Consider the following 50,290-nt stretch of genomic DNA (forward strand, 5'->3'; position numbering starts at 1 on the left):
AAGTATTTTACAGATAGTAGCTGTACAAGCCTTATTCTCTGATGGTAGAAGTTCTGTATTTAATAGAGCGTTTATAAGTGTAGACTTTCCACTACTGGCACTGGAGATAAAATTTATTTTCAAAATATCTTGACTGTCACTATCCATTGCAGACCCTTTTTCCACGTTACTATCATTCTTTATATCCACTTTACCGTCACAAAGTTGTTTCGATAAATCTGCATTTCTATCAATAAGTAAATCAAAACATTTTTTGGTAATTTTTATATTATCTACTAATTCCACAATATAATATTCAATAACTTTTTGCAAAATGCTTTCAGCTAAATGATCTATACCCTCTGAAAACATCTGTTTTGCCAATTTCTTATACTCACTTATTTTATAATCAAATGAGCATGGCGAATTACTAAAGCCTTTAGCATCTTCAATAATATAATCTCTTACCTCCATCTCTGCTTCATATACCAGATTATCCGATTCTTTTATAATCCAATCCTTATCATATTTAGTAAATTCAAATTTACATAGGTCAACACAATTGCTATTTAAGCCTTTTAAACCATATTTATTAAAGATGCTTTCCCCTGTATAAATAATATTATCATGGTATTTTTTTTCTACATTTACCAACAAATCACTAAAATCATCTGTTATATCATTTATTGTACCTGTTAAAGTAAAATCAATGTTATTTAATAACTCCTCTACATTGTTGCATCTATCTAGTACACCATTTACTCTTTTTTTTGATTCCCATATTGTATTGTTTATATTTTGTATTTCTCCATATATCTCTTCCTTAGCAGAACGTACTGCAGAAAATAAATTGTCTTGTATCTCTCTTTTTATTCTTATCAACTTACGCCTTTTCATTATAATACTACCCGACTTCCCAATTTGTTGTAAAAATAATACTACGCTTCTAATTCAGCTTTTATAATTCTATCCATCATTTCAAAAGCTTCATTAAAGCAGTTTGGATAATCTCTGAAATAAGTAGCTAAATATGATTTAAGTTCATCTCTATAATTCTTAGTCTGCTCCAGCGCTTTTTCTTTTTCAGCTAATAGCTTTTCTTTTTTATCTTTACCATCTGTTATAGCATCATAAACTTTCTTACCTATGAGCTGGCTTACCACTGGAACAGGAACTAAAGTACTCACTGCTGTCCCTGCCATTAATGCATCTTTATCTATATTATTTTTCTCAAGTATTTCACTTACCTTGTTATAAGTATAACTGGAAAGTACTGACCCCACTAATGATCCGACTGCAGCACCAACTATAGGAATAGGAACCAAAATTTGCCCTCCAATTGCACCTCCAAACGTTCCCCCAGCGAATACACTTGCTTTTTCTTGAAGTTTATTCATACATTGTTTTGTGGATATCTTTCCTTCTGCATACTGTGTTACAGTATCTCCAGTGATCATCACTGCTGTTATCACCTGTCCCGGAACATTTGATTCAGCTAAAGCCCTTATAAAACTTGATGAAGAATATGATAGTGTATGTGAAATAACTGTTAATGCTGAGCTCAAGCCATATCCTGTTGCAGCAGCCTTACCTGTGTCTTTCGCAGTATCTACAATAGCCTCTTTTGCAGTTTTCTCTCCCTTTATTACTGAAACAATATTTTGAATTGTAGAAACAGTAAATACAAATGTACCTGAATCCTTCATACCATCAAGTCCAGCCTTATTTCCTGTATCCAATATATTTCTAGCACTATCCTTCATATCCTGAAGTTGCAATGCTTTTTTTGCATTATTTTCACTTTCAATAGCTCTATTTTTTCCTTCTTTAGATAACTCTACCCCAGTTTTTTTCAAATAATCTTCATCAGTTACAAATTCTGTATTTGAACGACTACGCTTTGCATTATTAAACTCCCTCGATACCGTTTCCATATTGCTAGAACTATTTGATGACTTTCTAATGTCCTTTTCTTTTAGCCAAGGTTTGTTCTTGGTTTGTTCATGACGCTTTTGTAAAGAAACTATATGGTCTGATTCTGCCATATACTTTTTATAATCTTTTCCACCTTGTCTCTTAGCCTCAGATCTAGTTAGGTATAAATCTCTATTTGTATAAGGATCTTTTACATTCCCATTATCAAAAAATGCTTGCTCTTTTATCCTTCTTTTTGCATTTCCATCATCCAGAATACGTCTATCATATCTCTCTGGCTTAGAAAATTCATCTTTTGCAGCCTTTGTCGCTTTACTAACCGAGTCTGTTACAGACCTGCCTGTCCCAATCCTTTTAGTATCTCTAAGTACTTCTTTTTCATTCCCTTTATCTGTATTGCTCTTTTTCTCAATTCCTTTGTCCTTAAAAAATTCCATACAGTTCCCCTCTCATTATTAAAATTTATAACCTTTATAAAATCTATTTCATGACTTCATTATCCTATCACCCTCACATTCTCCCCCTGGCTCCTCAACCACATATCAATACCCTTGCCAAATACCTCTGCCCTGATGATAAATTTGCCATCCTTTTCACTTTCTATCTTTGCAGTTGGTAGGCGATCAAGTATTGCGTCAACATCAGAGCCGGTGTATTCAAAACGGATTCTGTTTATTTTTCCGCCATACATAAACTGTATTCTTTTTCTAAACTCTCCTTCTTCGAATCTGTCTTTATAAGGCATTTTAAATCTATCTTCCATTACCTTATAGCTGACAATTCTATCCACACGGTATATTGTAGGAAAAGAGTCATTTATTACATCAAAGTTCTCACAAACTTCTTTGTCATCTATAAATGCTGTGATATAAAAGTAGTACTCGGAAAACATTATTCCTACAGGCTTTACTTTTCTTTTTACGATTGTCTTATCTTTGGTTCTCCTGTACTCAAGTTCCACATATTTACAGCTTCTAGTCGCCTGACCCAGATCCCATAATGTATCAAGGAAGTTTGTTTTATGCCTCAGCTCTATATAATGATGTTCTTCATTTCCTATCAACTCCTTGACCGGCTGCCTGTTTTCTTTCGGTACACAGCAACTTATAAGCTTATCAAGTATCCCTTGCATTTCATCTTTTGGAAATGCCCTGCTGTCCAACAATATTTTACATACTGCAAGTGTCTCACTGTTTGACAAAGTTCCTTGATATGATGATTCCATCCTATAGCCACCTGCCTCTTTGTCATAGACTATGGAGTTTATAATACCGTTACTCGTTATATCGGAACACATATAATCTTTTATGGAAGCGATATCCCTTTGAATCGTTCTTTCATCCACATTGAAGTTATCAGCTTCTTCTCTTTTATTTACAATATAGCCCTTCACCAGCTTTGAATATATCTTAAGCAATCGTGATGACCTATCTGCCCCAAAGACATTCATATCTCATCTCCTATATGCCTAATATACTATTTAACATAGACATATATTGTCGTTGTAAAAATTATTTATATATAAAAATTTATATTTCCCCTCATATAATAACACCAGCTAATTATAACAAATTTATTAATATTTTTCATTAACAAAATTAATATTTAATCTTTTTTCTTACAAAAAAGAACTTTTTACATTGTGCCCCTTATATTTACTTAATTTATTTTTTATTTATTGAAAAATAGTCTTCTGTATTTCCTTTAAATCTTAATAACTAACTACTTTATTACCCTCTTTATTACACTCATTATTACCCTCTTTATCTTACATAGTCTCAACATAATTAGGGCCATACAAAAAAGGACACCTTTTACAGTGTCCTCATTGTTTTAAGTCTTACTAAAACATTTACATCTTTTCATTTAAATATTTTTGAAGCTTGCTTACGCTTAAGTTTGCTCTTTTTGCAGCATCTTCTACTGAAATTATTCCATCTTTTACAAGTATAAGTAATGTATTTATAACACCTTCTTTTATACCCTCTTTTCTACCTTCTTTTATACCCTCTCTTCTACCTTCTTTTTTACCCTCTTTTATCCACTTGTCTTTAGATTCTTCTTTAAATATGTCGTATAACTCCTTCATTGCATCCGTCATTTTATTACCCTCCTTAACATACTTAAAATCATATTTCATTTTAGATGTTACAGGAAAATTTTCACTGTAACAATCATCTTTTGTAAAAACTCCCATCAGTTCAGATAATATAGTACCGTCACATTATCAAAGCTTTCTCCTTTTTTTCATCAAGCTTGTGGTCAAAACACTGCTGTAATATCTCACTCTTTTTATGTAAAAAATTTAGGATGGTGTGAATCAAAATTAGTCACACCACCCCTTTCTTATGACTGTCATTTCACAACAGTCTATTTATATATTTCCCACAGTACTCTTATTTATCACCATAGTGAGATCCACACTGTATTATCTCAATACTATTCTCAAATAATCTGAATACGATTCGATTTTTCTCATCAATACGAACGCTCCAATATCCCGAAAGATTTCCGCTAAGCGGTTCCGGCTTACCGGTACATTCATATCCGTTTCTATCAATATCTACCAATAACCTATGGATTTTCTTTAAAATCTTCTTATCATGTGTTTGCCAATATAGATATTCTTCCCATGCATTATCATCCCATAGTTTTCGCATCATTCAACTCCTATTAAGTCATGTTCTTTTAACACACTTTTTCCTGTGCGAATATTGGCAACTCTCCTCTCCAATTCATCCATATTCTCTTTACTGTAAAAAGGATCCGCCGACACTTCAAACGGTATTCGTCTCTCTGACCCAAGCCTTTTCAAATAGATATTTACTGCTGTAGACATTGACATTCCAATATCTTTGCATACTTTCTCTGCATTTACCTTTACATCATCATCAATTCTCAAACTAATTTGTGCCATAATCATCCTCCTTCCTTTAACTTTATTGTATTCTATTTGCACTTGTTTGTAAAGCATTTCACTTATATTGAAAACGATAATACATCGTTTAATAAATAAAATTGTTTCTCTATAACTTTGCACTTTATTAACTTTCGACACAACTTGTCATTAGTAATAGAATTTATAACCTGCTTATACAAAACTAAAATAGAGGTATCACTTTCATCCATGATACCTCTTTAATTACTATATAGATTCTTATTCTCTACTATCCCTATCCTCTTTCTCCTTCAGCGCCATCTCCTGAGCCAGATTCACCACCTTGTTCTCAAGGAGTGACATCTGTATGCTCATAAAGAAAAGCTTTACAAGGAGCATGCCTATTATTATCAGATAGACTATATTTGCCGGGGATTTTGCACCGACTAAGTCGGATATAAAATAAATTATTCTCGGGAATATGGCAAAGATTATCAGTATGATGGCAAAGACCACCCAAAAGAGTCCATCCTCTATTCTTATCTTTGACTTTCTTATTTTTCTTATAATGACAAAAAACGACATTATTGATATCAAAATCAAACCTATTCTTAGTATAGCAGTCATATTATTTCTTCTTCTCTCTAAAACTTTGAATAAATATAATGGAGCAGAGCATTCTAAACATATACTTGGCGGCATTTATAGGAGTAAGATAACTTATTCCAGCCACTCTTTCATCCATTTCACCCTGTATTTCACATACTTTCACACCTTGCTTTATCAGATAGGATATTGTATCCGGCTCAGGTGCATAGTTAAGTCTAAGTGCAAACTCTGTAATCAGCTTTTCATTATACATTCTCATACCCGAGGTAGGATCATGAATAGTAGCACCTGTACTTAACTTTATCGCAAGAGCAATAAGTCGGGAGCCCAGCATTCTCGGAGTGAACGGCTTTTTCTTGGTGACAAACCTTGAAACAATGACTATATCACATTCCTCACATTTTTTCCTCATTTCAGAAATGTATTCGGGTCTGTGCTGTCCGTCTCCGTCAAATTGCACAGCATATTTATAGCCATGCTTGTGAGCATACTTCATACCGGTTTGAAAAGCACCTGCAAGCCCCAGGTTTACCGGCAAATTTATAATATTAAATCCTCTTTCTCTGCAGATCTTGGATGTAGAGTCAATGGAGCCGTCATTTACAATCACATAGTCCACATCATTTAATGTATTTGTCAGTCGATCTATTACATTTGCAATATTCTTTTCTTCATTAAACGCCGGTATTATTACCAATGTATCAGCCATATCTATCTCCAAAACTCTCTGTTCATACTAAAGGCTCTCACAACACCCTTTGGCAATTTCTTGTAATTTTTTCCTGCCAAAAATCCCGCATACTTGCAGGCACTGATATAAATAAGCCTGATTGCGCTGATATATGAGTGAGTGGCGAGAAGGTGTTCCATAGTTTTAAATACCATTTTTTTACCTTCGCTCTCACTTTTTATATTCTTAAAGATATGAGGATTGCTTGCCTGTGACGCCCCGATATCAAAGTTTCTTTTAAACTGAGTAACTCCGGTATAATTGTGAGAATGTACCACCTTTGCCCATGCCTCATATTTTACAAAATATCCGTTTTCTATAAGCTTGTAGGCAAAAAGCATATCTTCATTCAAAATCTGACCGGTATCAAATCTTCCCAAAGCATCAAAAGTTTCTCTTTCATATGCCGCACAGACATTTGAAGCAAAATATGTCTTAATTCCAAGCGTCTGTCTTTCGTTAAATGACTTTATCATTGACTCTGCAGGATAATTAAATTCTCTTGTAAACTTCTCTATTTTATTTGCATTTTTATCCGGTACCTGTCTTGCATAAGTCATCTTGATGGACTTATCCATACCTCTAAGCAAATATTCAATAGTCTTCTTGTCAAAACAGACTGCGTCCTGAGTCATGCAAACAAAATACTCGGCCTTTGACTTTGACACGCCGAAGTTTCTGGTAGCCCCATGGTCAAAATCCTGCTTTTCTATATGCTCCAATATAAGTTTAGTATCGCTTTCTTCAAAAAGCTCTTTTAATTTCTCTTCTATTCCTGTCTTATCCCATACAGCTTTGTCTGTATTTATAATAATTATCTTACCCGGTGCTACTGTCTGAGCCAAAAGTCTTTTTATTGATACCAAAAATTTATTGTCAGGTTTGTATGTAGGTATTATTACATCTACTAAATTCATTTTTTAACCTTTCTGAGTCCAAAAATCACTGCAACAAGGAAGGATATTGAAAGTAACAGCATGGTTATCATATATGCAAAAGCCGCTCCGTTCATTCCGAAACTCTTTACCATGAAATCACTGATAAAGTATGCAAACACCGCCCCTACAGCATATATTGAAAATATAACTCCTGTCATTTCAAAGATAACCAAACAGTAATATCCGAGATTTACTATTGCATAAAGTCCGCCACCAAGTATTACCAAAACCAAGGCAAGTTTGTAAGGCTCTATTGCATTTCCCACATCACCAAGCACAAGCTTGAGTGCAGGTATTCCGAGAATATAAGCCGCAAGCATTCCAAATAAAGTGGCCACAAATATAAATACCGCAATCTTTGATATTGTCGAAATAAACTTTTTTCTGTTACCTGTCTTATACAGCAATGAAAGTTTTGTAAGTATCGGCCTTATTATAAAGCCTGCCATCAGATTTATAATGGATGTCGGGATAAATATTATGCTGAAGTATCCGTTTAGCTCCTCTCCAAGTCTGTAATTTACAGCGTACTTTGCCGCCGCAAAGATATAAAGATCTATAAAAGCTCCTAAAAAAAGCCATTTGCTCTTATTTATTAAGCTTATATAAGAGTTCTTTTTTACAACTTTATCAGGAACTAATCTTCTTAAAGGCAGTATATCAAAAATTATTGCAGCTATCACTATACTCGGTAAAAGCGCCAAAGAACTTAATTTTAAATCCTTTGTAAATCCAAGTGTAACAAGGAATATGCCTACACAAAATATTGTTCTGAAAAGTGTTGCCTTTCCTGTCATATCAAGCCTGTCCTGCCTTTGCATTTCAGACTCAAATATATCACAAAATCCGTCTAAAATCTTATACAGTGACAAAATCATATATACTTCAAAGACATAGCTGTCCTTAGTCATAATAATTGTATATACAAAGCCTGCCAAAACAGCCAGAGCCGAGGTAATAACTCTAAGCCTCAGATAATCTCCGAAACTGTATTCATTTGAAACATCGGTAACCTGTATAGGTCTCATTCCAAAGTATGAAACTATATAAAGTTGCTGGCCTAATGTAGAAAATCCGAAGAAAAATATTCCTCCTGCATATGCTCCTGCAAGCTTTGTTACAGCCACACCCAGCAGCATGCTGGTAACAGCATATACAAGGCTTCCCAGCATATTCCAAAAATATGCGCTTCTTTCTTTACTGTCCATAATATATCCAAATCTATTTTAATTCCACCATGGTTATTTCTTTTGCAAAGCAGCCATATTTTTTAACACTTAAATCATTAAGTTCCATGCCGCCGCAAAGTCTTATAATTGCTTCCAGCTCGTTTACTCCGGCATTGTGAGTAAAAGGATAGCCTCCTCCAAATCTCGCATTCATATCTATTATATAGGCTTTCCCGTCTGATAAGAGTATATCCATATCAAGATTTCCTATATGAGAAAGACTTTTTGCTATCTTCTTTCCTACAGTTTTAAGATCGCTGTTTTTGGTAACCTCTGCAATATCTGTTTCACCGGATCTCATTGCATATTTTCTCTTTACCGTAACACTTAAGTTCTCTCCTTTAAGATCGTTGAAAATATCCAGCCCGAACTCGTCTCCTTTGATTTTTTCCTGTATAAGTATTGCTTTGTTCATATCGGCATTTGACTCAAATCTTAAATAAGATTTTTGTATACTTCTCTTTGCCTTTTCATAGAGAACTTCAAGTTCTTTTTTATTTTCGGCTTCAAATATGCTTAGAGAGCCCATTCCCCATCTGGGTTTTAAAATATAAGTCTTATTATTAAAGTCCGCCCCTTCAAGCGCCTTATCAAGATCCAAATAGGTCTCCGGCACAGGCATATTTATCTTCTCAAGATATTTAAGCATTTCAAATTTATCATTACAAATATTTATAACATCCTCATTTGAAACAATGACCTTTACACCCAAAGCCTCAAATTCGGCTTTATTCTTTGCAAGTATCATAAGGTCAATGTCAAAGAGTGAAATTAAAATATCTATTTTTTCATTTTTGCATATTTCCAGTAGAAACGGAATATATTCTTCATCATATATAAGCGGTGACTCAAAAGCCTTATCAGCTACGCTCATAGCTGTTGTATTCATATCCGAATTTGTTGCTACGATACTTCCGATTAATCCAAGGTCCTTATATATATCCCTTAAATAATCGATTATATATGCTCTTCTACCCACACTGGTCAAAAGTATATTCATTATTATCTCACCTTACTCACTATCATCTTAAAGTTCTCATTTTTCATAACTACAGCCAATGCTATATAAATAATTACACCAAGCACTATCTGTATCAAAAGGCTTAAAATACCGATTCCTATATGCTTACCTGCAATGTAAATAATAATTCCCATAATTATAGCAGGCATGAAGTTATTTAAAGCATCCATACTCTGTTCTTTTAGTGTGTAGCCCAAAAGCCTTTCATTCGGTGCCGCATTTATATATGCACAGATCAAATCTGAAAAAGCCTTAAGCCCTACAAACACAAATACATTATACCTTATTCCTATCAGCAATATGGCAATTCCAAGGATCTTTTTTATAATCTCAAGCTTTAAAAATATATCACTTCTGCCCATAGCATTTAATGCCTCAAGGTTTGATACATGAATCGGCCAAAATACATATGAAAAACACATCATCTGCAAAAACGGTATTGCAATCCTCCACTTTTCTCCAAGCAGTAAAAGTATCAGATTGTCACTGACCGCCGCCAGACCGCACATCATAGGTGCCACCACAAATGTGGAAAGTCTTACCGATGACTTTAAAAGTGATTTTACATCCTCCTTACTTTCCTGTTTCTTTGACATAGCAGGAAGAAGTACGGACTGTATGGCTGATGAAAGATTGCTTACTACAAGTTTTGGAAATTGCTCACCTCTGTTGAATGAGCCAAGCATATCCTCACTGTATGCCTTACCTATGACAAGTCCGTGTATATTTGTAAAAATCGTATCTATAAGTGATGCCGCCAAGAGCTTCGAGCCATAGGCAAACATGGTTTTTAATCTATCCAAGCTGAACTTAAGCCCCGGAAAATATTTTATACCTATACCGAGTATTATAAGGAGTGCAAAATAATAGACTATCTGCTGGAAAACCAAAGCCCAGACCTTTGCTCCCTCAAGTGCCATAATTACACTCACGCTGCCTGAAATAACAGACGAAAAAAATGTTGCTATGAAAAGTGTTTTAAACTTCATATTTCTGGCAACATATGAATTTTCTATTGATATAATACTCCCGGGCAGTATTATTATGCCCATAACTCTAAGTATATCGGTAAGCTCCGGATTTTTATATATATCGGCTATTACTGGAGAACCCAAAAATAGCAGCATATATATCGCCAGTGATAAAAGTACATTAAAAATCAGCACAGATGAAAAGTCCAAATCATCTGCATGAAACTTTTGTATCAGTGCTGAAGCAAAACCGTTTTGTACCAAAACATTTGCTATTGTTGTAAATATCAAAACTATTGCAACTATTCCATACTCTGACGGACTTAAAAGCCTTGCAAGGAGTACAGATACTATAAACTGGACTCCCTGTGAACCCCCGTTTTCAAGTATTTTCCAAAAAAGAGATGTGGAAATCTCACTTTTATTTTTTTTATTCATCAGATATTCAACATCTCTCCTAATGTAAGTATTTTTGAACTTTTAAAAAATGAATATTTCAAGATATCTCTTATCTTTGATATTCTGTTTTTTGATTTCATATTTGCAAAGGCATTTAAATATTTGTGTGCATAATATGTATCGGCCAACCTGCTTTTCCCAAGTTCATTCTTATATAATAGTAAAAACTCCTCTACTTGTGCAAACATACAGTCATAGTTTTCTCTTATCCTTTGTTTATTTCTCTTTTTTATATTGCGAAGTTCCAGAGGATTCTTTGCGCCAAGCTCATTGCTTTCATGTTGACGATATTTTACAAGGCACTCATTAAGAAAACCAACCTTACCGAATGTAAAGGCAATCAGTCCAAGCCACCAGTCGTGCATAAAAGAAACTTTAGGTCTTTTGTATATATCAAGCAATGCTTTATTTATAATCACCGTATTTCCTGTGATATTGTTTTCAACCAAATACCTTGAAAAACTTTCTTCAGTGCTTATTGTATAAAGGTATTTTGACTCTTCTTTTGCATGCGTTATGGCTTCACTTATACCTGTAAGCTCAGACATTTTTTTGTTTTGTGAATTCAGGTTTTCATCCACTATCTCCAAATCCGAATGCACAAGTATCGGTGTTTCTTTGCCATACCTTCTTTCAAGCCTTTTTACAGCCTTCAGACTTTTTTTGAGTCTATCTCTTTCCCAAAAGTCATCCTGATCGCATAGTGCAATATATTCGGCATCAGCCATATCAAGCAGATTGTAAAAGTTTTCTTTAGCGCTGTGAGTATTGCTCTGAACAACATTTATCTTTTCGCCCAATACGCTCTCATAGCCTCTTAATATTTCAAGTGTACAATCGCTTGAATTATCGTCACTTGCAAGTATACTGTAGTCCGTATAGCTTTGATTTATTATACTTTCTATCTGCTCAGACAAAAATCTTTCACCGTTATAGGTCGCAAGTAAAATCTCTATCATAAACTTTCCTACACCAACCCGAAAATAATCACTTCAAATCTTACAAACGCAAAGAAAACTTTTGCAAATATCTGCTGAAGAGGGTTTATATTCAGATAATTTTTATAAAAATACATTGTGGACTCTTCTCTGATTTTCTGGCGTGAATAAAGGCTCTTTAAACTTTTTTTGATGCTTGCGGAATGTATATGCTTATACTTATATCCTGTAATAACGGACGTTTTTAATCCGATACCTTCCATCTTTTTTGAAAGCAAATCCTCCTCACCGTATAAAAACATCTTTTCGTCATAACCACCGACCTTTATAAATGCGTCAACTCTTACCATAAGTAGTGCCCCAAGTACAGCGCCTACTTTTCTTATCTTGGCATTATAAAAGTTTCTGTCATAATGAAGTGCCTTTGTAAAGATTCGTCTGCATATAGGACCGTTCTCCGCCAAGGAATGAAGAAAATCTCTCATCGGCCAACATGACGCACCTTTTAGTACATTTTCTCTGCAGCCATATACATCATTTGTTTCTACCAAAGGAGCGCATATGCCGATATTTTCATTTTTTTCCATAGCTGACTTTAATACTCTAATCACTCGTTCTTCAAAGTCTGTATCCGGATTTGCAATCAAAGCCAAATCCATTCCGAGTTTTTTCGCTACAAAAATACCGATATTATTTCCGGAACCATATCCTTTGTTTTCATGGTTTTCTACAAAGTATATTTTTTCATTATCTTCGCAGTAGCTTTTTAATCTGATTCTTGAATCATCATTTGAAGCATTGTCTACCACAATTACTTTATCAAATACATCATAATTTGCCGTATTTCCAAGGACTTTTAATGTATTATCCGCATCATTATAATTTAATACTACTAAAGCTAATTTCATTTGCTCTCCTTATTTTCTTTCAGAATGCTTCTTGTATGCTTTATCTATGTAATACTCGGATATCCTTTTTCTTAATGTCGGACAAATACATGTAATCAAATCCATCATATGATATATGAGCATATACAGATTCTTTCCCTTTTCTATAGGAACATCTCTAAAAGGAGTCTTTTTCTTAAAGTAATCGTATGCTTTCTTATACGGATTAAAGCTTCCTGCTATCCATGGCCTTTCATCTCCTGCAAAATGTATTATTACCGGTCTTCTCTTCGCTTCTTTTAAATCCTTCTTTGTGTAGGAAAGGCTTGCACTGTAAACTTTAATAAATGAATTGTATGAAAAATATTTATAATTTGAAAAGAAATTATACTTAGGTAAAAGCTTCTTTATCTTCCATCTGAGTACACCGTTTATAGCATCCTGCTCTCCGAAAAGACTCTTATCCCATATACTTTTGCTGTAGCTTATAGTCTTTTCACCGAGATTATTCTCTCTCCACTTTTTTAGATCGATAAGTAGCAGCCCGGCATTTACATAAGACGCCTCAAAATCAAGTCCTATTTCATACCTTACTCTTTCAAGTACTGTAGGCTCCTCCACTGCAGCTATTATATTTTCTCCAAGCTCTGTATTGTATAATTCCCTTATAGAATGCAATATAACCATATCACAATCCAGATAAAGTATTCTATCAACATCTTCAGGCAAAATCTCACCTACAAGCAGTCTACCCATCTTGCTGATATCAAATGTTGAATCCTGCAAACCTGTATCAAAATATTTTGATGTATCTTTAAGTTCTATTATTTCTACATCTCTACCAAACCTTTTTGCTATACTTTTCAATTTGCCCAAAGAGTCCTCACCAATTCCTGTGGAAATGATGAAGACTCTGATATCTTTTTCGTTTCTGTTTCTTTCGTATAGAGAATATAAGCTGACACCCAGGTGCACTGCAAATTTTTCATTTGCTATATAAACTATATTCATACTTACCTCATTTATTATTATATGAACATAAAGGAATACACACTTTAATACGCATGTATTCCTTTAATAAAAGTACTTTTAATAGAACAATCTATTTACTGCAGAGAATAAAGCTCTGATAGATGATCTTGTGATATTACCTGAAATACCCACACCATAAGTGGTCTTTCCGCTTTCCACATCAAGCATATGGATATATGAAGCCGCCTTTGCATTTGAACCTGATGTAAGAGCATGCTCATTATAATCAAGAACCTTAATTCCCTTACCGACAACATTTTCAAGGCCTCTCTTAACAGCATCGATAGGACCGTTTCCGGTACTCTCAAACACTTTCTCTTCACCGTTAAATGTGTATGTAACCTTAACATATGTAGAGAAATCTCCGTCCTCATCGGCATCAGTGATAATACATTTCTCAAAATGCAGAGGTTCTTTCTTCTCAATGTAATTCTTTTCAAATTCCTTGTAGATTTCTTCCGGTGAAACTTCACCCTGTACTTCTGAAATCTTCTGAATAATATCTGCGAATTCCTTGTGCATACCCTTCGGTAATTTGAAGCCATAGAATGTATCCATAACAAATGCAACTCCGCCCTTTCCGGACTGTGAGTTTATTCTTACTACAGGCTCATACTCACGACCTATATCTGCAGGATCTATAGGCAGATATGGAACTTCCCAGTATGGGTTGTTTCTCTGTCTCATCGCCTGAACGCCCTTATTTATAGCATCCTGATGAGAACCTGAAAAAGCTGTAAATACAAGCTTTCCTGCATATGGATGTCTCGGGTCGATGCTCATCTTTGTGGTTCTCTCATATACATCTATGATTTCTTTAATATTGCTGATATTAAGATTCGGATCAATACCCTGTGAAAACATATTGTAGGCAATATTAAGTATATCCACATTTCCTGTTCTCTCACCGTTTCCGAAAAGTGTACCCTCCATTCTGTCGGCTCCTGCCAAAAGCGCAAGTTCCGCAACAGCTGTACCTGTACCTCTGTCATTATGAGGATGTGTGGAAAGTATAATCGCCTCTCTGTTTTTTAGGTGTGTACTCATCCACTCTATTCTGTCTGCAAATACATTAGGTGTTGTCATCTCAACAGTGTTCGGAAGATTGATTATTATCTTCTTATATTTTGTAGCGCCCCATGCATCTACAACGGCGTCACATACATCAAGTGCAAAATCAAGTTCTGTTCCCATAAAACTCTCAGGTGAATATTCCAATATAATTTCACCGTCATGATCTTTCATATACTTCTTTACAAGATCCACACCTTCAAGTGCAATATTTTTTATTCCTTCTCTATCAAGAGCGTATACTACATCTCTTTGTAATGTATCCGTGGAATTATAGATATGCATTATACATTTTTTAATTCCCTTTATAGCTTCAAAACTTCTTTTTATAAGATGCTCTCTACACTGGCAAAGTATCTGTACTACAACATCATCCGGTATAAGTTTTCTGTCCACAAGCTGACGAAGGAAGTCAAATTCTATCTGGGATGCTGCCGGAAAACCTATCTCTATTTCCTTAAAGCCCAACTTTACAAGCAGATTAAACATCTCTATCTTTTCTTCTACCACCATTGGCTCGACCAATGCCTGATTGCCGTCTCTTAGATCTGATGAACACCATATAGGTGCTTTCTCTATTTGCTTATTCGGCCATGTTCTCTCTTTAAAATCCACTACAGGATTTCTCTTATATCTTTCAATATGATACATTTAATCTCTCCTCTTTTCTAATCTAAGTTTAAGCTTTGTCCCATTCTCTGATTTTTGTCCCCCTATATTAAAAGTCCTTCTTTTTCCATAACTTTTATTACTTCATCTGTATATTTTTCGCATTCTTCCATGCTCTTTGCTTCTACCATTACTCTGATAAGAGGCTCGGTACCGCTTGGACGAAGAAGTATTCTTCCGTCATCTCCAAGTGCTTTGCTTACGGCATCTACCGCCTCAAGCACCGCCTTGTTTTCTCCGGCTTTTTGCTTATCCACAACTCTCACATTCTTTAAAACCTGTGGGAAGATATCCACTTCACTTGCGAGTTTTGATAGAGTCTGCTTGGTTTCAAGCACCACCTCCATTACCTTAAGTGATGTAAGTATTCCGTCACCTGTTGTGGCATGTTTTGCAAATATAATATGTCCCGACTGCTCACCGCCAAGGCAGTGACCGTTATTTTGCATATTTTCATACACATATTTATCACCTACAGCAGTCTTTTCAAAATTTATATTTTCTCTTTCAAAGGCTTTATACAGTCCGAAGTTTGACATAACGGTTGTAACTACGGTATTGTTGAAAAGCTCTCCCCTCTCCTTCATATACTTACCGCAAATATAAAGGATTAGGTCTCCGTCCACTACATTACCGTTCTCATCAACGCAAAGGCATCTGTCGGCATCTCCGTCATATGCAAAACCTATATCGCAACCGTTTTCCAAAACACATTTTTGTAGACTCTCTATATGTGTTGAACCGCAGTCGGTATTTATATTTATACCGTCAGGATTGTTATGAATCACATAGGTATCAGCTCCCAAGGCATCAAAAACATTCTTTGCAATACTTGAAGCCGAGCCGTTTGCAAGATCCAGTGCCACCTTCTTTCCCTTAAAGGATCTGGTAGCTATAGAGATAAGATATCCTATATATCTGTTTCTGCCTGCGGCATAGTCTATAGTTCTTCCGATATCTTCCTTTGTTGCAAAAGGAAGAGAATCTGCAGGTCCGTCTATATAGCTTTCTATTTTTTCTATAACTTCCTCTTCAAGCTTTTCACCCTTGCCGTTGATTACCTTTATACCGTTGTCATAGTATGGATTATGGCTTGCGGAAATCATTATTCCACAATCAAAATCATCACTTCTTACAACATAGGATACACTTGGGGTTGTAGTAACATGAAGCAGATATACATCTGCTCCGGATGCTGTAAGTCCCGCTACCAAAGAATATTCAAACATATAGCTTGATCTTCTTGTATCCTTACCTATAGCAACTCTGCATTTTTTACCGTCCTTAGAGTAGAAGCTTCCCAAAAATCTTCCAACCTTATATGCATGTTCAACTGTAAGGTCTATATTTGCTTCTCCTCTAAATCCGTCTGTACCGAAATATTTTCCCATTAGCCATTCTCCAGTTCTGACAGGTATCTCTTTAGAGCATCCTGCCATGAAGGCAAAAGCTCAAATCCGTTCTTTGTCAGCTTTGATTTATCCATTCTTGAGTTGTGAGGTCTCTTAGCCTTCACCGGGAAAGCATCCGAGTTCACAGGTGTAACTGCCACATCAAGATTTGCCTGCTTAAATATCTCACAGGCAAATTCATACCAGGAACAAAGCCCCTCATTCGTAGCATGATATCTTCCGTATTTGTCGGTTAAAATCATATCCACCAAAAGTCTTGAAAGATCAGGAGTATATGTAGGTGATCCGATTTGATCGTTTACCACGCTTACAGCTCCTCTTTCCTTTCCGAGTCTTATCATTGTTTTTATAAAGTTGTTTCCATGAAGACCGAATACCCAAGAAATTCTTACTATAAAATATTTCTCAAGTAATTCCTCAACATATAGCTCTCCCTTATACTTTGCCATACCGTAAATATTAAGAGGTGCTCTCTTATCATCCGGCTCCCATGGTCTTTCGCCCTCTCCGTCAAATACATAGTCTGTAGAAATATACATCATGGAAAGGTCAAGCGCCTTCGCCACCTTCGCAATATTTTTAGTACCTTCCGCATTTATCTTCGTTACAAGGGCTTCATTATCTTCCGCCGCATCCACTGCCGTATATGCCGCACAATGGATGATTGCATCAAGCTTTTTTTCACCATTGATTTTTTCTATTACTTCCTTTGTCGCCTCAGGATCCGTAATATCCAAATCGTCAATGTCTATGCCTATCGCATCAATATTTCTATTTGACAACTCGCAAAGAAGATCGCTTCCAAGCTGACCCTTTGCGCCTGTTACCAATACTCTCATTAAAGTCTTTCTCCATACATATTCTCAAAATACTTTGTGTATTCACCACTGATAATATGCTCCCACCAGTCTTTATTGTTGAGATACCATTCAATAGTTTTTACAATACCTGTATCAAATGTATACTCAGGCTTCCATCCAAGCTCAGTCTCTATCTTTGTCGGGTCTATAGCATATCTTCTGTCATGTCCCGGTCTGTCTGTTACAAACTTGATAAGGCTCTCAGGCTTCCCCAGTGCCTTAAGTATTGTCTTTACAACTTCAAGGTTTGTTCTTTCATTGTGACCTCCGATATTGTAAACTTCACCGACTCTACCCTTTCTTACTACCAGGTCGATAGCCTTACAATGGTCTGTAACATAGAGCCAGTCTCTTACATTATCACCTTTTCCGTATACAGGAAGTTCCTCATCATTAAGTGCTCTGCTTATGATAAGAGGAATAAGCTTCTCAGGGAAATGGTATGGTCCGTAGTTGTTTGAACATCTTGAAACTGTCACAGGAAGACCATATGTTCTATGGTATGCAAGTACAAAAAGGTCCGCACTTGCCTTTGATGATGAATATGGGCTTGATGTATGAAGCGGTGTCTCTTCTGTGAAGAATAAATCAGGTCTGTCAAGTGGAAGATCTCCGTATACCTCATCTGTTGATACCTGATGGTATCTCTTAATTCCGTACTGTCTGCATGCATCAAGTAAGGTTGTTGTCCCCATAACATTTGTTCTTACAAAACTCTCAGGATCTGTGATTGATCTGTCTACATGACTCTCTGCAGCAAAATTGATTACAATATCAGGCTTCTCTTCTTCAAAGAGCTTGAAGATAAATTCTCTGTCTGCAATATCGCCTTTTATAAACTTGTAATTCGGTGCATTTTCCACCGGCTTTAAAGTCTCCAGATTTCCTGCGTATGTAAGAAGATCAAGGTTTATAATCATATCCTCAGGATATTGATTTACCATATAGTGAACAAAATTTCCGCCGATAAAGCCGGCACCGCCTGTAACAATAATTTTCATATTAACCTCTTTTTAATTTAAATTTTATTAACGAGCCTGATTTACAAAGCTTCGCAATTTTACTACACAATTATGACTAGTGTACATCATCTATGTACTTACCATCATATACATCTTTCAGATATTTGCCATACTGATTTTTCTTAAATATTTCATAAGCCTTTAATAGCTCTTCATCACTAATCCAACCGTTCAAATATGCTATTTCCTCTAAACAGGCAATCTTTCTGTGCTGGTGTGTCTCCATTGTATATACAAAATTGGTAGCCTCTACAAGACTCTCATGTGTTCCTGTATCAAGCCACGTAAAGCCCTTTCCAAGTAACTTTACATCAAGCTCGCCCTTTTCAAGATAGATTCTGTTAAGATCTGTAATTTCAAGTTCACCTCTGGCAGAAGGCTTTAAGTTCTTAGCATACTCCACTACATCATTGTCATAGAAATATAGACCGGTAACACAATAATTGCTCTTTGGCTTTTCAGGTTTTTCTTCTATTGAAATGGCTTTACCGTTTTTATCAAACTCTACAATACCGAATCTTTCAGGATCGTCTACATAGTATCCGAATACTGTAGCTCCCTTTGTCTTTGAAGCTGCCGATTTTAAATGATTTTTAAGCCCATGTCCATGGAAAATATTGTCACCAAGTATCATTGCCACAGGCTCATTACCTATAAAATCCGCTCCAATAATAAATGCCTGTGCCAGTCCGTCAGGACTTGGCTGAACTGCGTACTCTAATTTAAGTCCGAATTGTGTACCGTCTCCAAGTAATTCTTTAAATCTCGGAGTATCATCCGGTGTGGAAATTATAAGTATCTCTCTAATACCTGCCTCCATCAATACGGAAATAGGATAATAAATCATCGGTTTGTCATAAATAGGCAATAGCTGTTTTGATGTAACCTTTGTAAGCGGATATAATCTTGTGCCGCTACCACCTGCTAATATAATACCCTTCATTGTTCGTCCTCACTTTCGCTCAAGTTTTTCGATCTCAAAGCATTTTCCTTTGTAACTTTCAGTAACTTTTATAATACCATAATTTAACAAAACTGTGAAGAAATAAAGTTTCTTATATTGGTTAGTATAAAAAAAGCCAATGTATTGTTCCTATATCACCAATACAAAAACAGATGCCACATTTATTTGTTATGACATCTGTTCTTAACTACCATTGTTATTATGCTATATTCTACAAACAGTACTATTTTTTGTAATGTTCTTTCTAATACTCAAATCATTTAATATATGTGAGACTAATATAGTAAACCCTAAGCATATTACAAATCTTGTCCAACTGTTTGACAGTATAAAATGCTTATTATATAAAAACTCATTATAATATCTTATTATAATAAAATGAGTAATAAATGCAAAACCGCTTATTTCCCCTATATAAATTACAAGCTTATTTGTCAGAAGCTTTGAAATAATACCTTTATTTAATGCAAACAGATACACTGCCATTGTAGATAAAGGTGTATACAAAAGAGTAAATTTGAAATATATACTACCCGGTACACCTATGGAATCATCATAAATCTTATTTGCAATTACTGTTAAGACCAAAATCAGAACTTCAACAGCGCTTATAAAAATACCGAAATATGGTTTAGATAAAGAATCAAATAGACACTTTTTATTTATAAATATATATCCTATCACCATTCCTATATAAAAATCTCCAATTCTGTATATAGGCATTATATAAGTAACCCACTTTGCTATTTCTTCTGTAGCATTTAGTCTCCCTAATATAATTCCAACTACAATTTGTACAGATAAAATCATGGATATTTTTATAAACGACACAAAAATTGAATTGTATTTCTTTACTCTGTTTATAATATACGGAAACATAAAGTATAAAAATAAACTTGTAGAAAGATACCACGAGACTCCATTAAGAGAAAAAAATATATTTTGATCAGGCATCCAAGATTGCATTAAAAATGTATTCAAAACTATTCTTTCATAAATATCTCTCACATTATTAGGTGCTATATAATCAAAATACATATACACCTCTATCACTACAGCAAGTATCATAGTGATAATATGAAGCAGATACAATTTCTTTATTTTTCTGAATGCAAATAATATATTCTTTTCAAAACCTGATTCCAAATTTCTGTTCCTATAAGCATAAAACATTATAAATCCCGAAAGGATAAAAAAGACAGAAACTCCCCACACACCGATTGTAGCCCCTTCCAAATGTAATATAAAAACAGTCAAAAAAGCACAGGCTCTTAGTGACTGAATAGAGGCAATTTTATTATCTTTCACTGAACATGTCGATTCCAACGCTCAACCCCCTTATTCTTATTAATATTATACAACATATAATAAAAATAGTGTCATAAAACTATTTTTATGACACTATCTTATATTTTAACAGTAAAACTCACTTTCAAGCATTGCGCAAAGTGCATGGTATATAGGTAAATGCAGCTCCTGTACCTTATAAGTCTCCGTTTCAGGAACATGTATTATTACATCACATAATTTATCCAGCTTGCATTCCTTTTCACCTACCAAAGCCATAACCTTAAGTCCCTTTGCCTTTGCAAGCATCGCAGCTTTGACTATATTTCTTGAATTCCCTGAAGTACTTATTCCCCAGAATAAATCTCCCTTAACTCCTATTGAGTTTAGCATCTGAGCAAACATTATATCACTGTTTACATCATTTATTATAGCAGTTGAAAGTGATACTAAAGAAGGCAGTGGCACCGCTCTAAATCCTCCCTCAAGATCCAGACTTAGGCTCTCCCCCTCTTCACCATACATATCTTTCAATTTCTGCGCAAGATTCCCGTCTATCGGTCTCTTGGCCATAAATGATTTCATAAGCTCCCCGGCTATATGCTCACTATCTGCAGCACTTCCACCATTACCTGCCAAGTATAAAGTATTTAGATTAACAGCCGTATCTTTCAATATATTAAACGCCTGATTTATACTATCTTTACATACCTCTAATGAAGGGTACCTTCTAAAGAGATTATCAAATATTTCATCTTTTTGTATGAATACATTTTGCATAAACAAACTCCCTTATATATTTATATACACTACTCAAAATGATCTCTACACTCTGCAATCAGTATAGTATCTGTAAGAACATTCATCATAGCCGGTCTGTATATACGAAATTGATAATTCAAATTTAGACTCTCCAACATAGGTTTTATATCAAAGAAATCTTCTGCACTATGGTATATGCTTATAAGCAAAGTAGGTCTTTGCTCGGTAATTGTCTTCATAGCACCTTTTATCAGATTTTTCTCCGCACCTTCCACATCTGTCTTAATTAATCCAACTTTAAGAGAATTCTTTTCCACATACTCATCTATGGTGGTACAATCCACCATAATTTCTTTCTCAGTGCCGTCTACCTGTATATATGAGCATTCATCCATAATCTCAGACTCATAAAATGTTATCTGACCGGTATAGTCTCCCAAAGCCTTGTTCTCAAGGACAATGTTTTCAAGCTTATTATATTCTATTGTCTTTTTGAAAAGTTCGTAATTATTTTCCATCGCTTCAAAAGAGTGAACCTTTTTATCTGTGTACTTTGATAAAATAAGAGCCGAATCTCCTATAAAAGCTCCTGCATCTATAATGTTATTCTGTCTGATATATTTCAGAGTTTTGAGTTCATTCATACCATGATAGTAATATAAAACAGATGGATTGAAATAATTAATGGGCATGAAATAATTCTTATAGCAGTAAAGATCCGAGTTAAGTTCGACTATATTCTTATCAAAGTGGTCAAACATTTGCCTAAGTTCCTGCTGCTCTTCATAAGTATATATATCAACATCTCCATTGTCTAATTTGGATATTCGCCTTGCCCTGTTAATTATTCTCTCTACAGTTTCCACACTCTCAGAATCCATATCCTTTATAAGACTCATATATTTTTCGGCAATATTTTCAAAATCCTGCATGCCCTTTACAAAGCCATCTATAAATCTATCCTTTTCAGGTTTAAAGTTTTGATATATAACTCTGTCAAACGGAATCTGTATTCTAATCATATTTGTAGTATCAGATATAGTTTTTTGCATGCCTGCCATATCATTTATAGCAGCCTGTAAAGACTCCAGCCTTTTAATACTTGACTCAAATTCGGACTTGAAGTCCGTTTTCAAGTCCGAAAATAAATTATCGGTATTATCCTGATATAATTTCAGAGTACTATGAATTTCATTACTCTTTTCTTTCAATAACGAAATTTCATCATTTATTTCATTATATCTTTTTCCAAGCTCTTCAAAAACAGCTCTGTCTTCAAGTCTAAGTCTGTAGTTCTCTTCCAGGCTCTTATCAAGCCTTTCTATTTGCTCTTCAAGCGCCTGTCTGTTTCCGACTATTTCATCAGAAAGTTTCATCACATTCTTTTTTGAAGACGGCAATATGCTCATCAAAAAGGAATATAATTTATTTGGTTTTGATGTGTTTTCCACCACAATAAATCCTCTTTTTAATCTTCTTCTTTTGCTATTTCTTCCACAAACTCATCATAATTTCTTATATATTCATTTGGATTGTATGCTTCACTTGCAAGCACCAATAACACTGAGTCTTCTGAGAAATCATACATATCTTTCCAAACCATGGTTGGAAGATATATTCCTGTATGAGGTCTGTTAAGAATAAATATAGCCTCATTACCTTTTCCGTCATATACTTTTACCTTGCTTTTTCCGGCAACATTTACCAGAACAAACTCGGTTTCTCTATTTGCATGCTGTCCTCTTATAACATTAGGATCTGAACCATAGATATAAAATATTCTTTTTATATCAAAAGGAACATCTTTATTTCCTTCAATTACTACAAGATGTCCTCTGTCATCTCCGTTCTGCTTAAAACTAAGCATCTTAACTTTATTCATATTGTGCATAAACATACCTCCTTATCACTTTTTCAATTTACCTATAAGTTTTTTCAATCCTGTAAATGCCCATACTGCAGGCAAGAAATGGAAAGATTTTGAACCTCCGTATTGTACTATCCTTATAAACGGCAATCCAAATATAAATATGTTTTTATTTACATGCGATGTCATTGCATAAGTATATATAGGGAATCCAAACAACTTAATCTCGTAAATTATACCGCCTCTAAACTTCTCATAAATATATCTTGTTGTCCACAAAAACAGCTTACCGTTAAATGTTCTTCTGTTGAAATCCACATACTTCTGTCTGGTCATAGTTGATGCGGCTATAGCATCTCTAAACATCTCGAGATTTGATGTATGGTTCTCCACATAGTACTCATAACATTTATCACCAATCTCTTTTTTCTTTCCTTTTACATATATATCATCAAGAATCTCAGCTACAGTATGTGTTTCTATATCAAGTTCATCTATCTGGTCAGGTCCCCAACCAAGGGCATATCCCTCAGACTCATACAGATAAGAATACTTATTACATGAAAAAGGAACTGTATCATTAGGTATAATAACCGACGGCAATTTTACGGAAGCACCATCAAGTACAGATGTTCCCATAGCAAAGAGTATATCTACCTTTTTACAGAAAAGATCAATTATCTTTTCTATATCCATAGTCTTACATTTAATCAGCTTTATGTATGAAGGAAGCTTCTTGTTAAAAAGCATGTCTTGACAGTCACCCTCACCTATAACATAAATATTGGTCTTCACATTATCACGTGAGGCTATTATATTATCCACCAAATCTGTTACAGCAAATATTTTATCAAGTACAAGCCTTCCCAGAACAGCAATATTTCTTTCCTTTTCCTTTACTATTTCCTGATTTACTGTTTTATCTCGTTCAGGAATAGTTATAGGTACGTATTCCTCTTTAAATTTAATGGTATCTGTGTTCTGCGCCAACAAATGTGTCTTATCAAGGAAAAACACACTGGAAGTATCTCTAACCAACTCAAGGAACTTATTAACAAATCTTGTGGTACAATGCCAGTCTCCCTTTAATACAGGTATACAGCAATTGTGCCAGTTTAAGAATACAACCTTGGAATCCGGATGCATTATCGGAACCATATGAGCCCAATAAATAACCATAACCAATACTATCGGTTCATCCTTGAAGATTGTATATTTCTTTCCCTCGTTGTCATATATAAGAACTTCTATATCTTTATTTTTAAGCAAGGTATTTGCAAGACCGCCCTTATAATCTACATAATATACATCATATTCTTTAGTCTCTGCGATTGCATTAGCGATTCTTGTAAGGTAAAACGGCCCTCCACTTACTTCAGGCCATGGGAAATAAAATACCAGCTTCATGTGCATCTCCTTTATTTACTCAAGTTTTATTTTTATATTATTTGTATTTGAAATAACTGTACAATATTTGTCGGCTAAATTTTTTCAACAAGCTCTATCATCTCCATATTCGGCAAAATCATAAAGCAGATTCTTGTCTTATAAAATGTGGACATAACAAGTGGTGAAATTATTTTAGCCTTATTTGCTTTAAACAATTCTATAGCGCCTTCGATATTCTTTGTAAGATAAGCTCTATGATACATTTTATTGCCTGATGCCAGCTGTTTTGTTACAGTGTCTCTTCCTTCAAGATTCTCTAAAAGCTCCAACTTAGGATGTCCGTCTCTTGCAAGGAAAATGCCTCGTATACCCTGAGTCTCATCCTCAAAAATATCGGAATCCTTTCTATAACCAAGCAAAAGATAGTTCTTCATTTCTTTTTCTATATTTTTTACAGCAACTCCTATATGCTCAAACTCCAATTCTCCGACACTCTGCTTAATCATACGTTTATATATCATATAAGCATTATTATCTAACTTAGGCTCTACCACTTCATAGAAATTTTTTCTGTCAGAGTACTGTATTACCGAGTTGTATCTCTTACCTTCCAACTCGATCTCGTCTATAAGCACTTCTCTTGTCTTTTCTCCGATAGAAGTATGGAATGAAACCACGGCCTTATTATCCTCTATAGTATCGCAATAAAGTTCATCAAGACCTACCTGTTCAAAGGCAATCTTATAGAGCAACTTAACACTTTCCGCTGCAGCAAAAGATCCCTTTTTTATGACCCATCTTCCCCATTCGGCCCTATTGTCAGCCACATTATAAAAGGCTATCAGACCTTCGGGTTTATTGTTAAACCTGTTCTCTACAATAAAATAATAATCCCCTTCTCTCTCAAGGTAGTTTTTTATCCACTCCTCCTGAAGAGAAATATCCGGTGATATTTTATGTATAAATATATTTCTTTCGGCATCTTCCAGCCTTGTTTTAACTATAAATTCAGCATCTGATACCTTTACAGGTCTTAACCTGTAGCAATATCCGTCAAGAGTGCACTTATGATTCATTATTCTTCCGCCTTTTTAATTGCCAACGCTATAAACTTTGCCGGTGTATTAATCTCCGGTAACTCATCTTCTTCAAATGTTATACCGTACTCATCTTCAACAGCGAACATTATTTCAACTCTGTTCAAAGAATCCCATGTATTGGCATCATCAAGTCCTGCCTCAATTACTGATACATCCTTTTTTAATACCTCTGCAATTATCTTGATTATCTCTTCTCTCATGATTATGACCTTTCTATTATATCTATGGTTATCAAATCCTTCGGAAAATCATATTTGAATTCCTTTATGTCATCTACATATTCGCTCAAATAAGAGTCTATGTAGTTTTTAGCAGGTGTGTTTCTTTCACCTTCTTTAAACAATACTTTTACCTTTTGTACTCCTAGTCTTTCGGTAAGCAGTTTTATGGCACCCATAATAATGACATCATCTATGCCTCTACCCAAAGCTCTACAGCTCATAAAACATTCTTCCAGACTTATATAATCATCTGTTTTCTTACCTACACAAACAGCAATCAAACCGCTGTCAGACAGGCAATCCTGCAATGATATACTCACTATCATGTAGTCATCAGATGCATATATATTTTCAATCTCCTGCTGAGAATATCTCTTATAATTAAATATAAACTGGTTTGTCTTATTGGCAAGCTCTGATATTCTCTTTAATTTTTCCTTATTGTCAAAATCATATGTGAGTTTTATTTGTAATGACCTTATATAATCTTCCTTATTCTCAACACTTGATTTCAAAAGTCTTCTTTTTTCATTGGCAATAACATCATCTTTTCTGATAGACGATTCTGCTGTAGTATTAAGAAGTAAGAGTCCCGGATAATTATCCAGTACTTCGCAAGTCTCATTTGCATCATCCTTGGCATGTATTAATTTCAACTCAGGATAAGCAAAAGCCAGTGCATTTACCTCGCCTATGTTATCATCTATCATTAATATACTGTCGATACCGATATTCAAGTATTCTGATATCTCTTTTATAGAATCTGATTTAGCCTGCCAGGATACACACATCTTTGTGAAATCTTCTCTTTTCAATTCAAAATCGGATCTCTTTTCAAGAAGTTTCTCCACATCCTCCGCCTCATTTTTTGAAGCTGCACACAGAAAAATGCCTTTCTTTGACAGTTCCTTTAAATGCTGTTGAAGTTTCTTATGTCCTTCGGTAATTTCTAAGCCGTCAATACCGTCTTCTCCCAACACTCCCTTATACAAAGTATTGTCAAAGTCCACAACCACAGCCTTTAGTGAAGGCTTTAAAATTGCCGGTATGTATCTTAAACCAAGCTCCTTTGATATTTTTAACATAGCTACATTACTCAAAGAAGTTCCTGTTACCGAAGCAACTCTTTCATCTGTAAATTTATCGCCAAGCTCGTTCTTTATATCATCCAAAGAGAATACAACTATGGAATTGTCCTCACTTTTATAATCGCATCCATAAGGTACAAGCAAAATCGATTTGCTATACATTGCCCTCAGCTGTTCAAGTCTGCCTTTTAAAAATCCGGAAAAATTATCCGTATTATATCTCTTTGCATCTACCCAAACAATAATTGCATCGGCACTTATATCAACTTCAGAGAATGAGAAGCTGTCATCATATCCACTGTATTCAAAGTTTACACCGATACCTGCATAGTCCAAATATGCTGATATCGTATGCTCCACCAATTCAAATGAATGGTTTCTGAAAACTTGGACATTGTATTTTTTGCTCAATTCACTTTCATATTCAAGTAACTTTCTTCTTGTTGCATTAGAAGAGAATATAAAGTTTTGAAGTTCAATCTTATTCATAGTTATAATCTCCTTAACTTTATGACTTATATTAATATTTATTGATCACCTCAACAACATACTTAACTTCTTCATCAGTCATTCCGTTATATATAGGTAATGACAGCATTTCTTTCGCATACTTTTCAGTCATAGGGAAGCTACCTTCCTTTAAATTAAGGTACTCATACGCCTTTGACAAATGCGGTGGAATAGGATAGTGGATAGTTGTTATTATCTCATTTTCCTTTAAGTATTCTTCAAAACGATCTCTTTCATCAGTTCTTACAACATACTGATGCCATACTGAAGTTGCTCCTTCCTGAAGCTCAGGCTTTATTATCTTATCGTTCTTTATATTCTTTGTATAATAGTCGGCTATACGCTCTCTTTCCTTCGCCATAGCCTCAAGATATCTTAATCTTACACGAAGTAATCCTGCCTGAAGCTCATCAAGTCTTGAGTTTAGACCTACTTCTTCAAAATGATATTTCACCTTGCTTCCATAATTTCTAAGCATTGCGATCTTATCTCTGAGCTCTTTATTTGATGTAAGTATTGCTCCTGCATCTCCAAAAGCTCCGAGGTTCTTTGTAGGATAGAAAGAAAAACATCCGATGTCTCCGAATGTACCTGTCTTCTTACCGTTGTAACATGCATCATGTGACTGTGCGCAGTCCTCGACAACATATAATCCATGTTTTTTTGCAACTTCCATTACAACATCCATCTTACATGCCTGTCCGTAAAGATGTACAACCATAATAGCCTTTGTCTTAGGTGTTATTTTAGACTCAAGATCCTCTACGGAAATATTGTAATACTTGTTTGCCTCAACAAATACAGGTGTAGCACGATTCATTGTTATACCCATTACACTTGCAATATAGGTATTAGCCTGAACCAAAACCTCATCACCTTCTCCAATTCCCAGTGCTCTGATAGCAAGAGCCAAAGCATCCAATCCGCTTGCAACACCCACACAGTACTCTATATTATTATGAGCGGCAAATTCCTCTTCGAAACTGCTCACTTCTTTTCCCAGTATGTACCATCCCGATCTTAAGACTTCTATGGCTTTGTCTTCATATTCTTTTTGGTGAAGCTCAAAGGCTCTGTCCAATCTTCCTGATATTACTTTCATTTCAATATCCTCTCTATAACAAATTTTTCAACTATGCGTTTCATAGTATATAAAGGCATTTTAATTCTGACCATAATTTGAAGTATTATAGGCATAATACGATTATTTTCGTATCTGCTTCTTTCAATAAGATAATTGTTCAATAATCTCCTATGTCTTTTCCATGCCATATATTGTTTCAATATTTTTTTCGGATTTTTTGCAAATGGAGTAACCTCGTTTGCAAATATCATATCACTCTCTTCCATATACTTCAGATTACAGTTCTCTGCAGAACTCACTCCGCCACCACGATATTTTATAACGCATCTGTCAAAAAAGTGTATATGATTTCCCTCTCTCAGATATTTCAGCACAAAAGGATGGTCATCTATCATTCTGTAACTTTCATCAAAATATCCAAACTCTTTTAGTACCGTTTTTTTTCTGGCGGTACAACATCCCAGTACAAAGTTTTCAACAGCTATCTTCTCAAATAAAGCTTCCGGACTCAATGTCTTAATCATATGTATCTGCAATACTGTTGGTGCAGTTCCATTTTCTTCCGACATTTCCGAATCATAATCCGCCCTTTTAGCTGTTATAACCTCTGCTTTTGACTTTTCAAATTCATTTATCCAGTCAGTTATTACCTGCCTGTCATAAAAACAATCATCTCCTGCCAGTGAAAATATATATTCTCCCCTCGCATACTTAAAAGCCCGATTCATAGTTTTTACAGTTCCCAAATTACAATCATTTTGAGAAATTATAAAATCAACTATGTTTGAGGACTTATTTTGATTGATATAGTCCTCAATATCTTTTGGCGAAAATTCACTTGAGCAATCATCAATCAGTATTATTTCTATATTAGAGTAATCCTGCTCTAATACCGATTGAATTGTCAATTTCAAATCCGGACTGTTATAGCTTGGTATCAATACCGAAGCAAGCGCCCTCATTTCGCCGTCCTGATATAAGTTTATAGCCATTTTTTATCCCTCTGATTTAATAATGTAAGAACTTTGTGGCATTGGCAAATTCTTATCAAAATAATTGTATCATTTGATATCAAATTCATCAAGAACTTGATTAAGATAGTAAGTACCCAGGTAAAAAGCACCACTTACAAAGTCATAATCATCCCATCTGTACATGGTTGATGACAGCCATATAAGCGCATGTATAAACTTAATCGTAGCACTGTTTTCAACATTTATTCTGTCTAAGAAGTGTGATTCGAGATGTTCCCAGTTACCTGATTTAACATTTACTTCTACACTATTATTGTTATAGTTTAATGTGAAATTACCAAGTACGAACTGATCCCAGTTACCAACTATAGACATATAAAGCTTTGCCCAATCATAATTGATATCTCCATAGTAATCAGTCTGTCCAAAGCACCCTTGCGGATCTATCAATGTAAGTTTTTTATCTTTACCCAATATAATATTTGAGAATGTACAATCACCATGCATCAGATAAAACTTCTTGCAATTTTCCATAAGTTTTTCCTGTATTGCAAAGTATATCTCATGTCTGAGTTTGAAAGGGTTTCTACAGTCCTTACCGTTTATTTTGATCAATTCGTCAGTGGCAAAAGGAACTATATTTTTTATAGCATCCAAACTTGAGAAAGTGCTGTTATAGTAAACATCTTTCATACTGTACATATTAACAGACTTGCTACCCTTACTATGCAGATCGTTAAGCACATCTATCAAATCATCCAAAACTTCTTTTTTTTCATCATTTCCAAGAGAAGCCTTGTATAACACATCACCATCGATTTTTTTCATACGAATAGGGTTGTACTCATATATAGGTGGTATATTCATAAAGTTCAGATCAGCAACTTTCTGATACCATTTGGTCTCCTGTGCAGCCAATAATTTTCCAAGATCGTCTTGAGGTAATTTTACAAGTATATTATCGCTAACCTTTATCATATTAAAGGCTCTTCCCGGATAAGCACTTACATCTTCTTCATTATCTTCCTCCAGGTCTTTAAGACTTGTCACCTTTTTGGTATTCTCAAGGTCTATCGTATTAAATTTAATTTTAGACTTACTGAGATACTCTATAAATTCACCCTTTTGCGGCATATCCTCAAGTACAGACTTATCTTCAAGTAAAACACAATTCATAATGGCATTTTTATTTGTTTTCTTCTTCTCTATAATGCCCTTTTCAAATCTCCATTCACTTTCATACTTGTCGCTTGTTCCTATGGTATTTCCTGTCGTTGATTCAATCTTTACGTCATTATCCAGTACCATATTTGCATCAATTATCAAAAATCTCTTATCCCTAGGAATATAATTAAGTGCCTTTTGGATATTTTCAATGCTGTCTTTACTGTCGGTCTTTATAGAAACAAAAGGAACACCACCAAAAGCCTCTACATATTTTTCAATTATATCGATATTCTCATTTCCCAAAATTACATACTTTTTTTGAGGATATCTTCTCATAGTATAGAAGATAATAGGTAATTGCTTCTTTGAGAGAAGCTCCAGCGGCTTATTTCCGTCAAACTTATCATATTTACTGTCTTCATGTACTGCAGAAACAATAACATAATCAAAGTCATCACCTTTTTTTGCAGCCTTTATATCTCCAACCATCTCTTTTATATAGCCTTCACAAACGGTAAGAGCATTGCCCTTCATCACTTCCTTACCCTTATCAAGCCATATTGCGTGGTCACAAAGTCTTCTTACCGAATTTATATCATGCGATACATATATAAGAGTTGTACCGTCTTCCAACATCTTATGCATTCTTTCCTCACACTTTTGCTGGAATGCATAATCACCTACAGACAATACCTCATCACATATAAGAATATCTGTCTTTACCATGGTAGCTATAGAAAATCCAAGTCTTGCCGCCATACCTGATGAATAGTTCTTTATAGGCATATCCAAAAAGTTTTGTAATTCGGCAAACTCCACTATCTCGTCAAAATGCTCTTCCATGAACTTATGATCATGTCCAAGCACCGCACCGTTTAAAAATATATTCTCTCGTGCGGTAAGATCAGGATCGAAACCCGCACCAAGCTCTATCAAAGGTGCTATACTTCCGTTTATTGTCACCTTACCCTTATAAGGCTTTAAAATTCCTGAAATAAGCTTTAGAAGAGTTGACTTTCCGGAGCCGTTTACACCTATAAGTCCCCATGACTCTCCCTTTCTTATTTCAAATGAAATATTTTGAAGTGCAAGGAACTCTTTAAACATCAGCTCCCTTTTTACCGCTTTTATAATATACTCTTTTAAATTGTCAATTCTTTCAGATGCCATATTAAATCTGACTGTGACATCATCAACTTTAATTATCGTTTTTTTCTCTTCCATATACCACCACTCTATATATAAAGTATAAATTTATCCTGTGATCCGACAAATAATAAAGTTCCAACCAAGAATGTACCTAATGACCATAAAATTCCGGAAATTATAAGACTCATATCAGGAAATGTCTGCTGTAAAACCAAATCTCTGAACTGACTTATATATAAAAAAAGCGGATTGTATGTTCTGATACCGTTTGCCAGATATTCAGGTATTGCTGTCAAAGGATAAAATACAGGTGTTAAATACATCCATACGGTAAGTAAAGCCGCATATATATACTGAACGTCTCTGAAAAAAACATTTGCCTGAGCTATAAAAAGTCCCAGTCCCAAAGAGAATACATAAACCTGCAAAAGTACCACAGGTATAAAAAGCATAAGCGGAGTAAACTGCACCTGACATACTATGAATACTATAAGCATTGCTCCCAGAGCAAATAAGGTATTAACAAAAGAGCTTGTTATCTTTGACCATGTGAATATATATTTTGGCACATACGTCTTTTTTATCAGTGCCGCATTACCTGTAATTGACCACATAGCCTGATTGGTTGATTCAGATACAAAACTGAATATTGTCTGTCCTATTATCAAGTAAACCGGGTAGTTTACAATGTCAAATCTGAACATATTTGAAAACACTATAACCATGATTATCATGATTATAAGAGGATTCATAATACTCCATACATATCCCAGAAAACTTCTTCTGTACTTTAACTTAATGTCTTTTACTACCAACTGCTGAAATAAAGGGACATATTTATTATGTCGTAATACCCTCTCCTTTATACTTCCCATATCTTCTCCTTCCTTTTTGGAACTAAAAATTATATCTTATTTATGGCTTTATAAATTAAAGACATAAGCTCGAATGTCATGTAATCTGTTTTTCTCAAAATCTTGACCGCTTTATTTATATTGGCATCGTAGATTTCTTTATATTCACATTTAAGCATCTTATCAAATTCCCTGATTTGCTCTTTTTTATTTAAAGCAAGCGGGAAACTGAGCGCCACCTTCACTTTACCGGCTATTATTCTGGAAACAACTCCGGCTATATAGTTTTTTTTCGCTTCTGAACACTTTACCTCTTTGCCTAAAGTATCATAGAAAGCACACAATGACTCCAAGACTTTATCATAATGTCCTTCGTAGGTTTTCATTTTATCTATACCTACACTCTGACCGCTTCTGCCTATTCTATAATAATAAACAACGTCTTCTATAAAGATTATCTTATCAGCATACGGTATCGGATAGAGTATATATTCCGAATCAACATAATACAAATGCTCGTCTATTACTATATTATTGGTCTTAAGTATATCTGTCTTAACCGTCATATTATGCATTTTAATATATGTTTTTCCTGCAATATCATCAAACTTATATTCTTTGCCGTATTCCACACCTTTAAAAGGCTCCTCAAATTCAGCCTTTACTTTAAAGCTTTTAACATCTTTTGTTCCGTTATCAAAGGTCCACAGGAATTTTGAATAAACTATATCCACATCTGTATTCTTCAAAGCACTTACCAGTTTTATAATTCCTTCTCTTCCGACCCAGTCATCGGAATCCACCACTTTGAAGTACTTTCCTGTTGCATATTTTATTCCATAGTTAATTCCCGAACCATGTCCGCCGTTTTCTTTAGAAATAACTCTGAATGTATCAGGGTATTTTTCTTCATACTCCATGGCAATCGACAAAGATTTGTCTGTAGAGCCGTCATTTATAATCAAGACTTCTATACAATCTATTATTTCGTCTATACAAAAAGAATCCAAATTGGTCCTTAAGTAATTTTCAGAATTGTATGTGGGCACTACTACAGATAACACCTTATCAAAATCACCATTACTCATTATCGCTCCTCATCACAAAACTCTCAGGATCGTAGTATATAACCTTTGTACCTCCGCTTTCAAACTCAAAAGGTACATGTAAAAGCTTATTCATGGCTTTTTTTACATGATCCTGCTTATCTTTTTCAACATAAAATAGTAAGAAGCCTCCACCTCCGGCACCTAGAAGCTTCCCTCCGACCGCACCGGCATCCATCGCCTGTTTATATAAAACATCTATTTCATTTGTGGAAATTTTGCTTTCTATTCCCCTTTTCAGCATCCAAGTATAATCAAGCAATCTTCCAAACTCATTAAGATCTTTTTCTTTGGAGGTAAGTATACCTTGAGCAGTATCCACCAAAGAAAGCATTTCTAAAAGTTCCTTACTTTTATCTTTTATTACGGATTCCGTACCTTTTTGTATATCTGAAGAGAACCTTGAAAAACCGGTAAAGAACAGCATAAGATTATCATTAAGTGCCTCTTTTCTCTCCGGTGAAATTATTATAGGCTCCACCTCATATCCGTCCGCATTAAACACTATTCTGTTGAGTCCGCCAAAAGATGCTGCTATCTGATCCTGAACACCTCCGCTCTCTTTACACAGCTCTCTTTCCAGATAAATAGCATCATCCGCAAGTTTTCTCTTATCTGCATATTTCCCCTTAAGTGCATAAAAGGCATTCAACAAGCCAACTGCAAAAGAACTGCTTGTTCCAAGTCCCGAACGTGCAGGTAAATCCGCATCATAAGATATTCTAAGCTCATGCATATCAAGATATTTCATTGCTTCTCTGACAGCAGGATGTTCTATATCGTCGACATTTTTTACAGACTCTGTTCTTGAGTATACTATCTGTGATGTATATTCAAAAAATCTGGGCAAATGTCTTACTGTAAGATAACAATACTTGTCAAAGGTGGTGGAGATTACCGAACCGCCATGCTGCTTGTAAAAATCCGGGAAATCTGTACCACCACCAAAAAAAGACATTCTAAAAGGTGTTCTTGTAATTATCATTATAATCCCCTTGAATTGTTTATTTAAGGTTTATTTCATGCCAATTATACTACAATTCATTTCATAATACAAATGCGTTAATGTGTAAATTACAGTTAAAAAATAGAAAAACTTGCATTAAGATTTTTCTCAATGCAAGTTCTGTAATCCTCATTTCAAATCAAAAGCTTCCAAATTAAATACAGTTATAATTACTGAAACCCTACAATTGTTCATTATTCACCTCGATTACCACTTAAATGATACCCCTACTATAAATAATTAAAATTTCTCATCCTGAAAAATTATGTGATTCTAAAAAAGGATTGTATGCCACTATCCTTTTAAAGCCAACATACAATCCTTATAATTTATTTAATCCCTGCTACATCCAGACGAACCAATGCTCTTCTGAGTGCAAGTTCCGCTCTGGCAACATCTATACCGTCTCTTTGAGAAAGTCTTTTTTGGGCTCTCTCCTTTGCCTCTTTGGCTCTGTTAACATCTATCTCATCACTGTACTCACATGAATCGGCAAGTATTGTAACCTCATCCTGTAAGATCTCCGCAAAGCCTGAGTGAAGAGCACAAGTCTTTACACTTCCGTCCTCACAATGTATAGATAATTTACCCGGTGCTATTACATTTACCATAGGGATATGCTTGGCATATATACCGACATTTCCCTGTGTTGTGGTAAACTCCACCATTGTAGCATCCCCTTCAAAAAAAATATGGTCGGGACACATTATCTTTAATGCAAACTTGTCCATACTACCTCCTATTTAGAGGCACGCTCTACAACCTCGTCGATAGTTCCTGCATTTAGGAAATATTGCTCAGGTATATCGTCATGCTTTCCTTCAAGAATTTCTCTAAATCCTCTGATAGTCTCTGATAGAGGTACATACTTTCCGTCAATTCCTGTAAACTGTGTTGCCACGAAGAACGGCTGTGAAAGGAATCTCTGGATCTTTCTTGCTCTTGCTACAGTAAGCTTATCTTCTTCAGAAAGCTCATCCATACCAAGCATGGCAATAATATCCTGTAACTCTTTATACTTCTGCAATACCTCCTGCACGCTCTGCGCTACCTGATAATGCTCTTCTCCCACTATATGAGGTGAAAGTATTCTTGAAGTAGAACCAAGAGGATCTACCGCAGGGTAAATACCCATCTCCACTATAGAACGGTCAAGAACCGTAGTAGCATCAAGGTGAGCGAATGTATTTGCAGGAGCAGGGTCGGTAAGGTCATCCGCAGGCACATATACAGCCTGAACAGATGTAATGGAACCGTTCTTTGTAGAAGTGATTCTCTCCTGAAGCGCACCCATCTCAGTTTGAAGTGTAGGCTGATAACCTACCGCAGAAGGCATACGTCCAAGAAGCGCTGAAACCTCTGAACCTGCCTGTGTAAATCTGAAGATATTGTCGATGAAAAGAAGTACATCCTTTCCACCCTGATCTCTAAAATACTCCGCCATTGTAAGACCTGTAAGACCTACTCTCATTCTCGCACCCGGAGGCTCGTTCATCTGACCGAATACCATGGTTGTCTTATTGATAACTCCCGAATCGGTCATTTCGTGGTATAAGTCATTACCCTCTCTGGTTCTCTCACCTACACCTGTAAATACTGAATATCCGCCATGCTCTGTTGCGATATTTCTGATAAGCTCCTGGATAAGTACGGTTTTACCTACACCCGCACCACCAAAGAGTCCAATCTTTCCACCCTTTTGGTATGGACATAAAAGGTCAACTACTTTGATTCCTGTCTCAAGAATCTCGGTCTGAGTAGACTGCTCCTCAAAGCTTGGAGCCTTTCTATGTATAGGAAGATACTCCTCTACCTTAGGTGGTTCTTTCTTATCAATCGCCTCTCCAAGTACATTAAAAATTCTACCTAGAGTGTTTTCTCCAACAGGAACTGAAATAGGCGCTCCTGTTGCTCTTGCTTCCATTCCACGAACAAGTCCGTCTGTACTTCCCATGGCAATGGTTCTTACTATATCATCTCCCAGATGCTGTGCAACCTCTACAGTGAGCACTCCGTCAGCTGTATCTATCTTTATTGCCTCATTGATCTGTGGCAAGTGTCCTCTGGAAAACTTAATATCCAAAACGGCACCGATAATCTGGGTTATTTTGCCAATATTTGGCTCTGCCATCAACTTTTCTCCTTCCTCTTCTTCATCCGTTTCCGGTCGTTATTCTATGGCGTTGGCTCCGGCCACAATCTCTGTAAGCTCTTGAGTGATAGCACCCTGACGAGCCCTGTTATACTGTAATCCGAGCTTATCTATAAGTTCTTCCGCATTTGATGTTGCAGAATCCATAGCGGTCATTCTGGCACCGTTTTCTGAAGCAACAGACTGCATCAGACCGCCATAAATAACAGAAGAAATGTATTTTGGAATTATAGCATCCAATACTTCATCTTCATTGGGAGAATAATTCATAAGGGCTCTTGGACCCTCACTTTCTGTAGTCTCAGGCTGTAATAAATCTTCCTTGCTGATAGGAAGCAATTTCAAAAGTACAGGATCATGTACCACCGTATTCTTGAAATTGGTATATATCACATAAATCTCTGAGAGTTTTCCGCTTTCATAGTCGTCAAGCAACACCTTTGTAATATCTGCGGCATCCTTGTACAGCGGCTCTTCCACAATCTCTGAAAAGTCTCCCTCTACTTCAAAGCCTTTATGTAAGAGTGTATCTCTACCTTTTTTACCCACTGCATATATAAGTGTTTCATTGCTTTTGAATTCGCTTATTACCTGCCTGCTTACAGCATTGTTATAGCCTCCTGCAAGACCTCTGTTACCTGTAATAACCAATACTCCTGTCTTACCGCCGTCATTTTTCTTAAGATACTTATGAGATATATTCTCACTTTTCTCAAGCATTGATGCGATAGTTTGATACATTACGGTAAAGTAAGGCTTGGAAGCATCCGCTTTTGCCCTTGCTTTTTGAAGCTTAACCGTTGCTACAAGTTTCATGGCTTTGGTAATCTGAGCAGTGCTTTGTATCGCCGCACGCCTACGCTTTATTTCCTTCATTGAAGCCATAATACACCTGCACTATGCTTTCTTACATTCATTGATAACATCTGTAAGTCTTTTTGCCAAATCGTCGGAAATTTCTTTCTTATCTCTAATCTCAGCAGCTATCTCAGGATGCTTGCTCTCTATAAATCTGAACAACTTATCCTGGAACTCAAGTACCTTCTCTGTAGGAACGTCAAGCAAAAGTTTCTTTGTAGCGGCAAAGATAATGATTATCTGATATTCAACCGCCATCGGCTTATAGTTTGGCTGCTTTAAGATTTCTCTGATTCTCTCACCCTGTGCCAACTGATTCTTTGTAGCTTCATCAAGCTCAGAACCGAACTGTGCAAATGATGCAAGCTCTCTGTACTGTGCAAGCTCAACTCTTATAGGTCCTGCAATCTTCTTCATAGCCTTGATTTGTGCGGAACCACCTACTCTTGATACTGAAAGTCCGGCATTGATAGCAGGTCTGAATCCCGCATTGAACATCTCTGTCTCAAGGTAAATCTGACCGTCTGTAATAGAAATAACATTTGTAGGAATATACGCTGAAACGTCTCCTGCCTGTGTCTCTATTATAGGCAATGCGGTAAGTGAACCGCCACCAAGGTCTTCCGACAATCTTGAAGCTCTCTCAAGAAGTCTTGAGTGAAGATAGAATACATCACCCGGATAAGCCTCACGTCCCGGTGGTCTCTTAAGAAGGAGTGAAAGTGTACGATATGCGGCAGCATGCTTTGTAAGATCATCGTATACTACGAGTACATCATCTCCTCTTTCCATCCATTCCTCACCTATAGCGCAACCTGAGTAAGGTGCGATATATTGAAGCGGTGCAAGATCACTTGCAGTAGAAACTACTACTGTAGTGTAGTCCATAGCACCGTAATCCTCAAAAGTCTTTACAATTGATGCAACAGTAGAAGCCTTCTGTCCTATAGCAACATAGATACAGTGAACATTTTGTCCCTTTTGATTGATTATAGTATCTACAGCGATAGAAGTCTTTCCTGTCTGTCTGTCACCGATTATAAGCTCTCTTTGTCCTCTTCCTATAGGAATCATGGCATCAATAGCCTTTATTCCTGTTTGAAGCGGTGTATCTACCGATTTTCTTTCGATAACACCATGTGCAACTCTCTCTATTCTTCTAAAGGTATCTGAAGTTATAGGTCCCTTTCCGTCGATTGGCTGTCCAAGCGCGTTTACAACTCTACCTGTAAGTGCATCTCCTACAGGAACCTCTACAACTCTACCTGTGGTCTTTACTGTATCACCCTCGCTGATATTCTTCTTATCACCAAGTAAAACAGCGCCGACATTGTCCTCTTCCAAGTTAAGAACCATGCCGTAAACATCCCCCGGGAATTCCAGAAGCTCACCCTGCATAGCCTTTGCAAGACCATGTATTCTGGCAATACCGTCTGCTACCTGGATAACAGTACCCACATCTGATACCTCGAGTTTAGTTGAATACTTATTTATCTGCTCTTTTATAACTGAGCTGATTTCTTCAGGTCTTAGATTCACTAGACTCGTACCTCTTTTCTTTAAACTTTTTGCCGGTAATACGGCTTATGATAACATTTTTCTCATCTTATCAATTCTTGTTTTTACACTTGAATCCACAACTCTGTCACCGATTCTGATGACAATACCGCCTATGATACTCTCATCTACCACGTATTCCGCTTCGAGAGACTTATAATGTGATGACTTCAAAAGCTCATCCACTATTCTCTCCTTCTTTGAATCATCAAGCGGCAGCGCAGTCGTAACAGTTGCCTTTCCGATAAGAAGAAGCTCCTTTACACAATCTATAACATAATCAAGTATAGGTAAAAGTTCAGCCTGTCTCTTCTTTTCGATTATAGTCAATAAAAATCCCATTGAATCCACACTGATGTGATTCTCAAATATTCCCTTTATAAAGTCGATTTTTTCCTCATCATCCATCTTAGGTGAATCAAGAAGTTCTATAATCTCGACATTCTCAAGCAAAATATTTTTTACGGATTTTATCTCCTCAAGTGCATCAATCAGATTGTTCTTTTCAGATACTACCGACACATAAGCATCTCCATATACTTTGGACACTAATTTTGCCATGTACCATCTCCGATTTCTTTTAAAGTCTCTTCAACAAGTCTATCCTGCACTTCAACATTCATTGCAGAATTGACTGCTTTGCTTGCAATAATCGAAGCAACATCCACTATATTTGATTTAACTTCTTCCATGGCTTTTTTCTTTGCCAACTCTATTTCGTTGTTAGCCCTGTCAGTAATTCTTCTAGCTTCCGCCTTTGCTTCTTCTATGATTTCGTTTTCTCTATCCTTTGCCCTTTTTCTGGCATCCTCTAAGATAGCGTCAGCCTGCTTTTGGAAAGAGGCCAATTTTTCTTCGTACTCCGCCTTAAGAGCATCAGCTTTTGCCTTTGCATCTTTTGCACTTTCCAGGTCTCCGGCAACTCGCTCTCTTCTTTTTTTGAGCATATCCTTAGCCGGATTAAAAAGCAAATAGGAAAGAATAAAGAACAAGAAAAGGACCGCCAAGCCGGTAATGGCTGAATCAGCCAAAAGCTGAGGGTCAAATCCTATCAGTCTTTCCATAAAACCTCCAAATTAAGCGCCGAAAGGCTTAACGAACATAAGAATCATAGCAACTACAAGTCCGTAAAGACCTGTTGTCTCGGCAACGGCCTGTCCGAGAAGCATTGTTGATGTGATATCCGCTCTTGCTCCCGGGTTTCTACCTACTGCAGCCGCACCATGTCCTGCTGCAATACCCTGTCCAACACCCGGTCCGATACCTGCTATCATTGCGAGTCCCGCACCTATAGCGGAGCAACCAAATATAAAATCCTGTCCTGTCATATTCATAAATAACCTCCAAAATATATGATATCAAGTGAGGCACTTCCTCACTTAAATCCATGAAAATATTTTACTATTCAATGAACTATTCTAATTTGTCATTGATATAGACCATGCTGAGCATACAGAAAACATATGTCTGTAGTGCTCCTGAAAATACATCTGTATACAGATGTAAGAATGACGGCACACCAATCTTTAAAAAGATCGGCATCATACCATACCAAAGCCCCATGATCAAAACACCTGAAAGCACGTTTGCAAAAAGACGCAATGATATAGATATCGGGTTTGCTATCTCACCGATAACATTTATCGGAAAGAGCAACGGTATCGGCTCAAAGAGCGATGTAAAATGTTTTAACTTTCTGTTCTTTATACCCTGGAAATTTACTATTAAGAATGTAAAAAATCCAAGCATAAAAGTTACACCATAATCCGCTGTCGGGTTTCTAAGTCCGAGCAAACCGCTGAAGTTAGAAACAAAAATAAAGATAAAGATTGTTCCTATATAGTTTAAGAATCTATCCTTGTTTGCACCAAGTATAGTATCGGTCATTCCCTCTAATGCTTCAATACCACATTCCAAAAAGTTTACAAATCCGCTCGGGACATTGTACGGATCAGCCGCCTTTATTGCTCTGTTTGCAAAAATTGCAAATATTGTAATCAATAAGACAACAATCAATAAGGAAACTGTAGTCGTAGTCAAATAGAGTTCCTGTCCGAAAAGCTTATACTTATACAGGCCATGGATCATGAAATCCAAATTTTTGCTTCCGGCTGCACTTTCAGCTAAAATACTTAAGCTCATGTCTCCTCCTTTCTTCTTTTTTCAAATATTTTTTTAAACAATGGATACATATATGCACCCGATTTCAGTCCGAAAACAGATATGACAATCGCGAGTGCATTTATGTATCTACTGTTCCAAAATATTGCTACAACAATAAATAAAGCCGCCTTCCTAAGCAAAGAATGAATCATAATCTTTCTCTGTGCAAAAGAAGGGTTCCCCCCATACAGGCTGTCTTCTGTGGATATTCCCATATCAATGACCATGCCTATTACCAAAACACTACCTATAAGTATCCCAAGTTCAATCGGATAAACGGAATACTTCATAATTCCGGCAAAGGGAATTGCCGCCAGGCTCAAAATGATTTCATAAAGTAAAACTCCCATACCCATATAAAAGCATGTTCTTCTTGTTTCCTTATTCATCCTTATTCTTAAAAATCCTACTTTCTCTCTTTGGCAAAACAAAAGTATTTTCTTGTTTTTGCAGGTTTTCTTCTTTCTTTTTGTCCATCTTTTTTATGGTATTCATGATCAGTCTAAACCCCGACATACATCCGCTTATCACTCCTATAAGCATAAATATCAGAGTAAACGGAAAGTGAAATCTTTCCTCCAATTTCATACCCAAAAAAGTACATAGTAAAATCGGTGTAACCATGGTAAAGCCGACCTGCGAAATCAGTGACAAATATTTTAAGGCTTCCATATCTCATACCTCCTACTATACTCCAAACCCTCAAAAACTTTCAATATTGCATTTTATACTAAATTTTTTTCGGTTTTCTTATTATACCTATATAATTCTTACTTGTCTATATCCGTGTTGTTTTTATCAGTATCATTGTTAAATTAAAAACTTATTTTCAAAAAAATTATACAAAAATATTTTTGAGATGAAAGATGATAAAATGATGTTCTGTAAATCGTAAATATTTGTTATAATATAGGAACTATTTTATTGTTGACTAAGATGCTATAATAACTTGATATAGGGAATCGTGAGATTAAAATCAGTTTTATTCCCGGATAATCTAATAAAAGGAGGACATATGAAACATACTATCAGAAAAATGTTGGTTACAGGTATGATAAGCGGCTTGCTTTCACTTTCTGCCGTTTCTGCGGTATATGCTGCAAACGGTTGGAAAGAGTCAAACGGTACTTGGACCTATCTCGATGACAACGGACAATTGCACAAAAGTTGGCTCCCGTCTTCAAACGGGTATTATTATATGGATTTGTCTACAGGCGTTATGGTGACCGGATGGAAGAAAATCGATTCCAAATGGTACTACTTTAAGTCTAACGGAATAATGGCTACAGGCTGGTTCAAAGTTGATAATGACTGGTATTACACGCTCAGCAGCGGAAACCTTGTACAAAACAGCTGGTTAAAGAGCGATTCAAACTACTTCTACCTTAAGGGCACAGGTGTCATGGCCACAGGTTGGAGACAGATGGACGGTGCGTGGTATTATTTCAAGCCTGACGGAAGAGCCGCTTTCGGTTGGACAAAAGTTGGCGATAAGACCTATTATTTCTCCAGTTCCGCAAAGATGTATACATCATGGAATCAAATCGACGGCGTTTACTACTATTTCAATGCTGACGGTTCTATGAAAACAGGTTGGATAAATGACGGTACTCATAAGTTCTATATGGAAGAAGCTGAAGGCGAAAATCACGGTAAAATGACATTCGGTCTTAAGAAAATTTCCGGTGCATCTTACTATTTCAATGAAAAAGGTCATATGATCACCGGTTGGTTGCAATCAAACGGCAAGTATTATTACTTTGATGCCGACGGAAAGATGGTAACCGGTAAATCTATAAATATAGAAGGAAAAGAATACACATTTGATGCAAATGGTGTATGTACAAATCTTAGTGGCACTCCTAGCAGTGTCACTAATGCTATATCCGAAACAAAGAAATCAGACGGTAAAAACAGTACGGCAGCACCTACTGCAGCCGCTAATGAGGCACCTACAGTTGCACCCGGAGCAAAAACCGAATCTTCAAGTTCTTCTTCCTCTTCAGCTTCCCAGGCTTCTGCCGAAGCTAAACCCGGAAGCAAAGAAACAACAGCTCCCGCTTCACCGCTTGATGAGGCAAAAGCGAAAAATAATAAAGAAGAAGCGAAAAGTCCGGCTGATGAGAGCAAAAAGAATGCACAAAGTTCTTCTTCAAGCAAGGATGAAGTAGGTTTAAAACCCGGTGAAACATCCGGACCGAAATAGAGGTACAAAATGCATTTAAATAAATTTATAAAAACGGCTATATCTTTGTCACTTGCGCTGTCTTTGCTTAGTCCGGTTACATCATTTGCAGCCAATGAATGGACAATGCAAACACCGGGAGTATATCAAATGCTTGACGGATCATCCCTTACCGGAGTAGTTGCAAGAGGTATTGACCTTTCACATTATCAAGGTGATGTTGACTGGGATAAGGTTGCCGCAGATGATGTTCAGTTCATCATACACGGAACCAGATACAAAGGTCAGATTGACCCTGTTATAAGAAGAAATCTTACTGAAGCAAACAAAAGAGGTATAAAGCTCGGAGTATATATTTATTCCTATGCAATGACAGTCGCACAGGCTGATGCAGAGGCTGACTTTGTTTTGGACATAATAAAGGACTATCCTATTTCATATCCTGTAGCATTTGACGTGGAGGATGCCAATACACAGGGTAAACTTCCAAAAGACGAGCTTACAGCTATAATAAAGACATTCTGTAATAAGGTGGAAGCCGCAGGATATTATCCTATCGTATATGCAAATGACTATTGGATTGCAAACAAGCTTGATATGAATGCCTTGAAAAAATACGATATCTGGGTTGCCAGATATAATGTAAAGCATTCATATCCGGATCCTGTTATCTGGCAGGCTACAAGTACAGGTAAGGTAAACGGTATAAAAGGTAATGTAGATATTGACTTCCAATATAAATCTTTTTCCGATAAGATTCCTGCAAATACCTGGAGAACTATTGCAGGAAAGAGATATTATTACAAAGACTACAATATGGTAAAGGATTCATGGGTACATGACTCCAACAATTCTTACTATATGGATTCAAACGGTACGGCAAAGACAGGTTGGTTTACTTCAAATAATGCAAGCTATTATCTGGATCCGTTAAAAAACGGTGCCACAAAAAAAGGATGGTACAAGGAAAATTCAGACTGGTACTATCTTGACAGCACTGACGGCAAGATGATTACAGGTTGGATAAATGACGGAAACAAGAGATACTATGCCGACAAAGACGGTAAAATGCAGACAGGTTGGCTTGTAGACGGTAAAAATACATATTTTCTTGCTCCTTCAGGTGTTATGACTACCGGTTGGGTAAATGACAATAACACATGGTACTACATGGATAACAACGGTAGAATGCAGACAGGCTGGATAGATACCGGTAACCAAAGATATTACATGGACAATACAGGTAAGATGCAGACAGGTTGGACAGATATCGGAAATTCAAGATATTTCCTCACCAAGTCAGGTGCTATGTATAAGGGTTGGCTGAATGATTCTGGTGCCTGGTATTATATGGATAATAACGGTGCTATGAAAACAGGTTGGATCAATGATAAGAACACCTGGTATTACACGGATAACACCGGTAAAATGCAAACGGGCTGGATAAATGACGGAAAGAACAGATATTTCCTTACCGACTCGGGTGCTATGAAGACAGGTTGGTTAAAGGATGGCAATGACTGGTATTATATAGACAAGTCAGGCTCTCTAAGAACCGGATGGATAAATGACGGAAATACATGGTACTATTTGGACGGCTCAGGCAAGATGCAAACAGGCTGGCTTGATCAAAACAATCAAAGATATTTCCTTTCTCCAAGCGGTGCTATGAAGACAGGTTGGATAAATGTAGATAAAAGCTGGTATTACATGAACAATTCAGGAAGCATGACAAGAGGCATGATAAATGTCAACAATGTTTCATACTATTTTGATGAAAGCGGAAAGATGCTTTCCAATACAACAGTAAATGTAAACGGTACAGACTATCGTATAGACGCTTCAGGTGCTATGTCTCAGATTGTTCCCGAGACAACATCAAGTCCTGAAACTTCAGCAGCCGTTTCCACACAGGCAAGTGTAGGACCAACAGGAAACTAAATTAAAATGATAAAGAGCCACCTAAAGTTTTTAAACTTTCATAGGTGGCCTTTTTATCTCACTAACTCTTTTTTATATCAAACAATTAACCCAAGTTATTCCAAAAGCTTTTTCCATTTTTTAATCATATCCTCTGCATAAGAAATCAAATCTTTATTCTTACTCTCCTTCAAAACAAGCTCCAGCCATTTAATTGCCTCTTCAACCTTGTTATCAAAATAGTAGTTATCCGCCACTATACAATGAAGCTCATCCCTTAAGTCGGTTTCTTCATCAGGTATTCTATCCAGCAAATCTTTAGCTGTTTCTGTAGATTTATCATACATCTCTACTTGCTGATATATATACGCCAGTTTTCCTCTTGCCTCTATATCATCGGGGTCCAATTCAACAGTCTTTTCAAACCAAGGTATTGCCATAGAATATTGGTAACAGTTATTTAAAGAGATTGCAATGGCATAAGCGTTATCTGCAGTCGGATTGTTTGCATACATCCTATATCCTAATGGCAGGTATTCCAGGTTTTGATCATCGCTTAATTCGTTTGCATATTGCTCTTCCTCTTTTGTAAGAGGAGTTTTATCCCCGGTATCAAGAAATTCTTTTGTCAATGTATTGATTCTGTCTTCTTTATGTGAATTTATAAATTCCAACACATCAGGAATAACATTCTCTTTAGCATATTCTGATTGTGCAAACCACACATTGGATTGTCCGAATCCCTTTCCTGTTCCATCCTTTGCCGCTCTTCCAACAGTAAAGGTTCTCTTATCTTCCGGTAAAAGATATGCATCCTCTGCCTTACATTCAAACCAATAAGATCTGTCAATACCGCTTGCAGGTGTACAACGCATTTCTTTTAAAAATCTGTTTGCAGTTGCATTCTCATACCATCCAACGACTACTGTACCTCTTTCAGGATGCACGGCACACCAAACAACCAGTACATTATTTGTCTCATCAAAATGGCGATACTTCTTATCAAATTTCTCTATATGAAATTCCTCTCCAATAGTTCTAACGAAGCCATAGCAACGCCCGTCCATATTTAGGAAGTTCCACTTTTCATGTGCATCTTCATTTTCCTGAACCCATCTGCCTCCTGTTTTCGGCTTTATCTCTCCTGCAACACGTCCGTCATAGTATCTCAAATATGCAATATTACAAAATATTATATACATAACTCATCCTTTCTATCTTCAATAACAATATTCAATGCATTATTTCCGTCTTTCAAGCATGCAATCGGCTTATTTCGCATACTTGCAAAAGAAGACATCCTCTTTGGTAGCGCTTCTTTTGTATCAACATAGTACTTTGCCTTACCTCTCTCTACTACTAAAAAGATTTCGAATTCTTCTGGAACGAGTACGTCCAACAGATAGAACATATTATCATGAAATTCCTTAAGAAGTTCTCTTCTTACATCTGCAGTGCTCTCAGGATTCAGATTTATCAAATCATCAATCCTATGTAAAACAAACTCTCGCTCATTCTCTCTAAAATCTTCCTGCATTCGCGGTATCTGCTCTCTTTCAAGCAAGCCTACCGGACCATGATACCCCAGAGCATATTTCATCCAGTTCAGATCCATATCAAGTAATACCGATAATTTAAAAAGTGTTTCTGCACTTACAGTATCGTGATTAAGCTGTGCCGAAAACGTGGTATTTTTAATTCCAAGTTCGCCTGCAATCTGTTTTTCCGTTCTGTTTCGATTTTTAATAAAACGCTTTATCATTCCACCTATACTATTTGTATCTTTCACACCGGAATCACCTCCTTTATTTGATATATATACTATATCAGGCCTTCTACATTGATAATAGAGTAAAAAATCCAATGTGGTTGGATTTTTATGAGAAATTTGCACTATTTATAAAGTAGAGTCTAAATCCAAGGTATTTCCACTATATAAATATCAAAACTCTACTACTATCAATAATTGAGATACCTATGTGTACATGGTGACAAAAGATTCGCGTACTATAAAAAATATACGACATCTGTATTATTGGTATTTAATAAATAATATTTATTATGTATACTATACATTGAAAAACTTCTGAACTAACGCTTAGTTTAGAAGTTTTTCTCCATATTTACAATCCATATATTTAATGATAGTATTTACGTGAGTAAACTTCAAATATATTTTTAGGAGAATTTATAATGAAAAAGAAGCTATTTGCCTTATTCTTATTATCATTTTTAATGTCTTCACTTTCAGGATGCCATTCACCAAAAGATAGTAATACCACCTCTGTTGCACAGGAAAGTGAATCTCTCTCAACACCGGAAACTTCAACAGAAGAAAAACCTACCACTTCAGCCAAAAGTGATATAACTCAAACTTCAATAGATAACGAACTTTCTATATCAGAAAGTACCTATTTTCCGTATGAAAATTTAAATGAGTTAACTATTAATGAAAATACTGATAAGGACAGCTTAAAAAATATCATCAGCAAACTCCCTGAGATAGCTGAATATATACAACTTAGTGATGTGGAGTTAAGTAATGACTCTTCGACCATCACAATCAAATATGATGAATTTTATGAAGGTGCAATCGCATCCAGGCTTTATGATATTGATTTAACACCACCCGGCATAGATGAAAATCCTTTGCATTCTTCACCATATATATTTCCAAGGCTTGACAATAATGCTTTGCTTTTAATAATAGCCAATGATTCCATATCATATGTAAATTATGAGATTTCTGTACCTGAGGAATTTTATGATTCAAAACCTCTTACTCTAAAACTTGCAAGAGAAAACTTTATAAAGCACATAGGTGATATATCTGGTGCCAGAGAAGATAAAAGCCGTTATGATATTTTATTAGATTATGATAACGCCATATTTGCCAATAGAATTCACCTTAATGGTGTAGTCCTCGGTTCTGAAGAAGAAGTGCTCATTAAAAGATATAAAGAACCTAATGAAAAAAATGGAAATAATTATATATATCTTTCCGAAGATAGCACTATAACATTTAGGCTCGAAAAAGGAAAAACTGAAGATAATCTATTAACTGTTACAAAGATTTCAGTTCGCCCACTTAAAAAAATCATATATGAACAGTTTTTCCCACTCAGTATAGGATTATTACCTGAGCAAAATGGAGTTTTAAACAAATCGCGTGTTGTGGACTACCTTGGAGAACCTAGAATAAAAACTTCGGATACTTATTATTATAGACTAACCTCCGGTTTATCTGATTATCTATACTTTACATATGATGATAATGAAAATGTAATAGAATATGGAATGGTAAGAGAAGAACTTATACCTAAAAATCATTAAATATAAAATGGGCTGTAACTTATAAAAAATTACGTTACAGCCCCCTCTTTTATACAAAACTATTTTATTCTATCATAGATTATTCAAGTTACTTTACAAATCTGGAAAACAAATCTATCAATATTCCAATTAATATACTTACAGCAACACATATTAAAGTTATCCTTGCAAGCATCCTGCCCTTATTCCAGTACTTTGTACTTATATGCAATCCGTCTATCAAATCTATTCCCGGTATCAGTTGAAGTATAAAGTGCATTGAACTTCTCTCAAAAGTCATCTTCTTTTGCTTCCTTGTAATGTCCAAAATACAAATAGTTAATATAAAACATGGCAACTCTATTACAGTTGTGCATACCAGCAGTACAGGTAGTAAAATCCACATACCAATTATAAATGGCCAAGTAATAATGACAAACGGTAATAAAAATACCAAAAAAAAGGCTCCAACTCCGAATAAGCAAATATAAACAGGCAGACCTCTACCAATTAACATAATTGGCATAAGTGTGTATTTATAAAAGAAATAGTTATTTATACAGTAATCTATATCCTCTGTCTTTATAGCTTCCAGTATATTTATAATTTGTACTCTGATAAGTATTACATATACCACAATAAACAATATATTATTCACCGCAACAATTACAGTAGGAATACTTACATCTGATTCCGATAAGATTTGATGCAAAACAATTATATTAAAGCATAGCCATGCATATATTAAAATTATATAGAATATATCTAAAACAGGCTGAAATTTCTTCAAATTATTTTCTCCGTACTTATTTAAACAAGATTATACCTAAAATCTATATGCCAAATAAATCCACAATACTAACAATATTTCGCTAAAGGTAAAAACGGCAGACACAATGGCCAATCTCCTGCCTCTATTCCAATACTTTATACTTATATATAAACCGTCTATAATATCCAACACCGGTATCATCT

General features: G+C 35.8%; 50 protein-coding genes. 3 read left to right on the forward strand and 47 right to left on the reverse strand.

The features are described from left to right. The 44 genes from HMPREF1140_RS13600 to HMPREF1140_RS11515 form a co-directional block, all read right to left on the reverse strand. Positions 1-876 (reverse strand): dynamin family protein (locus HMPREF1140_RS13600; RefSeq protein WP_009664009.1); only part of this gene is annotated, 876 nt, incomplete at its 3' end. Positions 877-917: 41 nt separating this feature from the next. Continuing rightward, positions 918-2,351, reverse strand: coding sequence for a hypothetical protein (locus tag HMPREF1140_RS11300; protein WP_009664010.1), 1,434 nt, complete (start codon positions 2,349-2,351; stop codon positions 918-920). 59 nt (positions 2,352-2,410) lie between these two features. Further along, a complete protein-coding gene (locus tag HMPREF1140_RS11305; RefSeq protein ID WP_009664015.1) occupies positions 2,411-3,364 on the reverse strand; it encodes a helix-turn-helix transcriptional regulator in 954 nt (317 codons plus the stop codon). A 402-nt stretch (positions 3,365-3,766) separates the two neighbouring features. Next, the gene (locus HMPREF1140_RS11310) at positions 3,767-4,015 is read right to left on the reverse strand and encodes a helix-turn-helix domain-containing protein (RefSeq protein WP_009664001.1); all 249 of its coding nucleotides are present in this window, start codon (positions 4,013-4,015) and stop codon (positions 3,767-3,769) included. A 295-nt stretch (positions 4,016-4,310) separates the two neighbouring features. After that, the gene (locus tag HMPREF1140_RS11315) at positions 4,311-4,574 is read right to left on the reverse strand and encodes a Txe/YoeB family addiction module toxin (protein WP_009664012.1); all 264 of its coding nucleotides are present in this window, start codon (positions 4,572-4,574) and stop codon (positions 4,311-4,313) included. Continuing rightward, entirely contained in the window at positions 4,574-4,831 is a 258-nt protein-coding gene (locus HMPREF1140_RS11320; protein ID WP_009664024.1) for a type II toxin-antitoxin system RelB/DinJ family antitoxin, read from the reverse strand. The genes HMPREF1140_RS11315 and HMPREF1140_RS11320 overlap by 1 nt, the downstream gene beginning before the upstream one ends. Before the next feature lie 240 nt (positions 4,832-5,071). Beyond that, entirely contained in the window at positions 5,072-5,419 is a 348-nt protein-coding gene (locus tag HMPREF1140_RS11325) for a DUF2304 domain-containing protein (protein ID WP_009664028.1), read from the reverse strand. Between the two features lies 1 nt (position 5,420). After that, positions 5,421-6,110, reverse strand: coding sequence for a glycosyltransferase family 2 protein (locus HMPREF1140_RS11330; protein ID WP_009663985.1), 690 nt, complete (start codon positions 6,108-6,110; stop codon positions 5,421-5,423). A 2-nt stretch (positions 6,111-6,112) separates the two neighbouring features. After that, positions 6,113-7,048, reverse strand: a complete 936-nt coding sequence (locus tag HMPREF1140_RS11335; protein WP_009664000.1) for a glycosyltransferase family 2 protein — start codon at positions 7,046-7,048, stop codon at positions 6,113-6,115. Continuing rightward, positions 7,045-8,277, reverse strand: a complete 1,233-nt coding sequence (locus HMPREF1140_RS11340) for a lipopolysaccharide biosynthesis protein (protein ID WP_009664021.1) — start codon at positions 8,275-8,277, stop codon at positions 7,045-7,047. The genes HMPREF1140_RS11335 and HMPREF1140_RS11340 overlap by 4 nt, the downstream gene beginning before the upstream one ends. Before the next feature lie 13 nt (positions 8,278-8,290). Then, positions 8,291-9,298 (reverse strand): ATP-grasp domain-containing protein, encoded by a 1,008-nt coding sequence (locus tag HMPREF1140_RS11345; protein ID WP_009663994.1) that lies wholly within the window; start codon positions 9,296-9,298, stop codon positions 8,291-8,293. 2 nt (positions 9,299-9,300) lie between these two features. After that, positions 9,301-10,728: a lipopolysaccharide biosynthesis protein gene (locus HMPREF1140_RS11350; protein ID WP_009663988.1), complete on the reverse strand. Its 1,428-nt coding sequence runs from the start codon at positions 10,726-10,728 to the stop codon at positions 9,301-9,303. Beyond that, entirely contained in the window at positions 10,728-11,708 is a 981-nt protein-coding gene (locus HMPREF1140_RS11355) for a glycosyltransferase family 2 protein (protein ID WP_009663993.1), read from the reverse strand. The genes HMPREF1140_RS11350 and HMPREF1140_RS11355 overlap by 1 nt, the downstream gene beginning before the upstream one ends. Before the next feature lie 8 nt (positions 11,709-11,716). Beyond that, on the reverse strand, positions 11,717-12,595 hold the full coding sequence (locus HMPREF1140_RS11360; RefSeq protein ID WP_009664007.1) for a glycosyltransferase: 879 nt from the start codon (positions 12,593-12,595) through the stop codon (positions 11,717-11,719). 9 nt (positions 12,596-12,604) lie between these two features. Next, positions 12,605-13,585 carry a glycosyltransferase family 8 protein gene (locus tag HMPREF1140_RS11365; RefSeq protein WP_009664002.1) on the reverse strand — a complete coding sequence of 327 codons (981 nt, stop codon included), beginning with the start codon at positions 13,583-13,585 and terminating at the stop codon, positions 12,605-12,607. Positions 13,586-13,663: 78 nt separating this feature from the next. Continuing rightward, on the reverse strand, positions 13,664-15,328 hold the full coding sequence (gene leuA / locus HMPREF1140_RS11370; protein ID WP_009663996.1) for a 2-isopropylmalate synthase: 1,665 nt from the start codon (positions 15,326-15,328) through the stop codon (positions 13,664-13,666). A gap of 62 nt (positions 15,329-15,390) precedes the next feature. Then, complete coding sequence (gene glmM, locus HMPREF1140_RS11375; protein WP_009664027.1) at positions 15,391-16,737, reverse strand: phosphoglucosamine mutase; 1,347 nt, start codon at positions 16,735-16,737, stop codon at positions 15,391-15,393. Continuing rightward, complete coding sequence (rfbD, locus tag HMPREF1140_RS11380; RefSeq protein WP_009663990.1) at positions 16,737-17,597, reverse strand: dTDP-4-dehydrorhamnose reductase; 861 nt, start codon at positions 17,595-17,597, stop codon at positions 16,737-16,739. Before rfbD ends, glmM begins: the two co-directional genes overlap by 1 nt. Beyond that, complete coding sequence (gene rfbB, locus HMPREF1140_RS11385; RefSeq protein ID WP_009664025.1) at positions 17,597-18,619, reverse strand: dTDP-glucose 4,6-dehydratase; 1,023 nt, start codon at positions 18,617-18,619, stop codon at positions 17,597-17,599. Before rfbB ends, rfbD begins: the two co-directional genes overlap by 1 nt. Before the next feature lie 76 nt (positions 18,620-18,695). Beyond that, positions 18,696-19,583, reverse strand: a complete 888-nt coding sequence (rfbA, locus tag HMPREF1140_RS11390; protein WP_009663984.1) for a glucose-1-phosphate thymidylyltransferase RfbA — start codon at positions 19,581-19,583, stop codon at positions 18,696-18,698. A 225-nt stretch (positions 19,584-19,808) separates the two neighbouring features. Then, positions 19,809-20,930, reverse strand: coding sequence for an acyltransferase family protein (locus tag HMPREF1140_RS11395; RefSeq protein ID WP_009663989.1), 1,122 nt, complete (start codon positions 20,928-20,930; stop codon positions 19,809-19,811). A gap of 87 nt (positions 20,931-21,017) precedes the next feature. Beyond that, positions 21,018-21,671, reverse strand: a complete 654-nt coding sequence (locus tag HMPREF1140_RS11400) for a D-sedoheptulose-7-phosphate isomerase (protein ID WP_009663995.1) — start codon at positions 21,669-21,671, stop codon at positions 21,018-21,020. A 29-nt stretch (positions 21,672-21,700) separates the two neighbouring features. Further along, positions 21,701-23,107: an FkbM family methyltransferase gene (locus HMPREF1140_RS13090; RefSeq protein ID WP_009664018.1), complete on the reverse strand. Its 1,407-nt coding sequence runs from the start codon at positions 23,105-23,107 to the stop codon at positions 21,701-21,703. A gap of 14 nt (positions 23,108-23,121) precedes the next feature. Further along, positions 23,122-23,544 carry a sugar 3,4-ketoisomerase gene (locus HMPREF1140_RS11410; protein WP_009664011.1) on the reverse strand — a complete coding sequence of 141 codons (423 nt, stop codon included), beginning with the start codon at positions 23,542-23,544 and terminating at the stop codon, positions 23,122-23,124. Between the two features lie 15 nt (positions 23,545-23,559). After that, entirely contained in the window at positions 23,560-24,927 is a 1,368-nt protein-coding gene (locus HMPREF1140_RS11415; protein ID WP_009664005.1) for a hypothetical protein, read from the reverse strand. Between the two features lie 74 nt (positions 24,928-25,001). After that, positions 25,002-25,985: a GNAT family N-acetyltransferase gene (locus HMPREF1140_RS13095; protein ID WP_009664004.1), complete on the reverse strand. Its 984-nt coding sequence runs from the start codon at positions 25,983-25,985 to the stop codon at positions 25,002-25,004. Next, positions 25,985-26,209 (reverse strand): acyl carrier protein, encoded by a 225-nt coding sequence (locus HMPREF1140_RS11430; protein WP_009663991.1) that lies wholly within the window; start codon positions 26,207-26,209, stop codon positions 25,985-25,987. Before HMPREF1140_RS11430 ends, HMPREF1140_RS13095 begins: the two co-directional genes overlap by 1 nt. A gap of 2 nt (positions 26,210-26,211) precedes the next feature. Further along, a complete protein-coding gene (locus tag HMPREF1140_RS11435) occupies positions 26,212-27,807 on the reverse strand; it encodes an HAD-IIIC family phosphatase (protein ID WP_009664023.1) in 1,596 nt (531 codons plus the stop codon). Between the two features lie 31 nt (positions 27,808-27,838). After that, the gene (locus HMPREF1140_RS11440; protein ID WP_009664019.1) at positions 27,839-28,930 is read right to left on the reverse strand and encodes a DegT/DnrJ/EryC1/StrS family aminotransferase; all 1,092 of its coding nucleotides are present in this window, start codon (positions 28,928-28,930) and stop codon (positions 27,839-27,841) included. Then, entirely contained in the window at positions 28,927-29,904 is a 978-nt protein-coding gene (locus HMPREF1140_RS11445; protein WP_009663987.1) for a glycosyltransferase, read from the reverse strand. Before HMPREF1140_RS11445 ends, HMPREF1140_RS11440 begins: the two co-directional genes overlap by 4 nt. Positions 29,905-29,973: 69 nt before the next feature. Beyond that, positions 29,974-32,277: an ABC transporter ATP-binding protein gene (locus tag HMPREF1140_RS13330; RefSeq protein WP_009663986.1), complete on the reverse strand. Its 2,304-nt coding sequence runs from the start codon at positions 32,275-32,277 to the stop codon at positions 29,974-29,976. Between the two features lie 11 nt (positions 32,278-32,288). After that, positions 32,289-33,077, reverse strand: coding sequence for an ABC transporter permease (locus HMPREF1140_RS11455; RefSeq protein ID WP_009664006.1), 789 nt, complete (start codon positions 33,075-33,077; stop codon positions 32,289-32,291). Between the two features lie 29 nt (positions 33,078-33,106). Beyond that, entirely contained in the window at positions 33,107-34,144 is a 1,038-nt protein-coding gene (locus HMPREF1140_RS11460) for a glycosyltransferase family 2 protein (RefSeq protein WP_009663998.1), read from the reverse strand. Beyond that, positions 34,137-35,147 carry a GHMP family kinase ATP-binding protein gene (locus HMPREF1140_RS11465; protein WP_009664026.1) on the reverse strand — a complete coding sequence of 337 codons (1,011 nt, stop codon included), beginning with the start codon at positions 35,145-35,147 and terminating at the stop codon, positions 34,137-34,139. The genes HMPREF1140_RS11460 and HMPREF1140_RS11465 overlap by 8 nt, the downstream gene beginning before the upstream one ends. A gap of 350 nt (positions 35,148-35,497) precedes the next feature. Continuing rightward, complete coding sequence (atpC, locus tag HMPREF1140_RS11470; RefSeq protein WP_009663992.1) at positions 35,498-35,899, reverse strand: ATP synthase F1 subunit epsilon; 402 nt, start codon at positions 35,897-35,899, stop codon at positions 35,498-35,500. An 8-nt stretch (positions 35,900-35,907) separates the two neighbouring features. After that, positions 35,908-37,299, reverse strand: coding sequence for a F0F1 ATP synthase subunit beta (gene atpD / locus HMPREF1140_RS11475; protein ID WP_009664014.1), 1,392 nt, complete (start codon positions 37,297-37,299; stop codon positions 35,908-35,910). 39 nt (positions 37,300-37,338) lie between these two features. Next, positions 37,339-38,205: an ATP synthase F1 subunit gamma gene (atpG, locus tag HMPREF1140_RS11480; protein ID WP_007594429.1), complete on the reverse strand. Its 867-nt coding sequence runs from the start codon at positions 38,203-38,205 to the stop codon at positions 37,339-37,341. 12 nt (positions 38,206-38,217) lie between these two features. Then, on the reverse strand, positions 38,218-39,717 hold the full coding sequence (gene atpA / locus HMPREF1140_RS11485) for a F0F1 ATP synthase subunit alpha (RefSeq protein ID WP_009664017.1): 1,500 nt from the start codon (positions 39,715-39,717) through the stop codon (positions 38,218-38,220). 45 nt (positions 39,718-39,762) lie between these two features. Further along, positions 39,763-40,296: an ATP synthase F1 subunit delta gene (gene atpH / locus HMPREF1140_RS11490; protein WP_009664008.1), complete on the reverse strand. Its 534-nt coding sequence runs from the start codon at positions 40,294-40,296 to the stop codon at positions 39,763-39,765. Further along, the gene (gene atpF / locus HMPREF1140_RS11495; protein ID WP_007594432.1) at positions 40,284-40,799 is read right to left on the reverse strand and encodes a F0F1 ATP synthase subunit B; all 516 of its coding nucleotides are present in this window, start codon (positions 40,797-40,799) and stop codon (positions 40,284-40,286) included. Before atpF ends, atpH begins: the two co-directional genes overlap by 13 nt. Positions 40,800-40,811: 12 nt before the next feature. Then, positions 40,812-41,069, reverse strand: coding sequence for an ATP synthase F0 subunit C (gene atpE, locus HMPREF1140_RS11500; RefSeq protein ID WP_007594440.1), 258 nt, complete (start codon positions 41,067-41,069; stop codon positions 40,812-40,814). Between the two features lie 79 nt (positions 41,070-41,148). Next, the gene (gene atpB / locus HMPREF1140_RS11505; protein WP_007594442.1) at positions 41,149-41,877 is read right to left on the reverse strand and encodes a F0F1 ATP synthase subunit A; all 729 of its coding nucleotides are present in this window, start codon (positions 41,875-41,877) and stop codon (positions 41,149-41,151) included. Beyond that, a complete protein-coding gene (locus HMPREF1140_RS11510) occupies positions 41,874-42,287 on the reverse strand; it encodes a hypothetical protein (protein WP_009664022.1) in 414 nt (137 codons plus the stop codon). Before HMPREF1140_RS11510 ends, atpB begins: the two co-directional genes overlap by 4 nt. Then, positions 42,280-42,570 (reverse strand): AtpZ/AtpI family protein, encoded by a 291-nt coding sequence (locus HMPREF1140_RS11515; RefSeq protein ID WP_007594446.1) that lies wholly within the window; start codon positions 42,568-42,570, stop codon positions 42,280-42,282. Before HMPREF1140_RS11515 ends, HMPREF1140_RS11510 begins: the two co-directional genes overlap by 8 nt. Positions 42,571-42,913: 343 nt before the next feature. On the opposite strand from HMPREF1140_RS11515, the gene HMPREF1140_RS11520 reads away from it, so the two are divergent. Further along, positions 42,914-44,104, forward strand: a complete 1,191-nt coding sequence (locus HMPREF1140_RS11520; RefSeq protein WP_009663997.1) for a cell wall-binding protein — start codon at positions 42,914-42,916, stop codon at positions 44,102-44,104. A 9-nt stretch (positions 44,105-44,113) separates the two neighbouring features. Beyond that, positions 44,114-46,024 carry a GH25 family lysozyme gene (locus HMPREF1140_RS11525; protein ID WP_009663983.1) on the forward strand — a complete coding sequence of 637 codons (1,911 nt, stop codon included), beginning with the start codon at positions 44,114-44,116 and terminating at the stop codon, positions 46,022-46,024. A gap of 95 nt (positions 46,025-46,119) precedes the next feature. On the opposite strand, the gene HMPREF1140_RS11530 is transcribed toward HMPREF1140_RS11525, so the two are convergent. Then, the gene (locus HMPREF1140_RS11530; protein WP_009664013.1) at positions 46,120-47,205 is read right to left on the reverse strand and encodes a tetratricopeptide repeat protein; all 1,086 of its coding nucleotides are present in this window, start codon (positions 47,203-47,205) and stop codon (positions 46,120-46,122) included. Beyond that, the gene (locus tag HMPREF1140_RS11535; protein WP_009664003.1) at positions 47,196-47,792 is read right to left on the reverse strand and encodes a transcriptional regulator; all 597 of its coding nucleotides are present in this window, start codon (positions 47,790-47,792) and stop codon (positions 47,196-47,198) included. The genes HMPREF1140_RS11530 and HMPREF1140_RS11535 overlap by 10 nt, the downstream gene beginning before the upstream one ends. Positions 47,793-48,196: 404 nt before the next feature. On the opposite strand from HMPREF1140_RS11535, the gene HMPREF1140_RS11540 reads away from it, so the two are divergent. Beyond that, positions 48,197-49,336: a hypothetical protein gene (locus HMPREF1140_RS11540; RefSeq protein ID WP_009664016.1), complete on the forward strand. Its 1,140-nt coding sequence runs from the start codon at positions 48,197-48,199 to the stop codon at positions 49,334-49,336. Between the two features lie 88 nt (positions 49,337-49,424). Here HMPREF1140_RS11540 and HMPREF1140_RS11545 read toward each other — a convergent pair whose 3' ends face one another. After that, positions 49,425-50,105 (reverse strand): hypothetical protein, encoded by a 681-nt coding sequence (locus tag HMPREF1140_RS11545; RefSeq protein ID WP_009664020.1) that lies wholly within the window; start codon positions 50,103-50,105, stop codon positions 49,425-49,427. Positions 50,106-50,290: the final 185 nt, after the last annotated feature.

The organism is Lachnoanaerobaculum sp. ICM7 (assembly GCF_000287675.1).
Taxonomy (GTDB): Bacteria; Bacillota; Clostridia; order Lachnospirales; family Lachnospiraceae; genus Lachnoanaerobaculum.

Coding starts and splice junctions, on each gene's coding strand:
- HMPREF1140_RS11410 (WP_009664011.1), bottom strand. CDS start 23,544: ATGCACAATATGAATAAAGTTAAGATGCTTAGTTTTAAGCAGAACGGA.
- HMPREF1140_RS11315 (WP_009664012.1), bottom strand. CDS start 4,574: ATGCGAAAACTATGGGATGATAATGCATGGGAAGAATATCTATATTGG.
- atpE (WP_007594440.1), bottom strand. CDS start 41,069: ATGAATATGACAGGACAGGATTTTATATTTGGTTGCTCCGCTATAGGT.
- atpF (WP_007594432.1), bottom strand. CDS start 40,799: ATGGAAAGACTGATAGGATTTGACCCTCAGCTTTTGGCTGATTCAGCC.
- atpC (WP_009663992.1), bottom strand. CDS start 35,899: ATGGACAAGTTTGCATTAAAGATAATGTGTCCCGACCATATTTTTTTT.
- HMPREF1140_RS11520 (WP_009663997.1), top strand. CDS start 42,914: ATGAAACATACTATCAGAAAAATGTTGGTTACAGGTATGATAAGCGGC.
- HMPREF1140_RS11540 (WP_009664016.1), top strand. CDS start 48,197: ATGAAAAAGAAGCTATTTGCCTTATTCTTATTATCATTTTTAATGTCT.
- HMPREF1140_RS11325 (WP_009664028.1), bottom strand. CDS start 5,419: ATGACTGCTATACTAAGAATAGGTTTGATTTTGATATCAATAATGTCG.
- HMPREF1140_RS13095 (WP_009664004.1), bottom strand. CDS start 25,985: ATGAATCATAAGTGCACTCTTGACGGATATTGCTACAGGTTAAGACCT.
- HMPREF1140_RS11430 (WP_009663991.1), bottom strand. CDS start 26,209: ATGAGAGAAGAGATAATCAAGATAATTGCAGAGGTATTAAAAAAGGAT.
- HMPREF1140_RS11320 (WP_009664024.1), bottom strand. CDS start 4,831: ATGGCACAAATTAGTTTGAGAATTGATGATGATGTAAAGGTAAATGCA.
- rfbD (WP_009663990.1), bottom strand. CDS start 17,597: ATGAGAGTATTGGTAACAGGCGCAAAGGGTCAGCTTGGAAGCGATCTT.
- HMPREF1140_RS11460 (WP_009663998.1), bottom strand. CDS start 34,144: ATGAGTAATGGTGATTTTGATAAGGTGTTATCTGTAGTAGTGCCCACA.
- HMPREF1140_RS11365 (WP_009664002.1), bottom strand. CDS start 13,585: ATGAATATAGTTTATATAGCAAATGAAAAATTTGCAGTGCACCTGGGT.
- HMPREF1140_RS11445 (WP_009663987.1), bottom strand. CDS start 29,904: ATGGCTATAAACTTATATCAGGACGGCGAAATGAGGGCGCTTGCTTCG.
- leuA (WP_009663996.1), bottom strand. CDS start 15,328: ATGTATCATATTGAAAGATATAAGAGAAATCCTGTAGTGGATTTTAAA.
- atpD (WP_009664014.1), bottom strand. CDS start 37,299: ATGGCAGAGCCAAATATTGGCAAAATAACCCAGATTATCGGTGCCGTT.
- HMPREF1140_RS11440 (WP_009664019.1), bottom strand. CDS start 28,930: ATGAAAGTAATATCAGGAAGATTGGACAGAGCCTTTGAGCTTCACCAA.
- HMPREF1140_RS11310 (WP_009664001.1), bottom strand. CDS start 4,015: ATGACGGATGCAATGAAGGAGTTATACGACATATTTAAAGAAGAATCT.
- rfbA (WP_009663984.1), bottom strand. CDS start 19,583: ATGAAGGGTATTATATTAGCAGGTGGTAGCGGCACAAGATTATATCCG.
- HMPREF1140_RS11360 (WP_009664007.1), bottom strand. CDS start 12,595: ATGAAATTAGCTTTAGTAGTATTAAATTATAATGATGCGGATAATACA.
- HMPREF1140_RS11455 (WP_009664006.1), bottom strand. CDS start 33,077: ATGGGAAGTATAAAGGAGAGGGTATTACGACATAATAAATATGTCCCT.
- atpH (WP_009664008.1), bottom strand. CDS start 40,296: ATGGCAAAATTAGTGTCCAAAGTATATGGAGATGCTTATGTGTCGGTA.
- glmM (WP_009664027.1), bottom strand. CDS start 16,737: ATGGGAAAATATTTCGGTACAGACGGATTTAGAGGAGAAGCAAATATA.
- HMPREF1140_RS11340 (WP_009664021.1), bottom strand. CDS start 8,277: ATGGACAGTAAAGAAAGAAGCGCATATTTTTGGAATATGCTGGGAAGC.
- HMPREF1140_RS11530 (WP_009664013.1), bottom strand. CDS start 47,205: ATGTATATAATATTTTGTAATATTGCATATTTGAGATACTATGACGGA.
- HMPREF1140_RS11335 (WP_009664000.1), bottom strand. CDS start 7,048: ATGAATTTAGTAGATGTAATAATACCTACATACAAACCTGACAATAAA.
- HMPREF1140_RS11400 (WP_009663995.1), bottom strand. CDS start 21,671: ATGCAAAATGTATTCATACAAAAAGATGAAATATTTGATAATCTCTTT.
- HMPREF1140_RS11355 (WP_009663993.1), bottom strand. CDS start 11,708: ATGATAGAGATTTTACTTGCGACCTATAACGGTGAAAGATTTTTGTCT.
- HMPREF1140_RS11305 (WP_009664015.1), bottom strand. CDS start 3,364: ATGAATGTCTTTGGGGCAGATAGGTCATCACGATTGCTTAAGATATAT.
- atpB (WP_007594442.1), bottom strand. CDS start 41,877: ATGAGCTTAAGTATTTTAGCTGAAAGTGCAGCCGGAAGCAAAAATTTG.
- HMPREF1140_RS11330 (WP_009663985.1), bottom strand. CDS start 6,110: ATGGCTGATACATTGGTAATAATACCGGCGTTTAATGAAGAAAAGAAT.
- HMPREF1140_RS13330 (WP_009663986.1), bottom strand. CDS start 32,277: ATGGAAGAGAAAAAAACGATAATTAAAGTTGATGATGTCACAGTCAGA.
- HMPREF1140_RS11510 (WP_009664022.1), bottom strand. CDS start 42,287: ATGAATAAGGAAACAAGAAGAACATGCTTTTATATGGGTATGGGAGTT.
- HMPREF1140_RS11350 (WP_009663988.1), bottom strand. CDS start 10,728: ATGAATAAAAAAAATAAAAGTGAGATTTCCACATCTCTTTTTTGGAAA.
- atpG (WP_007594429.1), bottom strand. CDS start 38,205: ATGGCTTCAATGAAGGAAATAAAGCGTAGGCGTGCGGCGATACAAAGC.
- HMPREF1140_RS11345 (WP_009663994.1), bottom strand. CDS start 9,298: ATGAATATACTTTTGACCAGTGTGGGTAGAAGAGCATATATAATCGAT.
- HMPREF1140_RS11415 (WP_009664005.1), bottom strand. CDS start 24,927: ATGAAGCTGGTATTTTATTTCCCATGGCCTGAAGTAAGTGGAGGGCCG.
- HMPREF1140_RS11465 (WP_009664026.1), bottom strand. CDS start 35,147: ATGATAATTACAAGAACACCTTTTAGAATGTCTTTTTTTGGTGGTGGT.
- rfbB (WP_009664025.1), bottom strand. CDS start 18,619: ATGAAAATTATTGTTACAGGCGGTGCCGGCTTTATCGGCGGAAATTTT.
- HMPREF1140_RS11525 (WP_009663983.1), top strand. CDS start 44,114: ATGCATTTAAATAAATTTATAAAAACGGCTATATCTTTGTCACTTGCG.
- HMPREF1140_RS11435 (WP_009664023.1), bottom strand. CDS start 27,807: ATGAATAAGATTGAACTTCAAAACTTTATATTCTCTTCTAATGCAACA.
- HMPREF1140_RS11515 (WP_007594446.1), bottom strand. CDS start 42,570: ATGGAAGCCTTAAAATATTTGTCACTGATTTCGCAGGTCGGCTTTACC.
- HMPREF1140_RS11300 (WP_009664010.1), bottom strand. CDS start 2,351: ATGGAATTTTTTAAGGACAAAGGAATTGAGAAAAAGAGCAATACAGAT.